Source organism: Ferrovibrio sp. MS7 (assembly GCF_038404985.1).
GTDB classification, from domain to species: Bacteria; Pseudomonadota; Alphaproteobacteria; order Ferrovibrionales; family Ferrovibrionaceae; genus Ferrovibrio; species Ferrovibrio plantarum.
Map to the genome: position 1 here is coordinate 1,407,424 of NZ_JBBKBA010000001.1, position 55,681 is coordinate 1,463,104.

Annotated in this window: 56 protein-coding genes (1 of these 56 cut by a window edge); 21 read left to right on the forward strand and 35 right to left on the reverse strand. The window is 63.5% G+C overall.

Annotated elements, in window-relative coordinates; all coding sequences use genetic code 11:
* Positions 1-160: 160 nt before the first annotated feature.
* The 6 genes from V6B08_RS06715 to V6B08_RS06740 all read left to right on the forward strand — a co-directional run bounded on the left by V6B08_RS06715 (position 161) and on the right by V6B08_RS06740 (position 6,077).
* A complete protein-coding gene (locus V6B08_RS06715; protein ID WP_341978996.1) occupies positions 161-1,777 on the forward strand; it encodes an ABC transporter substrate-binding protein in 1,617 nt (538 codons plus the stop codon).
* Positions 1,778-1,844: 67 nt separating this feature from the next.
* Positions 1,845-2,798: an ABC transporter permease gene (locus V6B08_RS06720; RefSeq protein ID WP_341978997.1), complete on the forward strand. Its 954-nt coding sequence runs from the start codon at positions 1,845-1,847 to the stop codon at positions 2,796-2,798.
* Positions 2,799-2,801: 3 nt separating this feature from the next.
* On the forward strand, positions 2,802-3,692 hold the full coding sequence (locus tag V6B08_RS06725; protein ID WP_341978999.1) for an ABC transporter permease: 891 nt from the start codon (positions 2,802-2,804) through the stop codon (positions 3,690-3,692).
* Complete coding sequence (locus V6B08_RS06730) at positions 3,689-4,744, forward strand: ABC transporter ATP-binding protein (RefSeq protein ID WP_341979000.1); 1,056 nt, start codon at positions 3,689-3,691, stop codon at positions 4,742-4,744. The genes V6B08_RS06725 and V6B08_RS06730 overlap by 4 nt, the downstream gene beginning before the upstream one ends.
* On the forward strand, positions 4,741-5,757 hold the full coding sequence (locus V6B08_RS06735; RefSeq protein WP_341979001.1) for an ABC transporter ATP-binding protein: 1,017 nt from the start codon (positions 4,741-4,743) through the stop codon (positions 5,755-5,757). The genes V6B08_RS06730 and V6B08_RS06735 overlap by 4 nt, the downstream gene beginning before the upstream one ends.
* A gap of 32 nt (positions 5,758-5,789) precedes the next feature.
* Positions 5,790-6,077, forward strand: a complete 288-nt coding sequence (locus V6B08_RS06740) for a DUF1330 domain-containing protein (protein ID WP_341979002.1) — start codon at positions 5,790-5,792, stop codon at positions 6,075-6,077.
* Here the strand turns inward: V6B08_RS06740 and V6B08_RS06745 are convergent.
* Positions 6,074-6,952 carry an SDR family oxidoreductase gene (locus tag V6B08_RS06745; RefSeq protein WP_341979004.1) on the reverse strand — a complete coding sequence of 293 codons (879 nt, stop codon included), beginning with the start codon at positions 6,950-6,952 and terminating at the stop codon, positions 6,074-6,076. The two genes, V6B08_RS06740 and V6B08_RS06745, sit on opposite strands and share 4 nt — an antisense overlap.
* 20 nt (positions 6,953-6,972) lie before the next feature.
* Positions 6,973-8,166 (reverse strand): acyl-CoA dehydrogenase family protein, encoded by a 1,194-nt coding sequence (locus V6B08_RS06750; RefSeq protein WP_341979005.1) that lies wholly within the window; start codon positions 8,164-8,166, stop codon positions 6,973-6,975.
* Positions 8,167-8,333: 167 nt separating this feature from the next.
* Here V6B08_RS06750 and V6B08_RS06755 point away from each other — a divergent pair, with 167 nt between their 5' ends.
* Positions 8,334-9,095 (forward strand): TetR/AcrR family transcriptional regulator, encoded by a 762-nt coding sequence (locus tag V6B08_RS06755; RefSeq protein ID WP_341979006.1) that lies wholly within the window; start codon positions 8,334-8,336, stop codon positions 9,093-9,095.
* Here V6B08_RS06755 and V6B08_RS06760 read toward each other — a convergent pair.
* The 10 genes from V6B08_RS06760 to V6B08_RS06805 all read right to left on the reverse strand — a co-directional run bounded on the left by V6B08_RS06760 (position 9,030) and on the right by V6B08_RS06805 (position 20,342).
* The gene (locus tag V6B08_RS06760) at positions 9,030-9,809 is read right to left on the reverse strand and encodes an enoyl-CoA hydratase/isomerase family protein (RefSeq protein ID WP_341979007.1); all 780 of its coding nucleotides are present in this window, start codon (positions 9,807-9,809) and stop codon (positions 9,030-9,032) included. The two genes, V6B08_RS06755 and V6B08_RS06760, sit on opposite strands and share 66 nt — an antisense overlap.
* A gap of 8 nt (positions 9,810-9,817) precedes the next feature.
* The gene (locus tag V6B08_RS06765; RefSeq protein WP_341979008.1) at positions 9,818-11,425 is read right to left on the reverse strand and encodes a carboxyl transferase domain-containing protein; all 1,608 of its coding nucleotides are present in this window, start codon (positions 11,423-11,425) and stop codon (positions 9,818-9,820) included.
* Entirely contained in the window at positions 11,422-11,925 is a 504-nt protein-coding gene (locus tag V6B08_RS06770) for an acyl-CoA carboxylase biotin carboxyl carrier protein subunit (RefSeq protein WP_341979010.1), read from the reverse strand. The genes V6B08_RS06765 and V6B08_RS06770 overlap by 4 nt, the downstream gene beginning before the upstream one ends.
* Position 11,926: 1 nt before the next feature.
* The gene (locus V6B08_RS06775; RefSeq protein WP_341979012.1) at positions 11,927-13,420 is read right to left on the reverse strand and encodes an acetyl-CoA carboxylase biotin carboxylase subunit; all 1,494 of its coding nucleotides are present in this window, start codon (positions 13,418-13,420) and stop codon (positions 11,927-11,929) included.
* Between the two features lie 72 nt (positions 13,421-13,492).
* Positions 13,493-14,284 (reverse strand): ABC transporter ATP-binding protein, encoded by a 792-nt coding sequence (locus tag V6B08_RS06780; RefSeq protein WP_341979014.1) that lies wholly within the window; start codon positions 14,282-14,284, stop codon positions 13,493-13,495.
* 65 nt (positions 14,285-14,349) lie between these two features.
* A complete protein-coding gene (locus tag V6B08_RS06785; RefSeq protein ID WP_341979015.1) occupies positions 14,350-15,618 on the reverse strand; it encodes an ABC transporter substrate-binding protein in 1,269 nt (422 codons plus the stop codon).
* Positions 15,619-15,651: 33 nt separating this feature from the next.
* Complete coding sequence (locus V6B08_RS06790; protein ID WP_341979016.1) at positions 15,652-16,725, reverse strand: branched-chain amino acid ABC transporter permease; 1,074 nt, start codon at positions 16,723-16,725, stop codon at positions 15,652-15,654.
* Positions 16,726-16,732: 7 nt separating this feature from the next.
* Positions 16,733-17,620, reverse strand: a complete 888-nt coding sequence (locus V6B08_RS06795; protein ID WP_341979017.1) for a branched-chain amino acid ABC transporter permease — start codon at positions 17,618-17,620, stop codon at positions 16,733-16,735.
* On the reverse strand, positions 17,620-19,542 hold the full coding sequence (locus V6B08_RS06800) for an AMP-dependent synthetase/ligase (RefSeq protein ID WP_341979018.1): 1,923 nt from the start codon (positions 19,540-19,542) through the stop codon (positions 17,620-17,622). The genes V6B08_RS06795 and V6B08_RS06800 overlap by 1 nt, the downstream gene beginning before the upstream one ends.
* A complete protein-coding gene (locus tag V6B08_RS06805) occupies positions 19,542-20,342 on the reverse strand; it encodes an ABC transporter ATP-binding protein (protein ID WP_341979020.1) in 801 nt (266 codons plus the stop codon). Before V6B08_RS06805 ends, V6B08_RS06800 begins: the two co-directional genes overlap by 1 nt.
* Positions 20,343-20,597: 255 nt before the next feature.
* Here V6B08_RS06805 and V6B08_RS06810 point away from each other — a divergent pair, with 255 nt between their 5' ends.
* Positions 20,598-21,017 carry a VOC family protein gene (locus tag V6B08_RS06810; protein ID WP_341979021.1) on the forward strand — a complete coding sequence of 140 codons (420 nt, stop codon included), beginning with the start codon at positions 20,598-20,600 and terminating at the stop codon, positions 21,015-21,017.
* On the opposite strand, the gene V6B08_RS06815 is transcribed toward V6B08_RS06810, so the two are convergent.
* The 5 genes from V6B08_RS06815 to V6B08_RS06835 form a co-directional block, all read right to left on the reverse strand.
* Positions 21,001-21,897 carry a 3-hydroxyacyl-CoA dehydrogenase NAD-binding domain-containing protein gene (locus tag V6B08_RS06815; protein WP_341979022.1) on the reverse strand — a complete coding sequence of 299 codons (897 nt, stop codon included), beginning with the start codon at positions 21,895-21,897 and terminating at the stop codon, positions 21,001-21,003. The genes V6B08_RS06810 and V6B08_RS06815 overlap by 17 nt on opposite strands.
* A 15-nt stretch (positions 21,898-21,912) precedes the next feature.
* A complete protein-coding gene (locus tag V6B08_RS06820; RefSeq protein ID WP_341979023.1) occupies positions 21,913-22,680 on the reverse strand; it encodes a DeoR/GlpR family DNA-binding transcription regulator in 768 nt (255 codons plus the stop codon).
* A gap of 4 nt (positions 22,681-22,684) precedes the next feature.
* Positions 22,685-24,370 carry an ABC transporter permease subunit gene (locus tag V6B08_RS06825; RefSeq protein WP_341979024.1) on the reverse strand — a complete coding sequence of 562 codons (1,686 nt, stop codon included), beginning with the start codon at positions 24,368-24,370 and terminating at the stop codon, positions 22,685-22,687.
* A 2-nt stretch (positions 24,371-24,372) separates the two neighbouring features.
* Positions 24,373-25,365 (reverse strand): ABC transporter ATP-binding protein, encoded by a 993-nt coding sequence (locus tag V6B08_RS06830; protein WP_341979025.1) that lies wholly within the window; start codon positions 25,363-25,365, stop codon positions 24,373-24,375.
* A gap of 77 nt (positions 25,366-25,442) precedes the next feature.
* Positions 25,443-26,450 (reverse strand): ABC transporter substrate-binding protein, encoded by a 1,008-nt coding sequence (locus V6B08_RS06835; protein WP_341979026.1) that lies wholly within the window; start codon positions 26,448-26,450, stop codon positions 25,443-25,445.
* Positions 26,451-26,575: 125 nt separating this feature from the next.
* Here V6B08_RS06835 and hisN point away from each other — a divergent pair, with 125 nt between their 5' ends.
* From hisN to V6B08_RS06860, 5 genes are read left to right on the forward strand one after another with little or no spacing between them, the layout of a single operon-like run.
* Positions 26,576-27,394 carry a histidinol-phosphatase gene (gene hisN, locus V6B08_RS06840; protein WP_341979028.1) on the forward strand — a complete coding sequence of 273 codons (819 nt, stop codon included), beginning with the start codon at positions 26,576-26,578 and terminating at the stop codon, positions 27,392-27,394.
* Between the two features lie 47 nt (positions 27,395-27,441).
* The gene (locus V6B08_RS06845; RefSeq protein ID WP_341979029.1) at positions 27,442-28,794 is read left to right on the forward strand and encodes a glutamine synthetase family protein; all 1,353 of its coding nucleotides are present in this window, start codon (positions 27,442-27,444) and stop codon (positions 28,792-28,794) included.
* A 7-nt stretch (positions 28,795-28,801) separates the two neighbouring features.
* Positions 28,802-30,184, forward strand: coding sequence for an aldehyde dehydrogenase family protein (locus V6B08_RS06850; protein ID WP_341979030.1), 1,383 nt, complete (start codon positions 28,802-28,804; stop codon positions 30,182-30,184).
* Positions 30,185-30,204: 20 nt separating this feature from the next.
* Entirely contained in the window at positions 30,205-31,365 is a 1,161-nt protein-coding gene (locus tag V6B08_RS06855) for an iron-containing alcohol dehydrogenase (protein ID WP_341979032.1), read from the forward strand.
* Between the two features lie 5 nt (positions 31,366-31,370).
* A complete protein-coding gene (locus tag V6B08_RS06860; RefSeq protein ID WP_341979034.1) occupies positions 31,371-32,225 on the forward strand; it encodes a type 1 glutamine amidotransferase in 855 nt (284 codons plus the stop codon).
* Here V6B08_RS06860 and V6B08_RS06865 read toward each other — a convergent pair.
* The gene (locus V6B08_RS06865) at positions 32,194-33,501 is read right to left on the reverse strand and encodes an MFS transporter (protein WP_341979035.1); all 1,308 of its coding nucleotides are present in this window, start codon (positions 33,499-33,501) and stop codon (positions 32,194-32,196) included. The two genes, V6B08_RS06860 and V6B08_RS06865, sit on opposite strands and share 32 nt — an antisense overlap.
* Positions 33,502-33,564: 63 nt before the next feature.
* Here V6B08_RS06865 and V6B08_RS06870 point away from each other — a divergent pair, with 63 nt between their 5' ends.
* Complete coding sequence (locus V6B08_RS06870; protein WP_341979037.1) at positions 33,565-34,581, forward strand: LLM class flavin-dependent oxidoreductase; 1,017 nt, start codon at positions 33,565-33,567, stop codon at positions 34,579-34,581.
* A gap of 16 nt (positions 34,582-34,597) precedes the next feature.
* Positions 34,598-34,999 carry a carboxymuconolactone decarboxylase family protein gene (locus tag V6B08_RS06875; protein WP_341979039.1) on the forward strand — a complete coding sequence of 134 codons (402 nt, stop codon included), beginning with the start codon at positions 34,598-34,600 and terminating at the stop codon, positions 34,997-34,999.
* Positions 35,000-35,008: 9 nt separating this feature from the next.
* On the opposite strand, the gene V6B08_RS06880 is transcribed toward V6B08_RS06875, so the two are convergent.
* Both V6B08_RS06880 and V6B08_RS06885 read right to left on the reverse strand, forming a co-directional pair.
* Positions 35,009-35,860, reverse strand: coding sequence for a hypothetical protein (locus tag V6B08_RS06880; RefSeq protein ID WP_341979040.1), 852 nt, complete (start codon positions 35,858-35,860; stop codon positions 35,009-35,011).
* 107 nt (positions 35,861-35,967) lie between these two features.
* Complete coding sequence (locus V6B08_RS06885) at positions 35,968-37,362, reverse strand: aspartate aminotransferase family protein (protein WP_341979041.1); 1,395 nt, start codon at positions 37,360-37,362, stop codon at positions 35,968-35,970.
* Positions 37,363-37,472: 110 nt separating this feature from the next.
* On the opposite strand from V6B08_RS06885, the gene V6B08_RS06890 reads away from it, so the two are divergent.
* A complete protein-coding gene (locus V6B08_RS06890; RefSeq protein WP_341979043.1) occupies positions 37,473-38,423 on the forward strand; it encodes an alpha/beta hydrolase in 951 nt (316 codons plus the stop codon).
* A 109-nt stretch (positions 38,424-38,532) separates the two neighbouring features.
* On the opposite strand, the gene V6B08_RS06895 is transcribed toward V6B08_RS06890, so the two are convergent.
* The 11 genes from V6B08_RS06895 to V6B08_RS06945 form a co-directional block, all read right to left on the reverse strand.
* On the reverse strand, positions 38,533-38,994 hold the full coding sequence (locus V6B08_RS06895) for a MarR family winged helix-turn-helix transcriptional regulator (RefSeq protein ID WP_341979044.1): 462 nt from the start codon (positions 38,992-38,994) through the stop codon (positions 38,533-38,535).
* Positions 38,994-39,383, reverse strand: coding sequence for a response regulator (locus V6B08_RS06900; protein ID WP_341979046.1), 390 nt, complete (start codon positions 39,381-39,383; stop codon positions 38,994-38,996). Before V6B08_RS06900 ends, V6B08_RS06895 begins: the two co-directional genes overlap by 1 nt.
* Positions 39,384-39,532: 149 nt before the next feature.
* Positions 39,533-40,582, reverse strand: a complete 1,050-nt coding sequence (locus V6B08_RS06905; RefSeq protein ID WP_341979047.1) for a protein-glutamate methylesterase/protein-glutamine glutaminase — start codon at positions 40,580-40,582, stop codon at positions 39,533-39,535.
* Positions 40,583-40,603: 21 nt separating this feature from the next.
* Positions 40,604-41,449, reverse strand: coding sequence for a CheR family methyltransferase (locus V6B08_RS06910; protein WP_341979048.1), 846 nt, complete (start codon positions 41,447-41,449; stop codon positions 40,604-40,606).
* Between the two features lie 35 nt (positions 41,450-41,484).
* Positions 41,485-42,030 (reverse strand): chemotaxis protein CheW, encoded by a 546-nt coding sequence (locus tag V6B08_RS06915; protein WP_341979050.1) that lies wholly within the window; start codon positions 42,028-42,030, stop codon positions 41,485-41,487.
* Positions 42,031-42,047: 17 nt separating this feature from the next.
* Positions 42,048-44,312, reverse strand: a complete 2,265-nt coding sequence (locus V6B08_RS06920) for a chemotaxis protein CheA (protein WP_341979051.1) — start codon at positions 44,310-44,312, stop codon at positions 42,048-42,050.
* A 23-nt stretch (positions 44,313-44,335) separates the two neighbouring features.
* Positions 44,336-44,701: a response regulator gene (locus V6B08_RS06925; protein WP_341979052.1), complete on the reverse strand. Its 366-nt coding sequence runs from the start codon at positions 44,699-44,701 to the stop codon at positions 44,336-44,338.
* Entirely contained in the window at positions 44,698-45,012 is a 315-nt protein-coding gene (locus V6B08_RS06930; RefSeq protein WP_341979053.1) for an STAS domain-containing protein, read from the reverse strand. Before V6B08_RS06930 ends, V6B08_RS06925 begins: the two co-directional genes overlap by 4 nt.
* A 204-nt stretch (positions 45,013-45,216) precedes the next feature.
* Complete coding sequence (locus tag V6B08_RS06935; RefSeq protein ID WP_341979054.1) at positions 45,217-45,654, reverse strand: hypothetical protein; 438 nt, start codon at positions 45,652-45,654, stop codon at positions 45,217-45,219.
* Between the two features lie 160 nt (positions 45,655-45,814).
* The gene (locus tag V6B08_RS06940) at positions 45,815-46,324 is read right to left on the reverse strand and encodes a hypothetical protein (RefSeq protein WP_341979055.1); all 510 of its coding nucleotides are present in this window, start codon (positions 46,322-46,324) and stop codon (positions 45,815-45,817) included.
* Between the two features lie 121 nt (positions 46,325-46,445).
* On the reverse strand, positions 46,446-46,970 hold the full coding sequence (locus V6B08_RS06945; RefSeq protein WP_341979056.1) for a hypothetical protein: 525 nt from the start codon (positions 46,968-46,970) through the stop codon (positions 46,446-46,448).
* A 257-nt stretch (positions 46,971-47,227) separates the two neighbouring features.
* On the opposite strand from V6B08_RS06945, the gene V6B08_RS06950 reads away from it, so the two are divergent.
* From V6B08_RS06950 to V6B08_RS06965, 4 genes are all read left to right on the forward strand, one after another.
* Positions 47,228-48,448: a pentapeptide repeat-containing protein gene (locus V6B08_RS06950; RefSeq protein WP_341979057.1), complete on the forward strand. Its 1,221-nt coding sequence runs from the start codon at positions 47,228-47,230 to the stop codon at positions 48,446-48,448.
* Positions 48,449-48,458: 10 nt separating this feature from the next.
* The gene (locus V6B08_RS06955) at positions 48,459-49,106 is read left to right on the forward strand and encodes a chemoreceptor glutamine deamidase CheD (RefSeq protein ID WP_341979058.1); all 648 of its coding nucleotides are present in this window, start codon (positions 48,459-48,461) and stop codon (positions 49,104-49,106) included.
* A gap of 12 nt (positions 49,107-49,118) precedes the next feature.
* On the forward strand, positions 49,119-49,670 hold the full coding sequence (locus tag V6B08_RS06960; protein ID WP_341979059.1) for a response regulator: 552 nt from the start codon (positions 49,119-49,121) through the stop codon (positions 49,668-49,670).
* Between the two features lie 81 nt (positions 49,671-49,751).
* Positions 49,752-50,138, forward strand: a complete 387-nt coding sequence (locus V6B08_RS06965) for a DUF2794 domain-containing protein (RefSeq protein ID WP_341979060.1) — start codon at positions 49,752-49,754, stop codon at positions 50,136-50,138.
* Positions 50,139-50,234: 96 nt separating this feature from the next.
* Here the strand turns inward: V6B08_RS06965 and V6B08_RS06970 are convergent, their stop codons facing one another.
* The 4 genes from V6B08_RS06970 to tsaA form a co-directional block, all read right to left on the reverse strand.
* Positions 50,235-50,483, reverse strand: a complete 249-nt coding sequence (locus V6B08_RS06970; protein ID WP_341979061.1) for a hypothetical protein — start codon at positions 50,481-50,483, stop codon at positions 50,235-50,237.
* A 215-nt stretch (positions 50,484-50,698) separates the two neighbouring features.
* Positions 50,699-52,006, reverse strand: a complete 1,308-nt coding sequence (locus V6B08_RS06975) for a tetratricopeptide repeat protein (protein WP_341979062.1) — start codon at positions 52,004-52,006, stop codon at positions 50,699-50,701.
* A gap of 21 nt (positions 52,007-52,027) precedes the next feature.
* A complete protein-coding gene (locus tag V6B08_RS06980) occupies positions 52,028-53,515 on the reverse strand; it encodes a M81 family metallopeptidase (RefSeq protein ID WP_341979063.1) in 1,488 nt (495 codons plus the stop codon).
* 90 nt (positions 53,516-53,605) lie between these two features.
* On the reverse strand, positions 53,606-54,154 hold the full coding sequence (gene tsaA / locus V6B08_RS06985; RefSeq protein WP_341979064.1) for a tRNA (N6-threonylcarbamoyladenosine(37)-N6)-methyltransferase TrmO: 549 nt from the start codon (positions 54,152-54,154) through the stop codon (positions 53,606-53,608).
* A gap of 289 nt (positions 54,155-54,443) precedes the next feature.
* Here tsaA and V6B08_RS06990 point away from each other — a divergent pair, with 289 nt between their 5' ends.
* Positions 54,444-55,681, forward strand: the 5' portion of a protein-coding gene (locus V6B08_RS06990) for an ABC transporter substrate-binding protein (RefSeq protein ID WP_341979065.1). Its footprint extends 379 nt past the window's final position; 1,238 of the gene's 1,617 nt are visible here — the first part of the coding sequence; the start codon lies at positions 54,444-54,446; its stop codon lies beyond the right edge, outside the window.

A 55,681-nucleotide genomic window follows, 5' to 3' on the forward strand; every position in this document is an offset into this window, starting at 1 on the left:
GGTATATGGCAAGCCAAAGGTGCCCAATAATTAGGCTTGCGCTGGGTTGTTTGTGTGCCGATGGCTTTGCATTCCTCGCATCTCCTTGGAATCTCGCACATCAATTCCGTGGCACGGAGTTTGCGACGCAGCAAACACCTTCCACTGCAGGATCATATCCATGGCCCGCCCAATCTCTTTTTCCCGCATGCTCAGCCTGGTTGTTGCTACGGCGTTGACAAGCATCGCCGCCACCGGCGCCTTCGCCCAGGGCACGCTGCGCATCGGCATGACCGCTTCCGACATTCCCCTGACCACCGGCCAGACCGACAATGGCGGCGAAGGCATGCGCTTCCTTGGCTACACAGTCTATGACGCGTTGATCAACTGGGACTTGTCGAAAGCCGACAAGCCCTCCGATATCGCGCCCGGTCTGGCCGAGAGCTGGGGCGTCGACGCCACCGATAAGACCAAGTGGATATTCAAGATTCGCCAGGGCGTGAAGTACCACGATGGCAGTGAATTCACTGCCGAAGCCGTGGTGTGGAATTTTGAAAAGCTGCTGAACAAAGATGCGCCGCAATTCGATCCGCGCCAGTCGGCGCAGGGCCGCTCACGCATCCCCGCCGTCGCCAGCTACAAGGTGGTGGACAAGTACACCCTGGAAATAATCACCAAGTCGCCCGACGCGACACTGCCCTACCAGCTTGCCTGGATTATGATGTCCTCCCCGGCGCATTGGGAGAAAGTCGGTAAGAACTGGGATGAATATGCCAAGGCGCCGTCTGGCACCGGCCCATGGAAGCTGACCGCCTTTGTGCCGCGCGAGCGCGCCGAGATGGTGCCGAACCCGGGCTACTGGGATAAGGCGCGCGTGCCCAAGCTCGACAAGCTGGTGGTCATCCCGCTGCCTGAGCCGAATGCCCGTATCGCCGCCCTGCGTTCGGGCCAGGTGGACTGGATCGAGTCGCCGGCGCCGGACGCGGTGCCGTCGCTGAAGAATGCCGGCTTCACCATTGTCACCAATGCCTACCCGCATAACTGGACCTGGCATCTCTCGCGCGCCGAGGGCTCGCCCTGGAACGACATCCGCGTGCGCAAGGCTGCCAATCTGGCAGTCGATCGCCAGGGCCTCAAGGAATTGCTCGGCGGCATGATGATCCCGGCAGAGGGCTTCTATCCGCCCGGTCACCAGTGGTTTGGCAATCCCAGTTTCAAGCTGAAGTATGACGTGGCCGCTGCCACCAAGCTGATGGCCGAGGCTGGCTACAGCAAGGCCAAGCCACTGAAGACCAAGGTACTGATCTCGCCCTCGGGCTCGGGCCAGATGCTGCCGCTGCCGATGAATGAATTCGTGCAGCAGAATCTCGCTGAAATCGGCATCCAGATCGATTTCGAAGTGGTGGAATGGAACACCCTCATCAACATCTGGCGTGCTGGCTCTAAGCATGAGAGTTCGCGCGGCGGCACGGCGATGAACTACACCTACTTCATTCAGGATCCGTTCACTGGCGTCATCCGTCATCTCCAGTGCAATCTGGCTCCGCCAGCCGGCACCAACTGGGGCCATTATTGCGATCCTGACATGGACAAGCTGTTCGACCAGCTGCGCACCACGTTCGACTCTGCCGAGCAGACCAAGGTGATGCAGAAGGTGCATGAGAAGTATGTGGACGATGCGCTGTTCCTGATGGTGACGCATGACGTCAACCCGCGTGCCATGACCAACAAGGTCAAGGGCTTTGTGCAGGCGCAGAACTGGTTCCAGGATTTCTCACCCGTCTACATGGTGAAGTAAGCGTGTAACCCGGGGCCGGGCTGCTCAGCCAGTCCGGCCCATCCCGCCGCCCCACGCCGGATCGTGCATGCTGCTGTTTGCTCTCAAGCGTCTGCTCTATGTGCTGCCCGTCGCCTTCGGCGTCAGCATCGTCTGTTTCCTGCTGGTCCACATCACGCCCGGGGATCCACTCACCGCCGTGCTGCCGACCGACGCCTCGGCGGAAGTGCAGGCGCAGATGCGTGCCTTCTACGGTTTCGACCGACCGTTGCCGGTGCAGTATTTCATCTGGCTCGGCAAAGTGATGATCGGCGATCTTGGCCAATCCATCGCCTCCGGGCGCCCGGTACTTTCCGAAGTGATGCGTGCTGTCGGTAACACCCTGATCCTGGCCGCGCTCGCCACCATGATCGGCTTTTTCTTCGGCTGCCTGTTCGGCTTCGTTGCCGGCTATTTCCGCAATTCACCTGTCGACCGCATTGCCTCTGCTCTCTCGGTGCTGGGGGTCAGTGTGCCGCACTACTGGCTCGGCATGGTGCTGGTGATCGTGTTTTCGGTGCAACTCAACTGGCTGCCTTCTACCGGTGCTGGCCCCGGTGGGTCCGCTGAATGGAAATGGGACTGGGAGCATATCCGCTACCTGATCCTGCCGGCCATCACCATGTCAGTGATTCCGATGGGCGTGATCGCTCGCACCATTCGTGCCCTGGTGGCTGATATTCTGTCGCAGGATTTTGTGCAGGCCCTGGCCGCGAAGGGCTTGGGCCATGGTGGTGTGTTCCGCCATGTGGTGAAGAATGCGGCGCCAACTGCGTTGGCGGTGATGGGCCTGCAACTCGGCTATCTGCTCGGCGGCTCGATCTTGATCGAAACCGTGTTTGCCTGGCCGGGCACTGGCTTCCTGCTCAACCTGGCGATCTTCCAGCGCGATCTGCCGCTGCTGCAAGGCACCATCCTGGTGCTGGCGATGTTCTTCGTGTTGCTCAACCTGCTGGTCGATGTGCTGCAGACAGCCTTCGATCCGCGTATCCAGCGAGGCTAGATAATGGCGGTGGGGGCAATCGATTCCGGCGCCAAGGTTCAGGCTATCGAGGTATCGGAAGGTTATTGGCGCGGCGTGGCGCGCCGCCTGATGCGTGATCCGGTGGCGATGGTGGCACTCGCCGTCATCCTTGCACTGGTCTTGATGGCGATTCTGGCGCCCTGGTTGGCCCCGGCTGATCCCTATCGCGGCTCTATGCTGCGCCGCCTGCGCCCCATTGGCACGCCGGGCTTTCCGCTGGGCGCGGATGAACTTGGCCGCGACATGCTCTCGCGCCTGATCTACGGCGCGCGGTTGTCGCTGTTCATGGGTGTGACGCCGGTGTTGATGGCCTTTGTGCTGGGCTCCAGCCTTGGCATATTCGCCGGCTATATCGGCGGCAAGATCAACACCGCGATCATGCGCACCATTGATGTGTTCTACGCCTTTCCCTCGGTGCTGCTGGCGGTGGCTTTGTCGGGTGCTTTGGGTGCCGGCCTCACCAATGCGCTGGTCTCTCTCACTATCGTCTTCATTCCGCCGATTGCCCGCGTGGCAGAGAGCGTCACCACGCAGGTGCGCAACCGCGATTATGTAGAAGCAGCGCGTGCCTCAGGTGCCGGCGGCTTCACCATCGTGCGGGTGCATGTGCTCGGCAATGTGCTGAGCCCGATTTTCGTCTACTCCACCAGCCTGATCTCGGTGGCGATGATCCTGGCCTCCGGTTTGAGCTTCCTCGGCCTCGGTGTGCGGCCGCCAGAGCCGGAATGGGGCCTCATGCTCAACACATTGCGCACCGCGATCTATGTCAATCCGCTGGTCGCGGCCCTGCCCGGCGTGATGATCTTCATCACCTCGATCTCGTTCAACATGTTCTCCGACGGCTTGCGGTCGGCGATGGATGTGCGCGCATGACCGAAATCGCCGATCCCCTGCATCATCCCGAAGACCGCGGCGGGCCACGTCAGCCGCTGCTGTCCGTGCGTGGCCTGGTTAAGCATTTCCCGGTCGGGAAAGGGCTGTTCGGCCGCAGCAAGACCGTGGTCCGTGCTGTCGATGGCGTCGATTTCGACCTGCTGAAGGGCGAGACGCTTGGCATCGTCGGCGAAAGCGGTTGCGGCAAATCCACCACCGCGCGGCTACTGATGCATCTTATCGAACCCGATGCCGGGCGTATCGTGTTCGATGGCGAGGCGCTTGGCGAGGAGCTAGAGCTCAGCAGCTTCCGCCGCCAGGTGCAGATGGTGTTCCAGGACAGCTACGCCTCGCTCAATCCGCGCCTGACCATCGAGGATTCGATTGCCTTCGCACCGCAGGTGCATGGTGTTCCACGCCGTGAAGCACTGGCCCGTGGCCATGACCTGCTCAGCCGCGTCGGCCTGGAGCCACGCCGTTTTGCCGGCCGCTATCCGCATGAGCTTTCCGGCGGTCAGCGCCAGCGCGTCAATATTGCCCGTGCCCTGGCGCTGGAGCCGCGCCTGGTGATCCTGGATGAAGCCGTCTCGGCACTCGACAAGTCGGTGGAAGCCCAGGTGCTGAACCTGCTGCTCGACCTGAAGGATGCTTTCGGCCTTACCTACATTTTCATCTCCCACGATCTGCATGTGGTGAATTTCATCTCCGACCGCGTGATGGTGATGTATCTCGGCAAGGTGGCTGAGATCGGCCCGGCCGACAGCCTGTTCGGTGCTCCGACGCATCCCTATACGGCGGCCTTGCTCAACTCCATGCCGGCGATGGATCCGGATAACCGCACCATGGAAGCGCCGCTCTATGGCGATCCGCCCAATCCGATCGATCCGCCGCCAGGCTGCCGTTTCCACACCCGTTGCCGCATTGCTTCCGATGTCTGCGCTTCCATTGTGCCGGCCCTGTCGCCGATTGCCGAATACCATGACTCTGCCTGCCTAGCGCGTCAGCCCGGCAGCGGCCATCCGCAGGCACCGGCCGTGGAGGAAGCGGCATGAACGCGGAAGCCATCGTCGATATCCGCAACCTCACCGTCACCTTCACCGGCGGCCGTACTCCGGTGAATGCGGTCAACGGTGTCAATCTGCAGGTGGCCCGGGGTGAAGTGGTGGCGCTGCTCGGCGAGTCCGGTTCGGGCAAGAGCGTAACCCTGCGCTCGCTGTTGCGGCTGCATCCGGAAAAGCGCACGCGGATCAGCGGCAGCCTGCAGGTGCTGGGCCAGGATGTGATGGCGCTGAAGGGTGCGGCGCTCACCGACTTTCGCGGCAAGCTGGTATCGATGATCTTCCAGGAGCCGCTGCTGGCGCTGGATCCGGTCTACACCGTTGGCCAGCAGATTGCCGAGGCGATCCGCAAGCATGAGCCGAAGGTGACGCGCGAAGCCGCCGAGGCCCGCGCCCTGGAGGCGTTGAAGCGTGTGCGCATCCCCTCGCCGGAGCGCCGGCTCAAGGCCTATCCGCATGAGATGTCCGGCGGCATGCGCCAGCGTGCCATGATCGCCCTGGCGCTGGCCTGCAATCCGCAAGTGCTGCTGGCCGACGAGCCGACCACGGCGCTCGACGCCACCGTGCAAATTCAGATTCTGCTGCTGCTCCGCGAATTGCAACGCGAACTCGGTCTCTCGGTGATCCTGGTGACACATGATATCGGTGTCGCCGTGGAGGTCGCCGACCGTATCGCGGTGATGTATGCCGGCCGCATCGTCGAAACCGGCCCGGTGCGCGATGTGATCCGCAATCCCAGCCATCCCTATACCAAGGGCCTGCTCGGTTTTCGCTCCGGTCATGGTGCCAGTCATGGTGCGGGTGGCGGCATGGGCGGCATGAAGGGCGGCCGGCTGGACGCGATCCCCGGCGCGCCGCCCGATCTCGCCAAACTGCCGCCCGGTTGTGCCTTTGCGCCGCGCTGCAAATATGCCGGCGATGAGTGCAGTCAGATGCAGCCCGAGCCGGTCAGCATCGGGGCCGAGCATTGGGCGCGTTGCCTCAAGCTGGCGCAGGCGGCGGAATAGGGTTAGCCTCCGGCCATAAACCGGAGGAAACCATGGCCGCCTATATCCTTGCCTTCATCGATGTGACCGACACCGAAGCTTACGAGCGCTACAAGCAGCTCGCGCCAGGCGCTATTGCCGAGGCTGGGGGCAAGTATCTGGTGCGTGGCGGCGCCGTCGATGTGCTGGAGGGTAAGCATGATGGCCGCCGCGTGGTGGTGCTGGAATTTCCCAGCACGGAAGCGGCCAAGGCTTTCTATGATGGCGAACGCTACCGCGAGGCCCGCGCCGCGCGCGCCAATGCCGCCAAGGGCGATTTCCTGCTGGTGCCGGGTATCTAGTCCGGATCGACCACCCGGGTCGCCTCGCGAAACCATTGCGGCTTGTCCGTGGTCCAGGTCTCGCCCCAGAGATTGCCGCCACCGCTGATCTCGATGGTTTCACCGGTGATGAAGCCGCCGGCCGGCCCGCCGACGAACAGCACTGCTTCGGCGACCTGCCAGGGGCTGCCGGCGATGCGCATGGGATTTACGTTCTCATAACGCTTGCGCACATGCGGCTGGTAGACCTGCCAGCCTTCCGAGCGGATGGTGCCCGGCGCAATGCAGTTGACGCGGATGCCGAGCGGGGCCCATTCGATGGCGACGGCTTCCGAAAAAGCCTTCACGCCGGCCCGCGCTGCCACGGTATGCGCCACGTTATGCAGGCCGCGCGGCGATACCACGATGGTGACAATGCTGCCCGGCCGCTGCGCGTCGCGCCAGCGTCGCGCCGCCGCCTGCATGGCATTGAACGTGCCAGTCAGATTGGTATCGATCACCGCGCGCCAGCCCTTTTCGCTGTAATCGATGGCGGGTTGCGGAAACTGCCCGCCGGCGGAATTGACCAGCAGGTCCGGCGGCGTACCCCAATGGCTGGCGGCCTGATCGAACATTGCTTCCACGCTGTCGCGCTGGCGGATGTCCACCGCCAGGGTCAGGCAATCAAAGCCCCGCTGCTTCATGGCCGCTGCCGCAGGCTCCAGCCGCTCCAGCCGCCGCCCGGCAATCGCCACGCGGGCGCCGAGCCTTGCTGCCAGCCAGGCGGTGGCACGCCCGATACCGCCGCCGCCGCCCGTCACCAGCAGCGTGCGACCCGCCAGGCTACCAGCGGCAAGATTGGTCGGATGCGCCGCGAGGTCGTCGTCGGATAGGCGGAGCGGGGCCTCGTCGGTCATTCTCAATTCTTCCAGGCGGTTCAGCTTTTAAGAATTTCACCGGCAATGATCAGCTTGCGCACCTCAGTAGTGCCGGCGCCGATTTCCAGCAGCTTGGTGGCGCGGAACAGCCGGTTGATCTCTGCTTCCCAGATATAGCCGCTGCCGCCATGGATCTGCACGGCATGATCCAGCACGCGGTTCATGGTATCGGCGGCATACATCACCGAGGCGGCGGTCAGTGCATGGATGGAGCCACGGCCGCCACCGCCGACTTCCAGTTCATTGGCTTCCAGCAGCACGCGGTAGGTGAAGCTGCGCATGGTTTCCACCATCACATACATTTCCGCCACGCGGCTTTGCACCATCTGGAATTCGGCAATCGCCTTGCCGAACTGCTTGCGGGTGCGGGAGTAGTCGATGCTGATTTCCAGGGCGCGTTCGCAGATGCCGAGGCAGATTGGCGCGATCATGGCGCGTTCCAGGTCCAGACCGCTCATCACCACGCCGACGCCGCGATTCTCGCCGCCGACCAGATTTTCCGCCGGCACGCGGCAATCATCGAAAACCAGCTCGGCGGTCTGGCTGCCGCGGAAACCCATCTTCACCAGCTTCTGCGCCACGCGGAAGCCGGGATAGTCCTTCTCCACAATGAAAGCGGAAATACCATGGGCACCGGCGGAAGGGTTGGTCTTGGCATAGACCAGCAGTACATCGGCCACCGGGCCGTTGGTGATATAGATTTTGCCGCCATTCAGCAGGTAATGGTCGCCTTCGCGCCGCGCCGTGGTACGCATCGAGCCGAGCGCATCCGAGCCGGCACCTGGCTCGGTGAGGCCAAGCGCACCAGTCAGCGAGCCATCACAGAGGCCGGGCAGGTATTTGCGCCGCTGGGCGTCGTTGGCGTTGCGGTAGATGTTGTTGAGGCAGAGATTCTCATGCGCCACCCAGCTCAGCGCCAGGGCGTGGTTCCAGCGCGAGAAAGCCTGCAGGATCAGGCCGCTGGTCATCAGGTCGGCGCCGACGCCGCCGTATTCCGGATCGACGGTGATGCCAAAATAGCCGGCCTTGCCGAGCTTGGCGAAGGCATCGCTGGGCCACCATTCCTCGTTATCCATGCGCTCGGAGAGTGGATGCAACTCGGCTTTGGCATAACGGTCGGCAGCATCGAGCACGGCGGTCTGGTCCGGCGTGAGCGCGAATTGGGTGGCGGCATTCGGCAAAGTGCTGGTCATGTTTCCCGGCTTTCGCTTGGCGCGTTATGATGAATTGCGTTCATTAGAAACGCGCATCATGGCCCTGTCAATGCCGGCAAGCTGGCGGCAGGGTGGCAAACGGCGCTGATGAACCGCGTTCGCTTAAATCGTTGACCAACGCCCCGGCAGAGGGCTAGATCATGGCCATGGCGAGGAACGGGACCACACGCAAGAGAGCCAGCCGTTTGCCGCGCGAGCGGCGCGAGGCGGATATCCTGGAGGCGGCACGCACGGTATTCCGGCTGCGCGGCTACGAGGCTGCCTCGATCTCGGAGATCGCCGAGCGAGCCGGCGTGGTGGAAGGCTCGATCTATCGTTATTTCCAGAACAAGCGCGCGCTTCTGGTACGGGTGATCGAGGATTGGTATAGCGGCATGATCGAGGAGGATAGCCATCTGCTGGCCTCCGTCACCGGTATCCGCAACCGGCTGCGCTACATCATCTGGCATCACTTGAAGGCGCTGCATGACGAGCCCGGACTTTCCAGCCTGGTGTTTCTGGAATTCCGCCCCGACCCGCAATACCGCAAGACCACAATCTACGCCCTGAACCGGCGCTACACGGCGCGGGCCACGGCGGTGGTGCGCGATGCGATGCAAAGCGGCGAATTTCGCAGCGATGTGCCACCCGGGCTGGTGCGCGATCTGATCTATGGCTGCGTCGAGCATCACACCTGGGCCTTCCTGCGTGGCGAAGGCGATTTCGATATCGAGGCGGTGGCCGATTCCATCACCGATCTGGTCTATCGCGGCCTCGCAGCGGCGCCCGCTGCTGCTATGCCGGCTGCGCCGCTGGATGCGGCCTTGCAGCGGCTGGACGCAGCGGTGAGCAAGCTCAATACCCTATCGCTTGATGCGCCGGCGCAGGAAGGCGTCGAGCACCTCGAGAGTCGCCGGCGACGCCGCTAGGCGGGCAACGCTTTCGGCTTCGCGGTCAAGCTGCTGCTGCAGGCTGCTATCCATGCTGGTGGCCATCAGTTTCTTCAATGCCGGCAACGCACCCGCCGGCATTGCCGCCACTTGCTGCACTATCGCCTCGACATCGGCCTCGAAACTGGCATCGTCGAACACGCGGGTGATGATGCCGAGGTCTAGTGCCTGCTCGGCGGAAAGAGGTGTGTTCAGCGCCATCAGCTCGAAAGCACGGCGGATGCCGACGAGGCGCGGCAGATTGTAGGTGAGGCCACCATCGGGCGAGAGGCCGGAACTGGTATAGGCGGCGACGAAACGCGCCGAGCGCTTGGCCAGCACGATATCGGCCAGGATGGCGATGCTGAAGCCGCCGCCCGCCGCCATGCCGTTCACCGCCGAGATCACGGGGGCCGGTCCCTGATGCAGCCGCATGATGCCAAGATGGAACAGGCTGGCCATTTCCAACACATGCGGCCGCAGATGCGCGCGATTGGCGATGAAATTGTCGATGTCGCCGCCGACGCTGAAGAAATCGCCTTCCGCCGAGAGCACCGCCACCTTGATCGATTCATCGGCAGCACAGGCGATGGCGGCTTCAGCGAATTCGCGGCACCATTGCAGGTCCACGGCATTGCGCCGGGCCGTGCCGGTCATCACCAGGCGGGCAATGCCATCCTTAATGCTGAGTTTGATCCGTCGGTCGCCCATCATGGTTTCCTTTAAAGCCGCAGCACGCCATAGCCCGGTTCGCCGAACGGCGCGTTCAGCGCGGCGGCAATGCTGATACCCAGCGCGTTGCGGGTATCCACCGGGTCGAGTAGGCCATCGTCCCAGAGTTCCGAGGTGGAATGATAGGCGGAGAGCTGCTGCTGATAGGCCTGCAGGGTTTCTTCGCGGACCCGGGCCAGGTCTTCCGGCCCATAGGCGATGCCATCGCGTTCAAGCTGGCGCAGCTTCACTTCGGCCAGCGTGTTGGCGGCCTGCTCGCCGCCCATCACGCCGATCTGGTGATTGGGCCAGGAGAACAGGAAGCGTGAATCGAAGGCGCGGCCACACATGCCGTAATTGCCGGCGCCGAAGGAGGCGTGGCACATCACGGTGAATTTCGGCACATGACTGCAGGCCTGGGCCATGATCATCTTGGCGCCATCCTTGGTGATGCCGGCGGCCTCGTAGGTCTGGCCCACCATGTAGCCGGTGATGTTTTGCAAAAACAGCATCGGCGTATTGTTCTGATTACACAGCTCGATGAAATGCGCGCCCTTCAGCGTGCTGTCGTTGAACAACACGCCATTGTTGGCCAGGATGCCGATGCGATGGCCCCAGATACTGGCATAGCCGCAGACAAGCGTAGGGCCGTAATTGGGCTGGTATTCGTGGAAGCGGCTGCCATCCACCAGGCGCGCGATCACTTCGCGCATGTCGAAGCCCTTCTTGATGGTGTCCGGCAGGATGCCGTAAAGCTCGTCCGGGTCGTAGAGCGGTGAGTCGGGACTGGCCATTGCGATCGGTGTTTTCCGTGCCGGCTCCCATTGCGCCACGATCTCGCGGCCGATACGGATGGCATCCAGTTCGCTGGCTGCCGGGTAATCGCAGGTGCCGGAGGTGCGCGTATGCAGGTCGGCGCCGCCGAGGTCATCGGCCGAAACGATGGCGCCTGTCGCAGCTTTCACCAGCGGCGGGCCAGCCAGGAACACCGCGCCGGTGCCGCGTACAATTACATTGTAGTCGCTCAAGGCCGGGATATAGGCACCGCCCGCAGTGCAATGACCAAAGACCAGGGCAAGCTGCTTGATGCCGCGTTTGCTTAAGTGGGATTGGTTGCGGAAGATGCGCCCGGCCATATGCTTGTCGGGAAAGACATCCGACTGCAATTGCAGGAAGCCACCGGCGGAATCGCAGAGATGCACCACCGGCAAGTGGTTCTCCAGCGCGATTTCCAGGCAACGCACGATCTTCTTCACCGTGAGCGGATACCAGGCGCCGCCTTTCACCGTTGAATCATCGGCATGGATCATCACCTCGCGGCCCGAAACGATACCGATGCCAGTGATGCAACTGGCACTGGGCGAGGCGCCTTCGCCGGCCATGTTGCCGGCCAGCGTGGAAAGCTCCAGGAAGGGCGTGCCGGGATCGAGCAGTTTTTCCAGCCGCTGGCGCGGCAGCAGCTTGCCATGCCCGGCCATGCGCTGCAGGTCGCGCGCCGGGCGGTCATAGCGCGCCGCCTGCTGGCGCTCGCGCAGTTCCTGCGCCAATTGCCGGTTGGCGGCATAGCGGAGGCGGAATTCCTCGTCGCTAGTGCGAATGGCGGATTTCAGCACGCTCATGGCGCGCCTCCTTCGTCTTTGGCAAAACTGATCAGCGCGACGCCCCGGTCGAAAGTGGCATTCTCGGCCACATGCACCTTGGCGATACGTCCGGCGCGATGCGCGGTAATGCTCATCTGCAGCTTCATGCTCTCGATCACCAGCAGCTTGTCGCCTTCGGCGACCTCCTGACCCACGGCGGCATGCAGGCTGATCACCGTGCCGGGCATTTCGGCCAAGATGTCGTTGCCGCCGGCATTGGCGCCGCCGGTGTCACCACCCTCCTGCTGGCGCCGCAGATGCAGGTTGCGGCCCTGTATGCGCAGATAGATGTCGTCGCCTACCACCAGGCGCCAGCCGGTGATGCGGCGGCCGTCGATATCAAGCGCGAAGGCACCGCTTTCGGCAGGACGCTCCTCGGCGATGACGCTCTGGCCATCCAGGGCAAAGCGCAAGGCCGGGCGGCGCGCGAGAATGGCGAGGTCTAGTTCCTTGCCCAGCAGGTCGAAACGATAGCTCATCTCAATTCCTCCAGGCGCCGATGCTGGCCTGCGGCTCCGGCGTGGCGAGCAGGGTGCGGCGGATATCCTCGGTGCCAAGCGCGGCGGCAATGGCAGCGGCCTGCTCGGTTTCAGTACTGAGCGGCGGCGGGTTGAGGGTAGCGGCTTGCTCGGCAAGGAAGCCGGTATGCAGCCGGCCGGCAAGGAATTCCGGATGTGCCAGAATGCGCGTCAGGTAATCGCCATTGTGGTTGACGCCGAGCAAAGCCAATTCTTCCAGGCCCTGATGCAGCCGGGCAGCCGCTTCGTCGCGGTCGGCGCCATAGGCGATCACCTTTGCCAGCATCGAATCGAAGGCCGGCGTCACCGCCTGGCCCTCAAGAATGCCGCCATCCCAGCGCAGGCCATCGCCCTGGGGAATGCGCAGCAGGCCGATGCGGCCCACGGCAGGGCGGAAATCGCGCTCCGGCTCCTCGGCGCAGAGCCGCACCTCGATGGCATGGCCCTGGCGGCGCAGTTCGTCTTGCTTGTAGGGTAGCGGCAGGCCGGCGGCGATGCGAAGCTGCTGCTCGACCAGATCAACGCCATAGACCGCTTCCGTCACTGGATGCTCCACCTGCAGGCGGGTGTTCATTTCCAGGAAATAGAAGGCGCCGTCACTGCCGAGGATGAATTCCACCGTGCCGGCATTGCGGTATTTCGCGGCACTCGCCAGCTTCACGGCGGCATCACAGATTGCTGAGCGCAGCTTCTCGGACAGGTTCGGTGCCGGGGCTTCCTCGACGATCTTCTGGTACCGCCGCTGCAGCGAGCATTCGCGCTCGCCGAAATGCAGCACATTGCCCTGGCCATCGCCCAGCACCTGCACCTCGATATGACGCGGCATCTGCACCAGTTTTTCGGCATAGACGCGGCCATCGCCGAAATAGCGCTTGGCTTCGCTGGCGGCAAGCGAAGCAGCCTCGGCCAGTTCATCGGGGCCGCGCACGATCTTCATGCCCTTGCCGCCGCCACCGGCCGAAGCCTTGATCAGCAGCGGATAGCCGACTTTCGCCGCCTGTGCCGCGATGGCGGCGGCATCGCCGGATAGATCGAGGCTCGGCGCCACCGGCACGCCCTGGTCGCGGGCATAGTCGCGCGAGCGGATCTTGTCGCCCATCAAATGCATGCTGGCGGCATCCGGGCCGATGAAGGTGAGGCCGGCCTCCGCCACCGCCTTGGCGAAGCCGGCATTCTCGGACAGGAAGCCATAGCCGGGATGGATGGCAGCGGCGCCCTGCGCCTTGGCGGCCGCGATGATCTGCGCGCCATCAAGATAGGCAGCGGTCGGTACGGAGCCGGTCAGTTCGACGGCCGCATCGGCGAGCGCCACATGCGGCGCCTTGCGGTCCTCGAAATGGTAGACGGCGACGGCGCGGATGCCGAGACGTTGCAGCGTGCGGATGACGCGGCAGGCGATCTCCCCGCGATTGGCGACAAGAACCGCAGGAAAGAGCGGCATGTCAGGCTGGCCCATGCGTGAACCCTCCGTAATGAATTCGGTTCATTAATTGTGCGTAAAGAGTCCCGGGATGCATGGCGCGCTCCGTCAGGCCAGCCAGCGCTTGCGGCGGCGGTAATGCTTCACGGCGTGATAGTCGACCTTGGCGACGCCACCGAGATAGGCGTCCTGCACATCCGGGTTGGCGCGCAGCACATCGGCGGTGCCGTTCATCACCACGCGGCCATTCTCGATCAGGTAGGCGGTTTGGGCCACGTCCAGCGCGGCGGCGGCATTCTGCTCCACCAGCAGCACCGCCACCTTCTGCTCGGTGTTGATGCGACGGATGATGTCGAAAATCTCGTCCACCAGATAGGGCGCCAGGCCAAGGCTGGGCTCATCCAGCATGATCAGCTTCGGCTCGGTCATCAGCGCGCGGGCGATGGCCAGCATCTGTTGTTCGCCGCCGGAAAGATAGCCGGCCTTGGCCTTGGCGCGGTCGCGCAGACGCGGAAACAGGTCGAACATGCGCTCCATCAGGTCGCGCACCCGGGCGCGGTCGCGGTGCATGGAGGTGGCGGCAATCAGGTTTTCTGCAGGCGTCAGATGGCCGAACACGCGGCGGCCTTCCAGGCAATGCACGATGCCCTTGCGCACGCGCTCCGGCGCATCGGTCTTGAGAATGTCCTGGCCCATGAAGGTAACGTCGCCGCGCGTCACCTCGCCGCGTTCCGGCTTCAGCAGGCCGCTGATGGTCTTGAGCACAGTACTCTTGCCGGCACCATTGGCACCGAGCAGGGCAACCAGGCCGCCTTCCGGCACTTCGATGGAAATGCCCTTCACGGCCAGGAACACCTGGTCGTAGACCACTTCGACATTGTTCAGCGCCAGCAGGGCCATTTCAGTCACTCCGGGAAGGGCAGGCGCGGCGGCGGATACCGCCGCGCCACCCCAGTCACGTCACATTACTTGCCGGACTTGGCGAACTCGGACGAGTACTTCTTGATTTCCGCCCAGACCACATCCTGGTTGGCGGAGAACCAGTCGGTCACCGGCTTGAAGCCCTTGCCATCCCACTGCGAGATGCGGCCCATGCCGCCGCCCTGGTGATCGGCGGCGGTCACCGTGGTGGAAGGCATCATGCCTTCCGCGGTGAAGCCCTTGATCGCCTGCAGGCCGGCATTCAGCCAGGGGCCGTTCACCGGGCCGTTCGGCGCCAGCGCGAAGGCCTGCTTCACGCCCTCAAGAATGGTGGCCATGATCATGACGCCGTAATTGTAGTAGACGGTGCCGACCTTGTTCTCCGGACCGGCGCCCTTGCCGGCGGAAACCACGCTCTTGAGGATGTCCTGGATCGGCTTCGGCTCACGGCCAAGCACGCAGGGATCCACCTTCATCACACCCTTGGCGGCATCGCGGCCGGCCACGTCCATGTCGGACTCTGAGATCCACACCGACGAGCACATGCGGTCCATGCGGATGCCGTTGCGTACGGCTTCGGTCAGCGCCACGGTCTGGCCGACGCCGGCACCCCAGAAGATCACCCAGTCCGGACGCGCGCGACGCACCTGCGGCCAGATCGCCGACTGGTCGTTACCAGGCGGAGTGTAGGGGAAGGGCAGCAGCTCGAAGCCGAGCTTGTCGCGCAAAGCTTCCAGAATCGGCAGCGGTTCCTTGCCGAACGGCGTGTCGATATGCACATAGGCAATCTTCTTGCCCTTGAGGCCGCCATCCTGCTTGTTGGCGTAATCCAGGATCAGGCCCATCTGCGTCCAGTAATTGGGCGAGAGCGGGAAGATATAGGGGAACACGGTGCCGTCGGCGGCATCCGAGCGGCCCGAGAAGGCCGTGACCATGTTGACCTTGTCGGCCAGCACGCGCGGCACCAGGGCGCGGGCCACCGGCGTGGAGAGCGGATCGACCAGCACCATGCCCTGGCCCTTGGCGCGCTCGTAAGCTTCGATGGCGCGCGGCAGGTCGTTACCATGGTCGGTCACTTCGGCAACGATCTTGTAGCCGTTGATGCCGCCGCGCTCGTTGATCAGCGTCATGTAATCGCGCTGGCCCTGGCTGTATTCGGCCGTCACGAAGGTATAGACCTTGGTGAAGTCCTGGGTCATCAGGAAGCGGATAGTCTTGTCCTGGCCAAAGGCCAGTTTCACGGGCTGCGCCGCGAGCAGGGCGGCGGCACCGGCACCAGTCAACAGGGTGCGACGATCGACAGTGATGGTCATGGGCGTTCTCTCCTGTGTTTTTCGTTAGGCACTTCAGCGTTGGGCATGGCGGAATGGCCATACCAGGAAATAGTTGCGGATATTGTTGTAGATCTTGGCCAGGCCGAGTGGCTCCCAGAGCAGGAAGCCGACGATCATGGCGCCATAGAGCATCAGCGGCAGATGCGCGCGCAGGTCGGCGCTGAGTTGCCAGGCGAAGCTGGTGGCCAGCGTGCCGATCAGGTTGTTCAGTACGATGGGGGCGAACAGGATCAGCGCGGCGCCGAAGAAGCTGCCCAGCACGCTGCCCATGCCACCGACGATCACCATGGCGATAAGCTGGATCGAGAGTTCGATATGGAACTGCTCGGGCGAGATCTGGCGGAAGTAGCATACCGCCAGCACGGCGCCGACCACGCCGCCGATGAAGGAGGAAACCCAGAAGGCCAGCAGCTTGAAGCGGAAGGTATCGACGCCGATCACTTCCGCCGCATAGTCCTTCTCGCGCACGGCGGCGAGCGCGCGGCCAAGGCTGGTGCGGCGCAGGTTGAGCATGAACAGCGTGACAATGACGCAGATCGCCAGCGCCAGATAATAAACCGCGCGGTCGCCCTGCACGGCGATGCCGAGGAAGGTGATCGGCGGCACGGTGATCGAAGCCTGGCTGCCGCCGCTGATCGCCGGCACATGGGAGATCACGAAATCGACGATATACTGCATCGCCAGGGTCGCCATGGCGAGGTAGAGGCCCTTCACACGGAGCGCTGCGGCGCCAAACACGATGCCGACACTGGCGGAAACCACGCCGCCCAGCAGCATGGCGATTTCAAACGGCACGCCGGCGCGCACCGCATGCACTGAGGCATAGGCGCCGATGCCGATCACCGCGCCATAGCCCAGATGCACCTGGCCGGCCACGCCCATCAGCATGTTCAGGCCAAGGGCTGCCGTTGACCAGATGATCCAGGGCAGCAGGTAGCCGACGAGATAGAGGCGGTCGACCAGGAACGGCGCGGCAAGGCCGAGCAGCAGCATGAAGCCGGCAAGGCGGCGGTCCAGCGGCAACGGCCAGATCTGGCGTTCGTCGCTGTATTTGGTGAAGCGGATGCCGGAGCGGCGGTAAAACATCTTGCCCTCAGATCCGTTCGATATGTTCGCGGCCAAACAAGCCGTGCGGCTTCAGCAGCAGGGTGAGCAGGATAATGACGGAAGCAACGACATCGCGGGTGCCGCCGCCAACCAGCGGATCGAGCACGCCGGTGGCAACGCTTTCCGCCACGCCGACGATCAATCCGGCGATCAGCACACCGGGGATCGAGTCAAGGCCGCCCAGGATGGCGATGGCCAGGGCCTTGATCAGCAGCAGCGATAGCGACCAGTCGACGCCCTGGGTAGCGCCCCACATCACACCAGCAACGGTGGCGCTGGCGGCAGCCAGACCCCAGGAAATCGCAATCGCGCGCTCGACACGGATGCCCACCGCCCAGGAAGCGGTCTGGTCGTCAGACACCGCGCGCATCACCACGCCGAGGCGGGAATTGAACAGCAGCAGCGATACCAGGATCATCAGCAGCGACACGGCGCCGCCGATCATGGTGGAGCGGTTGATCAGCAGGTCGCCGAGAAAGAGCGGCGAGCCGGGAATGCCGATATCGAGGCGCTTCACCGCCACGCCGGCCATGCCCGGCAGCAGGCCGCGCAGCATGATTTCGATACCCAGCGTCAGCATGATCGCCATGATCACCGGCTGGCCAATCATGCGGCGCAAAGCCAGGCGCTCGGTGGCGGCACCCAAGCCGAACATGCCGACGATGGCCACCGGTACAGCGAGCCAGATCGGGATGCCGAGCGGGCCAGACACTACCCAGGCCATGTAGGCGCCAGTCATCGCCAGGGCGCCCTGGGCCAGATTGGCGATGCCGGAGGTCTTGTAGATCAGCACCATGCCCAGCGCCACCAGGGCATACATCAGGCCGACGAAGACGCCATTGACGCCGAGTTCCAGGATCAGCAGGTAATCCATCAGGCCGCCCCCTCACGAATCGCGAGCACGCGGCTCAGTTTGCCCTTCGAGCCATCCTCGTAGGTGATTTCGGCCTCGAAGGTCACATCCTTCACGCCAGAATAGAGCGCCTCGATCAGCTTGCCGTAGCGTTCCTCGATGGTGTTGCGGCGCAGCTTGCGGGTGCGGGTGATTTCACCGTCATCGGCGTCGAAATCCTTGTGCAGGTTCACGAAGCGGCGGATGCGCAAGGCTTCCGGCTGCAGCGAATTGACATGCGCCACCACGCCCTGGATCAGCTCCAGCACTTCCGGCTTCTGCGACAATTCGGCATAGGAGGTATAGGTGATCGAACGCTTCTCGGCCCAGTGGCCTACAGCTTCGAGGTCGATGCAGACAATGGCGGTGAGATAATCCCGGCCGGCGCCGAGGATCGCCACGTTGCGCACGTACTGGCTGAATTTTAGCCGGTTCTCGATATAGTTCGGGATATAGCGTTCGCCCGCCGCCGTGCGTACTACTTCGCTGACGCGGCCGAGCACGGCAAGGTGGCCGTCTTCGTCCAGGTAGCCGGCATCGCCGGTGCGCAGCCAGCCATCGGAGAATGCCTTGGCGCTGGCCTCGGCATCATCGAAATAACCGTCGATCACGGAAGCCGAGCGAATCAGGATTTCGCCGCTATCGTCGATGCGGATATCGACGCCCGGCATCGGCTTGCCGACGGTCTGCAACTTCACCGCCCCTTCCGTCTGTGCCGCCGAAAGCGCAGCGGTCTCGGTCTGGCCGTAGAATTGCTTCAGCTTGATACCCAGCGCGCGGAAGAACAGGAAGGTGTCCTCGCCCATCGCTTCGCCGCCGGTGAAGGCGCGTTCAGCGCGGGTGAGGCCGAGATAATCCTTGATCGGGCCATAGACGAAGATTTCGCCCAAGGCCAGTTTCAAGTGGTCGAGCAGGCTGGGCTGCTGACCGTTCATGCGGCCTTGCTCAACCTTGATGGCATGCGGCATGAACACATCGAACAGCCAGCGTTTCAGGGGTGTCGAATCCGCCATGCCGACCTGCACGCGGGTCAGCATGTTGTCCCAAGCGCGCGGCGCGGCGAGATAGAAAGTCGGTGCCACGGCGCGGATATCGCTCAGCACGGTTTCCTGGCGCTCGGGGATGTTGATCGTTGCCGTCATCAGCAAGCCGGCGCCGAGCGTGAACACGAAGTCGCCGACCCAGGCGGTGGGCAGATAGGCAAAGAGTTCTTCATGCTGGCGGAAATAGCCGCCCTTGGCGGCATTGCTGATACCGCCAACCACATTGCGATGGCGCAGCGGAATGCCCTTGGGCAGGCCGGTGGTGCCTGAAGAATAGAGCAGCACGGAGATATCGTCAGGCTGTGCCCGCAGTAGCAGGTTTTCGGCCAGGCCACTTTCCGCCTGCAGCCGGGCGCGGCCTTTTTCGGCCACCTCTTCCAGCGCCAGCACCCCCTCGGGTCGCTGATGGCCCAAGCCGCGCGGATCGTCGAACAGGATCACCTGGGGGCGGCCGGTGCGTTCGCGCAGGCCCATCAACTTGTCGACCTGTTCCTGGTCTTCCGCCACTGCCAGCTTTGGCGAACCGAAGCGGGTGAAGGTGTCGAGTTCGTCCACCGGCACATCGGGATAGATCGGCGAGGGGAAGGCGCGCAGCACATTCGCCGCCAGCATCGAGAAATACAGATTAGCGCGGTTGTCGCCCACCACGATCACCGCATGGCCGGGTTCGACGCCCAACTCCTCGAAGCCTGCGGCCAGTGCCAGCACCCGGTCGCGCGCCTGCGGCCAGGTGAATTCCTGCCAGATACCATAGTCGCGCTCGCGGAAGGCAACGCGGTTGGGATAGCGCATCGCATTATGCGCCAGGGCGCCCACCAGGGTGCTGGGCGCCAGGCTATCGTGTAAATGAGCCGCGTTCATCAATGGCCCCCGGCAGCAACACGGGCGGCGGCGCGCTTGCCCAGATAGGCAGAGACCACCTCGGGCTTGGCAATAGCGGCATTGGGCTCGCCCTCGGCGATGATCTCGCCATAGCTCAGCACCACGATGCGGTCGCAGATCGCGGTCACCACATCCATGTGATGCTCGATCAGCAGGATGGTGACACCGCGTTCCTCGCGCGCATCCAGGATGAAGCGGGCGATATATTCCTTCTCTTCCTGGTTCATGCCGGCCATCGGCTCGTCCAGGATCAGGAAACGTGGCTCGGCCACCAGGGCGCGGGCCAGTTCCACGCGCTTCTGCAGGCCCATCGGAATGGTTTCCACCGGCTCGTCGCGGATATCCTGCAACTGCATGAAGTCGATCACGTCTTCCGCCGCGCGGCGATGCTCATGCTCCTCGCGTGCCGCCCAGACCCAGTAAAACAGTGATGCCAGCGCACTTGGCCGCATTCGCACATGGCGGCCGAGCAGGATGTTGTCCAGCACGCTCATGCCCCGGAACAGCGCCAGATTCTGGAAGGTGCGGGCCACGCCGAGGCTGGCGACGCGGTGCGGTTTGACCGCCGTGATATTCTGGCCGAACAGATGCACTTGGCCGGCATTGGGCGGATAGAAGCCGGTCACCACATTGACCATGGTGGTCTTGCCCGAGCCATTGGGGCCGACCAGGCCGAAGATTTCGCCGCGGTCGACATGCAGGTCCACGCCCTTCAGCGCCTTGAGGCCGCCGAAGGAGCGTTCAATGCCACGGCATTCCAGAACGCGGTCGCCGCTCATCAAACTGCCTTGCCCATACTGGTAATCCCCTGCCGGCCGGGCGCAGCAACGCCATGGCCGATGGGCTCGCCTGCCGCGCGCCGCATCCGTTTCCTCCTATGGGCCGACTCATGTTTCTGGTCGGGCCTCGATTGGGCTTATTGAATGGCATTCATTAGGCGGAGTCAATCACGCTCTCCAGGGCTTGGGTGAGTTCACCACCCCTTGCCGTCAGCGGGTGAGGCGTCCTAACTGGGGCGTACAAGGACGAGGCTCATGCAGCAGCAGATTTCCGTGATCACCCTGGGCGTCGCCGATCTGGCGCGCTCGCGGCATTTTTATACCGCTGGCTTTGGCTGGCAGCCGGTGTTCCAGAATGACGAGATTGCCTTCTACCAGATGAACGGCCTGATGCTCGGCACCTGGCTTGCTTCGGCACTCGCCGCCGATAGTGGCCGGGCGGTGATGCCGCCCGGAAACATGTCGCTGGCGCATAACGTGACCAGCCGCGCGGCCGTCGAGCCGCTGATGCGGGCGCTGGTCCAGGCTGGCGGCAGCCTGTTGCGGGCAGCGCTTGCACCACCCCATGGCGGCTATTGCGGCTATGTCGCCGATCCCGATGGCCATGCCTGGGAAATCGCCTGGAATCCGGCCTGGCCGATTTCGCCGGAGGGCTACGTCACTTTTGGCGTTTAAGCTTGAGCAAAGCCAACAGCATGGCGTCGCGCTCAGCGGCAAGTTGCGGGATGCTGCGGCCTCGGCTTTCCTTCACAATGCCTTGCACCAGCTTGCGCTTGGTGGCGGCATCCAGCGTCGGTGAGCCAAGCGAGCGCCAGCGCTTTTCCTGGCTCGGGCCGAGATGGTCGAGATAATGCTTCAGGCCGCCATCGCCGCCGCCGAGATGGTAGGTCATGTGGGCACCCTGGATCGCCCAGCGCAGGCCGGGGCCTTCCACCAGCGCCTTGTCCACGTCTTCCACGTCGGCGATGCCTTCGGCAACGATATTGACGGCCTCGCGCCATAAGGCCGAGGCCAGACGGTTGGCGACATGGCCTGCGGCTTCGCGGCGGATCCGGATCGGTTCCTTGCCAAAGCCTTCATAGAAGGCGAAAGCCTGATCAACCGCCGCCTTGGTGCGGCCGTAGATTTCCACCAGCGGCACCAGATGCGGCGGGTTGAAGGGATGCGCCACCACCAGCCGGTTCGGCCACTTCATTTCGGCGGCGAGTTCAGACCATTGGAAAGAGGAGGTGGAGGAGGCGATCAGCGCCCTGGTGTTCAAGGCTTCGATTTCGGCATAGAGCGCGCGTTTCAGCGGTATCTGCTCCGGCGCATTCTCCTGTATCCAGGCGGCATCACGCACGGCTTCGGCCAGTGTCGCGACCACGCGCAACTCGCCCTTGGCCTTGAGGCCAAGCGGGCGCAACTGGCGGCGCATGATATCGGTGCGCTTGGTGAAGCTCTGGCGCATGGCCGCGATGGGATCCCAGGCCACCACCTTGGCGCCATGGGCCAGGAAAAGGGCAGCCCAGCTCGCGCCGATCAGGCCGCCGCCGACAATAGCGATGTGAGACAAGGTTTCCTCCGCCGATCACTCGGCGAGGATTGTTTCGCCTAAGCCGGCCTGGCGCAAGGCTGCCAATTGGCGGCGGTCGGCGCCGGCATCGGTGATCACCATGTCGATGCGGCTGCAGGGGCAGATCGAGACGCGGCTCACCGTGCCGATCTTGGCGTGGTCGGCCAGGAAGATGACGCGCTGGCTCTGCTGGATCATGCTGCGGGCGATTTCGGCTTCATGCAGCACGAAGTCGGTGGCGCCATGTTCGGGATGCACGCCCACCGGCGAGAGCAATGCGACATCGGCGCGAAAGCGCGCGATTTCGCTCAACGTCAGTTCGCCATAGGTGCCGGGCACATCGCTATGCAGCCGGCCGCCGAGCAGCAGGGTGGTCACATCCTGGCGCAGGCCGTTCAGCGTCGAAGCCACGTCGATGGAATTGGTGATCACCGTCAAGCCGGCGATCTTGCCGAGTTCGGCGGCGAGGATGGCCGTGGTGGAGCCGGCATCGACGAAGCAGACCTGCCCCGGTTTGATTTCCCGGATGGCGGCCCGCGCGATGGCCTGTTTCTCCTTGCGCCGTACCTGCAGGCGGTCGGCGAAGGGCGCCTCGCTCGGCGGATCTGGCAGCACCGCGCCGCCATGCACCCGCTTCAGCAGGCCGGCGGCTTCCAGTTCCAGCAGGTCGCGGCGGATGGTTTCGCGCGAGACATCCAGGTCGCGTGCCAGGTCGTCGGCGGACATCTGCTTGAACTGGTGCAGCAGCCCCTGGATGCGGATATGGCGTTCCTGCGCCCACATTTTCTTATACTCCCGGCAACCGCGCCCGGCGCTGCGCCAGATGCACGGCACCGCGCGCCAGCAGCAGCGAGGCGGCAACCACCAGCATGATCACGGTGGAGAAGGCGGCGGCCTGCGAGGTAAAGCCGCCTTCGTCCAGGCGCATCACGGTGACGGCGGCCAGCATCAGCTTCGGCGTTACCAGGAAGATCACGGCAGACAGCGTCACCATCGAACTCATGAACAGGAAAAAGAACACGGAAATCAGCACCGGCAATGTATAGGGCACATAGACATCGCGCACCACCTGCCAGGTGGAAGCGCCGATGCAGGTGGCGGCTTCTTCCAGCGCTGGCGGTATCTGACGCAGGCCGGTCGTCATGGTGACAAACCCTTGCGTGTGATAGTGGTAGAAATTGCACATCGCCAGCAGAGCGGCGCTGCCATAGAGCAGCATCAGTGGCGTGCCGGGCTGGTTGAAGGCGAATACATAGGCGAGGCCCAGCACCAGGCCGGGTACGGCGGCCGGCAGCATGGCGATGAAGTAGATGATGCGCGCGAATGGCCCGCTCATGCGTTTCAGCGCCACGCCCAGCAGCAACAGGAACACTGTGCCGAAGGCGGCCGCGGCCGCCGAGATGCCAATGCTGATCCACAGCGGATCATAGCCACCAGCCAGCTTGATATCGTAATGCCGCCAAGTGAAATCCAGGCGGTAGGGCCATAGCCGCATGAAGCTGGCATAGACCACCACGCCGACCACGGTGAGCGGCAGCAGGGCCACCGTCCAAGCCAGGCCGCCGACAATGCCATCGCGCCACGGGTCCTTGGGCGGGATATAAGGCACGGCATTTTCCGATTGGGTGCCGAATTGCCGCTGGCTGGCTAGGCGCTCGAAATAGAAGGAGAGCAGGGTGGGCAGCAGCAGCAGCATGCCGACCACGGCGCCGAGATTGAGGTTCATCTGGCCGATGACCTGATTGTAGATTTCGATCGCCAGCACGGTGTAGTCGCCGCCGATTACTGCCGCGTTGCCGAAATCGGTGATGGTGACGGTGAAAACCACGAAGACGGCGCTGAGCAGACCATAGCGGATATTCGGCAGCGTGAGGTCGATGAAGCGGCGCCAGCCCGAAGCGCCCATCACTTCCGCTGCCTCGAACAGCCGCGCATCGGCATGGCGTAGGGCGGCGCCGATGATCATGGTCGCCTGTGGCAGGCCATAGAGCGTGTTGGCGATCAGCAGGCCCCAGAAGCCGTAGATCTCGACATTGAGGCCGAAGCTCTTGTTGATCAGGCCATTGCGGCCGAGCAGGAAGATCAGGCCGAGGCCCTGCACCAGGGAGGGCGCGATGATCGGCAGCGAGATGATGGCGAGCAGCACCGCCTTCAGCCACAGCCGGCAGCGATGCAGTGCGAAGGCCACCAGCAGGCCAAGCAGCACGGTCAGCGCCGTGGTCGCCAGGCCCATGATCAGGCTGTTGTTGAGTGCCTTGGCGAAGCCGCGCGATGTCAGGATGCGAGCGAAATTGCCAAAGCCCAGCGAGCCATCAGGCTCCAGCAGGCTGCGATAGCCCATCATGCCGATCGGATAGGCGAAGAACAGCAGCAGGGCGGCGGCGGGAATCAGCAGGCAGGCGAGATTGAACAACCGGTCCCTGGAATCCTGCGCCGGCCCCGGTGCCGAAGCGGGTGACGGCGATGCAGCCATGGTCAGGCCGCTACCCAGGCGGCGCGGGCAGGGTCGACCGCGATCTCGATGCCGTCGCCCGGCGCGAAGCGCGAGCGGCCATTTTCCTCAGCCACCAATGGCCCAAGCGGCGTATCGAGTTTCAGCCGCGTGATATTGCCGAGGAAGCTGACCGCCAGCACAGTGCCGAAGGAACCCTGGCGCAGGGCCACATGCTCGGGCCGCAGGCAAAGCAGGTGGTCGTTGCCGGGGCAGCCCTGCAGCAATTCGGGCCGCGCAGCCTGCAGCTTGCCCGGCTCGATCAGGTTGCTCACGCCCATGAAGTCGGCAACGAAGCGAGTGGCCGGGTGCAGGTAGAGATCAGCCGGGCTGCCGGCCTGCTCGATGCGGCCTCGGCTCATGCAGACGATGCGGTCTGCAAGGCTCAGGGCCTCTTCCTGGTCATGCGTCACCATCACGGTGGGAATCTTCAGGCGGCGCTGCACGTCGCGGATTTCCTCGCGCAGTTCGGCGCGCACCTTGGCATCCAGGGCCGAAAGCGGCTCGTCCAGCAGCAGCAGGCTGGGATCGACAGCGATGGCGCGGGCCAGGGCCACGCGCTGCTGCTGGCCGCCGGAAAGCTCCCAGGGGAAGCGTTCCGCCACTTGCGGCAGCTTGATCAGTGCCAGCAATTCGGTCACGCGGCGGTCGATCTGTTCGCGCGGCGTGCCGCGTAATTTCAGGCCGTAGCCGATATTGTCGGCCACCGTCATGTTGGGAAACAGCGAATAGCTCTGGAACACGATGCCAAAACCGCGCTGCCGCGCCGGCACTTTGCTCAGGTCGCGGCCGGCGAGCGTCATGGTGCCCGAATCCTGCATCAGCAGGCCGGCGATGATGCGCAGCAGCGTGGTCTTGCCGCAGCCCGACGGCCCGAGCAGGCAGACGAACTCGCCTGCTTCCAGCGAGAGCGAAACATTGTCCAGCGCCAGCACGGGACCGAAACTCTTGCGCACGCTGTCGATGACGAGATGCATGGTGGGTCTGTTCGCTCGGCTCTGGTCTTGGGGATAAGAAAAACCCCGGGCGGTTGCCCGCCCGGGGTGATGTCGCCTTAGCGGCCGATTTCCTTGTTCCAGCGCGCCAGGATGGCATCGCGCTGGGCGGCGGAAGCGGCGAAATCCATCTTGTAGAGCACCGTACCCGGATCCTCCGGCATGCCGGCTTCGCGCGCCACCTTGCCCGGCTTGAAGCCCGGCAGCGTCACCAGTTCCTTGTACTTGCCATAGAGGCCGGCGGCGTTGGCCGAGAGCGTCCAGTCGAGGAACTTCTTGGCATCCGCCTTGTTCTTCGAGGCAGCCATCAGGGCCGAGGCTTCCAGTTCATAGCCAGCGCCTTCTGCCGGCAGCACCATGGCGAGCGGGAAGCCTTCCTCCACCGACTTGATGGCGGCAAAGGCCAGCGAGGTGCCGACGGTGAATTCACCGGCGCGCGCCTGGCGGCAGGGGCGGGAGCCAGACTTGATATACTGGTTCACATTGCCATCGAGCTGCTTGAGGAAAGCCCAGCCCTTCTCCTCGCCCATCTTCTGCAGGATCGACACGATCTGCAGATAGCCGGTGCCAGAGGATACCGGGTTCGGCATCGCGATCTCGCCCTTGAAGGCGGGATTGAGCAGGTCGGCCCAGCTCTTCGGCATCGGCAGGTTCTTCTGCTTCAGGCGTTCGGTGTTGACGCAGAAGGCGCCGATATAGCCGGTGGCGGCGAACCACTTCTTGTCGGCGGCGACATAGGCGCTACCCATCTTCTCCGTGCCCTTGGCGGCATAGGGTTCGGCCAGCGCCAGCACGCGGGTGTCCATCATGTTGGTGACGGCCCAGCCCCAGATCACGTCATGCTGCGGGTTGCCGGCCTCGGCCAGGATGCGGGCGCCGAGATCACCGGTGGAAAGGCGCAGCACATTCACCGTCACATCCGGGATGTCCTTTTTCGCCTGCGCCACGTAATCGGCGATTTCGTCCTCTTCCAGCGCGGTATAGACCGTGATGGTGCCGGCCTGCGCTTGCGCCGCGGCGGCCAACAGCAGGGCGCCAGCGGCCCAGCCGAACAGATTGTGCTTCATAATATCCCCCTTGGTAGCGTGGATTTGCGGAATCGTGGAAACCCTGCCCTGAATTATTGCGGAATTGTTGCAGAGAAGCGCAAGGGCGTCTATATAAATTCCACAGAAACACACAAATCCACAAAATGCCACTTACCGTCACCCCTTCCGGCTCCCAGCCAGCCCCCACTGAACCCGGCCCCGCCCTGCGGGCCACGGCGCAGGCCCTGGCGGCTGCGGCGCGGCCCATCGCGCAGCGTTATTTCCGGCAGAAACTGGCGGTGGAGCATAAGGCGGACCATAGCCCGGTGACGGTGGCCGACCGTGCCATCGAGACGGCCATGCGCTCCATAATTGCCGAGCGCCACCCGGAGCATGCCATCTATGGCGAGGAGCATGGCGCCGAACGCCTGGGTGCCCGCTATACCTGGGTGATCGACCCCATCGACGGCACCAAGAGCTTTGTAACCGGCCTGCCACTTTTCGGCACTTTAATCGCCCTGCTTGAGCATGGCGTGCCGAAGCTCGGGCTGATCGACATGCCGGCGCTGCATGAAACCTGGGTCGGCGAGGCGGGTGAGCCGACGCGGTTCAATAATGCGCCGTGCCGGGTCAGCGGCTGTAAAGATCCGGCGGAAGCGGTGCTTTATGCCACCTCGCCAGACATGTTCGAGGGCGCGGCACGGGCCGGCTTCGAGCGCGTGAGCAATGCTGTGCGGCTGCGCCGTTTCGGCGGCGACTGCTACGCCTATGCCCTGCTGGCGGCGGGCTATGTCGATCTCGTCATCGAGGTCGGCCTGCAGCCCTATGATTACCTGCCGCTGGTGGCGGTGATCGAGGGGGCCGGTGGCGTGGTGACGGATTGGAATGGCCAGCCGCTGAGGCTCGGTTCGGATGGCCGCGTTGTCGCGGCTGCCTCGCCGGCCTTGCATGCCTGGGCGCTGGGGTTGATCAATAAGTCTTGAACGGGGCAGAACGGGGGATGGCTAGGATGGCGTTGCAGTCGAGGCAAGTGAAAACCGTAGCCGATGCACGGCGTATTATCGCCGAACGCAAGATCGACCGCGTCAAGGTCGGTGCCTTCGATGTCGATGGCATCCTGCGCGGCAAATATATCTCGGTAGAGAAATTCCTCTCGGCACTGGATAGCGGCTTCGGCTTCTGTGACGTGGTGCTGGGCTGGGATTCCAACGACCAGCTTTACGACAATGTCAGCTATACCGGCTGGCACACCGCCTATCCCGATGCCCCGGTGCGTGTGCTGCCCGATACCTGCCGCGATATTCCCTGGGAGCCGAACACCCTGTTCTTCCTCGGCGAATTCTCGGCCCCGGCGGATACGGTCTGCCCGCGCGCCGTGCTGCGCCGCGTGCTCGAACGCGCCGACAAGCTCGGCTACAAGGTGCTGGGCGCCTGCGAATTCGAATTCTTCGTCTTCGACGAAACCCCGCATTCGATCCGCGACAAGGGCTATCGCGGCCTGAAGCCGATCACGCCGGGCTTCTTTGGCTATTCCGTGCTGCGCAATTCGGTCGAATCCTCGCTCTATCACGACTTGATGGATCTTGGCGTGAAGATGGATTTCCCGCTGGAGGGGCTGCATACCGAAACCGGCGCCGGTGTGCTGGAAGCCGCCATCACTGTGGACGAGGCGCTGAATGCCGCCGACAAGGCGGCCTTGTTCAAGACCTTCACCAAGGCATTGTTGCAACGCCAGGGCAAGATGGCCACGTTCATGGCGAAATGGTCGCATGACTGGCCGGGCCAGAGCGGCCATATCCATCTTTCGCTGAAGAAGAAGGATGGCAAGCCAGTCTTCCACGACGCGAAGCAGAAGCACAATATCTCCGACACGATGCGGCATTTCATCGGCGGCCAGCAGGCTTTGCTGCCGGAGCTGCTCGCCATGGTCGCCTGCACGGTGAACAGCTACACCCGCCTGATCCCCGGCTTCTGGGCGCCGACCCAAGCCTCCTGGGGTGTTGAGAACCGCACCACGGCCCTGCGCGCGATTCCGGGCTCGCCGAAGTCGCAGCGCGTCGAATTCCGCATCGCTGCAGCCGATATCAACCCCTATATCGCCATGGCGGCGGCGATTGGCGCCGGCCTCTGGGGCGTGGAAAACAAGATCGAGCCGACGGCGCCGATCCAGGGCAATGCCTATGCCGTGGACCTGCCGGCCAAGTATCAACTGCCGCGGACGCTGTTCGAGGCGGCTGGCCGCCTGAAGAAGAGCAAGCCGGCGCGCGATTTGTTCGGCGATGCCTTCGTCGAGCATTACGCCGCCAGCCGCGAATGGGAGGAGCGGGAATACCGCAAGGCGATCACCGACTGGCAGTTGGCGCGCTATTTCGAAATCATCTGAGGTCTGCATGTTGAAATGTGTCAGCCCGGTCGACGGCCGGGTCTATGTCGAACGCGAACTGGCCAATGCCGCTGCCATCGAGGCAGCTCTGGCGAAATCAGTGGCTGCCGGCGCAGCCTGGCGGGCCACGCCGCTTAAGCAGCGCCAGGAAGTGCTGCGCAAGGCAGTCGCGGCATTTGTCGCCAAGGGCGCGGATATCGCCACGGAACTGACGTGGCAGATGGGGCGTCCAGCGGGTCAGACGCCCGGCGAGGTGCGCGGGTTCAATGAACGCGCCAGCTACATGATCGACATTGCGCCGCAGGCGCTTGCCGATATCGAACCAGCGGCGAAGGATAATTTCCGCCGCTTCATCCGCCGCGAACCGCATGGCGTGGTGTTTGTCATCGCGCCGTGGAACTATCCCTATCTTACGTCGGTGAACGCGGTGATCCCGGCCCTTTTGGCCGGCAACACGGTGCTGCTCAAGCATTCGCATCAGACGCCGCTCTGCGCCGAACGCTATGCCGAGGCGTTCCGTGAAGCGGGCCTGCCCGATGGCGTGTTCCAGTACCTGCATTTAAGCCATGCCGATGCCGACAAGGTGATGCGCGATGCCCGCGTCGGCTTCGTCGCCTTCACCGGCTCGGTGGCTGGCGGCCATGCGGTACAGCAGGCGCTGGTCGACCGCTTCGTTGGTGCCGGGCTTGAGCTTGGCGGCAAGGACCCGGCCTATGTGCGGGCGGATGCCGATCTCGCCCATGCGGTGGAAAACCTGGTCGATGGCGCTTTCTTCAATTCCGGGCAATCCTGCTGCGGCATCGAGCGCATCTATGTGCATGAAAAGCTCTACGATGCCTTCGTCGATGGCTTTGTCGATCTGACGAAGAAATATGTGCTTGGCGATCCAACCAAGGCCGAGACCAATCTCGGCCCGATGGTGCGCGCCGCGGCGGCGGAATTTGTGCGCGGCCAGGTGGCGGAAGCGGTGGCGCAGGGCGCGAAGTCGCTGGTGGCGCCAGGGCCTTTCGGTGCCGACCGCCAGGGTACGCCTTACATGGCGCCACAGGTGCTGGTGAACGTGACGCACAAGATGCGGCTGATGTCGGAGGAAACCTTCGGGCCCGCCATCGGTATCATGAAGGTAAGTTCGGATGCCGAGGCCGTGAAGCTGATGAATGACAGCGAGTATGGACTTACGGCGGCGATCTGGACCAAGGATGCAGAGGCCGCAGCACGTCTTGGCGCCGAGCTTGAGACCGGCACGGTGTTCATGAACCGCTGCGACTATCTTGATCCTGCGCTGGCCTGGACCGGGGTGAAGAATTCCGGCCGCGGCTGCACGCTCTCCTCGGTCGGTTTCGAATCACTCACCCGGCCGAAATCCTTCCACCTGCGCCTGAACACCTAATTCTCTCTGGAGTCCGCCCCATGCTCGTCGGTAAATGGAATTACCCCACCACCATGTGGGTCGGCCCTGGCCGTATCAAGGAACTGCCCCAGGCCTGCCGTTCGCTCGGCATGAAGCGGCCGCTGCTGATCACCGATGCCGGCCTCGCCAATGCGCCGATGGTGCTGGCGGCGATTGCCGGCAATGAAGCCGCCGGCCTGCCCACCGGGCTGTTCGCCGGCGTCAAGGGCAACCCCACGGGTGCCAATGTCGATGCCGGCGTTGCCGCCTATCATGCCGGCAAGCATGATGGCGTGATTGCCTTCGGCGGCGGCAGCGGTGTCGATGCCGCCAAGGCGGTGGCCCTGATGGTCGGCCAGGACCGGCCGCTGTGGGATTTCGAGGATGTCGGCGACAATGCCGACCGCGTGAACGTCGCCGGCATGGCGCCGGTGGTGGCGGTGCCGACCACGTCTGGCACCGGCTCTGAAGTCGGCCGCGCCTCGGTGATCACCAAGGAAGATACCCACGAGAAGAAGATCATCTTCCATCCGCGCATGCTGCCGGCCCTGGTGATCGCAGATCCGGAACTTACTCTCGGCCTGCCGCCACATATCACGGCGGCCACCGGCGTCGATGCTTTCGTGCATTGCTTCGAGGCCTATTGCGCGCCGGGTTTCCATCCGATGGCGGTCGGTATCGCGCTGGAAGGCATGCGGCTGTGCAAGGATTATCTCGGCCGTGCCTATCGCGATGGCAAGGATATTGAGGCGCGCTCGCGCATGCTGGCGGCGGCTTCCATGGGCGCGGCGGCATTCCAGAAAGGCCTGGGCGGCGTGCATGCCCTGGCGCATCCGATTGGCGCCGTCTACGACACACATCACGGCCTTACCAATGCCGTGCTGCTGCCCTATGTGATGCAGCATAACAAGGCGGCGATTGCCGAAAGCATGAACCTGCTCGCCCGCGTGCTCGACCTGCCGGGCAGCGGCTATCAGGCGGTGTTCGACTGGGTGCTGGCCTGGCGCCGCGAACTCGGCATTCCGAACACCCTGGCCGAGATCAAGGTGCCGGTGGACCGTGCCGCCGAGATTGGCCGCATGGCCGAAGCCGATCCTTCCGCCGGCGGCAATCCCTGTCCGGTGGATGCGGCGGCGCTGGAAAAGATCTTCCGCAAGGCGGTGGCCGGCGATCTGGGCTGATTGCCATGGCGCCACGCATTCTGATTGCCGACGGCAATCTCGCCGCGATCAACCAGGCCAATATCGCCGCTGGCGGCACCGCCAGCGGTGCGCATTATGCCGATGTGCTGCGCGGCCTCGATGCGCGGCTTGAGATCGAGGTGACGCATCCCGCCGATGCCGCCGACCCGTCGCTGGATCTGCTTCGCTATACTGGCGTAGCCTTCACCGGTTCGGCGCTGAATGTCTATGACATGACCGAGCCGGTGACGCGCCAGATCGATCTGGCAAAGCGGGCGCTGGATGCCGGCCTTAGCCTGTTCGGCTCCTGCTGGGGCTTGCAGGTGATTGCCACTGCGCTGGGCGGCAGGGTGCATCGCAATCCGAAGGGCCGCGAGATTGGCGTGGCACGCCGTATCCGTCGCACCCAGGCCGGTATTGCGCATCCGTTGCTGGCCGGCAAGGCGGAAGTGTTCGAGGCGATCTGCGTGCATCTCGACGAGGTGGCGGAACTGCCCGCAGGCATGACCGTGCTGGCCAGCAATGCGGTGAGCGAGGTGCAGGCGGCGAGCTACGGCGATGCCAAGGCCGGGCCGCATGCCTGGGCGGTGCAGTACCACCCGGAATACGATTTCAACGAGATTGCCGCGGTGATGACGCGCTACGGGCCACGCCTGCTGGCCGATGGGCTGTTCGCGGATGAGGCGGCGATGCAGCGTTATCTGGCCGATTTGCGCAGCCTGCATGCGGCGCCACACCGCCATGATCTTGCCTGGGCCCATGGCCTGGATGCCAGCACACTGGATCGCGCACAGCGCGAACGGGAACTCGCAAACTGGATCGACAGCATCATTTGGCCACGCTGGTCCGCCGCGCAATAAGGGCGCGCAGCCGCTGTTGGCGTGCCTGCGTGATCGGATAACCCCGCATCAGCATTATTGCCGCCAGCTTGAATGCCACGGGTACCAGGCAATAAAGCGCGGTGAGGCCGAACAGGGCTTGACCATCGTTGTCGCCTTTCGCGGAAAAGTCGATCAGGTCGAGCAGCGGAAAGGCGATGCCGACAGCCAAGGCCAGGGCCAGCTTGGTTGCCATGCCCCAAAGGGCGAAGAACAAGCCGGCGCGCTGCTGGCGGTGGCGTGCTTCATCCAGGTCGATCACGTCCGCCTGCATCGCGGGCGGCAAGGCCAGGTCGGCACCCAGGCTCAATCCAGTGAGTACGGAGATGGCAACGAACCAGTATCCGTCGCCCGGTCCGAGCAGGGGGACCAGCAGGAAGAAGCCGCAGGTCCAGAGCATGGCGCCGCACCAGACCCGATGCTTGCCATAGCGCGCGGCCAGTTTCAGCCATAGTGGAACGGCCGCGATGCCCGCCGCGAAATAGGCCAGCAGCACCGCGCCGGCCAGGTTCGGTTCCCCCAGTACATGGGTCACATACAGCAATACCAGGGAGGCGGGCAGACCATTGGCGGTGCCATTCAGCAGCCAGGCCTGCAACAGCCGGCGGAACGGCCGATTGCGCCAGAGTTGCCCCAGGCTTTGGCGGTTCAGTTCTGTGCCTGCGGCTACAGTGACCCCACCGGGCAGGCGCCACAATGCCAGCATCAGCACCGGTGGCAGCAATATGGTGATCACCAGCGCCAGCGCGGCCAATCCCTTTGCTGGCACTAGCGCTGGAATCAGCACGGCGATCAGCGTGCCGGCCACGATCATGCCCTCGCGCCAGCCGGCGATACTGGTCCGCTCGCCGTAATCCGGGGATAACTCCGCTCCCCATGCCAGATACGGTATTTGCAGCATGGCGGCGCCGAGATAAAGCACCATTGTCCAAAGCAGCAGATAGGGCCAGCCGGCATCGCCGGGTGGCACAAAAAGCAGCCAGGTGCTGAACAGGATCACTGGCAATGCGGCCAGCAGCCAGGGTTTCCGGCGGCCAAAGCGGCTCTGTGTCCGGTCGCTGAGATAGCCGATCAGCGGGTCAATGGCGATATCCCACAGCCGCGCTGCCAGTAATGCCGCGCCGACGGCGGAAAGGCTCAAGCCAACGGTTTCGGCGTAATAGGTCGGCAGATGCACATAGACCGGCAGCAGCAGCATCGCGGCGGGCAGGCCGGGGGCTGCGTAGGCCAGCAATTGCAAGCGGGAAAGGCGCGTCATGGTGGCGGATTTAGATGACCGTGGCCTCTGGGCAAATGGCCTCGGCGCGCTATGTTGCGGTTCATGCTGAAACTATCCATCCTCGATCAATCCACCGCCGCTGCCGGACGCGGCCAGGACCAGGCGATCCGCGATACCCTGGCGCTGGCTGAGCAGGCCGAGGCATTGGGGTATCACCGCTTCTGGGTTTCGGAACATCACAATCACGACAGCATTGCCGGCACGGCGCCGGAAGTGCTGATGGCCGCCATCGCGGCGCGCACCAGCCGCATCCGCATCGGCAGTGCCGGCGTCATGCTGCCGCATTACAACGCGCTCAAGGTGGCGGAACAGTTCCGCGTGCTGGATGCGCTGGCGCCGGGCCGCATCGATCTCGGCGTCGGTCGCGCGCCGGGCGGCGATAGGCGCACCGCCTATGCGCTCAACCCGCATGCCTTCTCATCCGGCGAGGATGAATTCCCCGCCCAGGTGCGCGACCTGGAAGGCTGGATCGCCGGCTATACGCCGAAGGAAGGCGATCCGCGCCATGGCGTGCGGGCCTTCCCGATGGCGCCGAGCCAGCCGCGGCTGTGGATGCTCGGCTCCTCGGATTACGGCGCGCAACTGGCAGCGCATTTCGGCCTGCCGTATTCCTTTGCCTATTTCATCACCGACGGTCGCGGGGCCGATCAGGCACTGGAAGTCTATTACCGCTATTTCAAGCCGACGCCGCAGCAGCCCGAGCCGGAGGCCAATGTTTGCGTCTGGGCACTGGCGGCCGAGACGCGCGAGGAAGCCGAGCATCTGTTCATGACCCGGGCGCGCTGGCGCCAGGGCCGCGACATAGGCGAATTGCTGCCGCTGCAGACGCCGGAAGCCGCTGCCGCCCATGACTACACGCCGACGGAGCGCGCCAAGCTGGAGCGCGACCGCCAGCGCGCCCTGATCGGCACGCCGGCCGAACTTGGGGTCCGCCTGCGCGAGCTGGCGGCGAGCCTTAAGGTGCAGGAACTGGTGATCCTGACCTGGACCCATGATCCGGCGGCGAAGCTGAAAAGCTACCAATTGCTGGCCGAGGAATTTAACCTCTCCCGCAGCTAAACAAGGGGAGAGAGCTATGTCCGAGACGGAATTGAAGCAGCTATTCGAGGCCGGCCTGAAGGTGCGCCGCGAGGTGCTGGGCGCCGATTATGTCGATAATTCGCTGGCCAAGGCCAACGACTTCACCATGACCTTCCAGCATGCCACCACGGAATTCTGCTGGGGCTATGTCTGGGACCGCCCCGGCCTTGAGCGCAAGACGCGCTCGATGCTGAATCTGGCCATGCTCACAGCTCTCGGCCGCACGCCGGAACTGAAACTGCATGTGCGCGGCGCCATCACCAACGGCGTCAGCGTCGACGAGATCAAGGAAATCCTGCTGCAGGCAACGATCTACTGCGGCATTCCTGCCGGGCTCGATGCCTTCAAGGCGGCGAACGAAGTGCTGGTGGAACTCGGCAAGCTGCCGAAGGCTTGAGGCGCCCGATTACTGGGTCTGATGCCCGGCGTTCAGGGTCTTGTGCAGCACGTCCAGCATGTTGCGCGCGATCGGATCCTGGCCGTTGAGGATCAGGGTCAGTGCGATGCGCGTCACGCCCATCTTGGAGGCGATCAGGTCCATCGAGAGGCCTTTGACGCGGCAGACCTGGGTAACGAGGTCGAAGCTGCCCTTGGCCAGGAAGACGCGGCCCCAGTCGTCGCGGTGTTCCAGCTTGATCACCGGTGGCAAAGCCGGCTGCTTGCCAGCCGGCGGCGCCGAGGGTGGTGGGCCGGAGGCGCCGCCACGGACGCGACCGGCGGTGGGTGCCGGGGGGCGGCTGCGGGTCTGTGGCCGATGGTTCGGATCGCGCTCGAACACAGCCAATTCCGGCGACCGGTCCATCAGCATCTGCAGCATGTTGCGCATATGCTGCATCAGTTCGCCGGCCGAGCCGTCGGCCTCGGGGCCGTCCGACAGGATATGCGCCAGTTCGCCCAGCCGCTTCAGGCGCGAGGAGAAGAATTCGCGCGCGCCATAGGGTAGCGGCGCCTGGGCCTCGATCAGTCCCTCCAGATAGCTCTGGGTGATGTCGATTTCCATTTTCAGGATCTTGGCGCGGATCTGCGTCACATAGCGGCGCAGTTCATCGCGGCGGTCGGATTTCAGCAGGGTAAGGCGGCCCTCGGCAACTTCGGCCGACTGATGGAAATCATCGATCATGGCGCTGAAACGGCGGAAGCCGGCGACATTATCGCGGCGCTCCGCCGGATTCTCGGTGAAGCGGAAAATCTCCATCGCCCGCGCTTCGATGCGCGAGACCAGCTCGTTACCTTCTTGAGTATGTTGATCAACGATCATGTGTAAAAAGACTCCGTCCAGCGGTAAATCCACCGGCACTACAGTCTAGGATAGCATGGTGCGCTTTTCGCCCCAAGCCGCTGTGGAAAAATTACGCCGCCCAGCTTTTAGGCAGCATTCCGCAGGCCTTCGCGGGCAATCCAGGCCTCGGTCTTGGCCAGGGCGCGCTCGAAACGGTCAAACATTTCGTCGATTTCGGCTTCGGTGATGATCATCGGCGGGCAGAAGGCCAGGGCGTCGCCGGCCAGGGCGCGATGGATCAGGCCTTCTTCCTGGGAGAAGGCAGCGCAGGTGGCGCCCACCGCCTTGGCCGGATCGAAGTTACGCCGGCTGACCTTGTCGGCAACCAGTTCCACGGCGCCGATCAGGCCGATACCGCGCGCCTCGCCCACCAGCGGATGGTCGGCCAGGCGCTTCAGCCGCGCCTGGAAGCGCGGCGACACCATGGCGACGTGATCATAGATTTTGCGTTCTTCGTAAAGTTGCAGGGTGCGCAGGGCGACCGCCGCCGAGACCGGGTGGCCGCCATAGGTGAAGCCGTGGCCGAAAGTGCCGATGGTGCCGGACTGGTCGCGGATCGCCTCGTAGACCGGCTCGCTGATCATGCAGGCGGCAATCGGCAGGTAGGCCGAGGAAAGCTGCTTGGCGCAGGAGATCATGTCCGGCTGGTAATCGAGCGTCTGGGCACCCCAGACATTGCCGGTGCGGCCGAAGCCGCAGATCACTTCATCGGAAACGCTGAGGATGTCGTGCCGTTTCAGCACCGCCTGGATGGCGGGGAAGTAGCCTTCTGGCGGCACGATCACGCCGCCGGCACCCATCACCGGCTCGGCGAAGAAGGCCGCCACTGTTTCCGGTCCCTCGCGCTGGATGAATTCCTCGAGATTGCTGGCCAGCCGCGCAGTGAATTCGGCCTCGCTCTCGCCCGGCAGAGCGTTGCGGTAGTAATGCGGGCAATCGACATGCTTCACGCCGGCAATCGGCAGGTCGAAGGCGCGGTGATTGGCGGGCAGGCCGGTGAGGCTGGCGGATGCGATGGTGACGCCGTGATAGCCGCGCTGGCGCGACAGGATGGTCTTCTTCTTCGGGCGGCCGATGGCGTTGTTGTAGTACCAGATGAACTTCATCTGGGTATCATTGGCTTCCGAGCCGGAATTGACGAAGAACACCTTCGATACCGGCACCGGCGATAGCTCTTTCAGTTTCTCGGCCAGTTCGATCACCACCGGCGCGCTCTTGTGGCCGAAGGAATGGTAGAAGGGCAGCTTGCGCATCTGCTCGATGGCGGCATCCACCAACGCCGGCTCCTCGAAGCCGAGCCCAGCGCACCACAGGCCGGCCAGCGCCTCGATATATTCGCGGCCCTGATCGTCGTAGACATAGATGCCCTTGCCACGCTCGATCACCAGCGGGCCGGCCTTCTCGTGCTTGACCAGGTTGGTATAGGGGTGCAGCACATGGGCGATGTCGCGGGCGGCGAGGGAATTTGGCAGCTGGGTCATGATTCTATTCTCTGTCTACGGAGGCCGCGATTAGACCGGCTTAGGCCCCGCCCGGCAAGGGTCGAATTGCCGCCTGACAATGCCCCGCTGGCCGGGCTAAGCTCTGGCTCATGACCCATGCCGATCTTGAACTCCGTTCCGAATCCGATGGCCTGATCCTGCGCGGCCATGTCTGGCGTCCCGTGCCCAGTGCCGAGCAACCGCGCCCCAAGGCGGTGGTGCATATCGCACACGGCATGGCCGAGCATGCCGGGCGCTATGCCCGTTTCGCCACGGCGCTGAATACCGCCGGTTATGCGGTCTATGGCTTCGATCATCGTGGCCATGGCCGCACGGCTGTGATGCACGGCGGCAAGGCTGCTTTGGGCCATATGGCCGATAGCGATGGCTGGAACCGCGCCCTGGCCGATCTGCTGCAGATCAACCGCTTTGCCGCTGCCGCCGAAGGCGGCTTGCCGGTGCTGCTGTTCGGCCATTCCATGGGCTCGTTCATGACGCAGCGTTACGTCGAGCTGCATGCGGCGACGATCCGTGGCGCGGTGCTCTGCGCCTCCAACGGCAAGCCGCCGCCGATCTCCACCATCGGCAAGCTGATCGCCCGCGCCGAACGCCTGCGGCTGGGCCGCCAGGGACACAGCGCTCTGATCCACAAGATGGGTCTCGGCGCCTTCAACAAGCGCTTCGAGCCGGCGCGCACGCCCTTTGAATGGCTGTCACGCGACGCGGCGGAAGTCGATGCCTATATAGCGGACGAATTCTGCGGCCATGAAATGAGCACCCAGTTCTGGGTCGATTTCCTGGATGGCCTGTCCGAGATGGCGGAAGCGACCGAGCAGGCGCGGATTCCGAAGGATCTGCCGCTGCTGGTGATTGCCGGCATGCATGATCCGGTTTCGGCTGGCACGCGTGGCCTGAGCCAGCTATTGCAGGCCTATCAGGCTGCCGGCCTCAGCCGTGTCGAGCATATTTTCTACGAGCAGGCGCGCCACGAACTGCTCAACGAAACCAACCGCGATGCGGTGACCGCCGACGTGATCCGTTTCCTGGATGGATGTTTGTAGGCGGCAAGTCTAACCGCATCATTGCCTGCCAGAGATTCCCGGCTCAAGGCCGGGAATGACGCTAGGAATCATTCATTCGTCATGCCCAGGCTTGACCCGGGCATCTCATTCAGCCGCCATTCGCTGCCGCAGGCAGGCGGCGACCCTCGAGATTGTCATAGACCCGGCGCAGCAATTCCTTGAGCTGGGTTTCCTCGGCTTCCGTAAGCCCGGCCAGCGCGTTACGCTCCAGGGCTTCAGCGGCGGGCAGCAGCCTTTGCACCATCTCGCGGCCACGCGGCTCGATACGGATGGCGACGGCGCGGGCATCGGTGTTGGCGCGCGTACGGCGCAGCAGGCCGGTGGTTTCCATGCCGCCGATGATGCGCGAAAGCGTGGAGATTTCGATCGAGGTACGTTCGGCCAGATCCGACAACCGCTGGCCGTCTTGCTCGAACAAGGCGGCAAGCACGCGCCAATCCTGGATGCCGAGGCCCTCGGCGCGCAGCCGGATGCTGAAATGCGCAACGAGGCGGACGCCGGCGCGGTTGATCAGATAGGGGAGGTAGCTGTCGAGGGCGAGCGGCGTCATCAGCCGAGCTTGCCGAGCACCGCTTCGATTTTCTGCTTCATCGTGGCGGCGTTGAACGGCTTCACCATGTAATTGTTCACGCCGGCCTGAATGGCGGTTTTCACCAGCTCGGTATCGCGCTGGCCGGTGGCCATGATGAAGGGCATGCGCTTGGTCAGCGGATTAGCGCGGATGGTCTTGAGTAGAGTCAGACCGTCCATCCCGTCCATGTTCCAGTCGGAGATGATCAGGTCGAATTTGTTCGAATTCATGGCCAGGAGCGCCTCGTTGCCGCTCTTGGCCTCAACGACGTTCTTGATGCCGATTTCCTGCAAGCAATAGCGCGCAATGCCGCGCATGCTCATCTGGTCGTCGACAATCAGAACTCGCAATTGGCTGGCCACCGGCATGTTCGGTCCTCGCTCCTTCCTTACTACCAGTCACCCTGCCGAATGCCGCAAAAGGGCAACGGTTACAAGGCGATGAATAACCCAAAAGCCCCGGTTGCTCAATACTGCCGGGCGCCTGACTGCGGCGCCCGGGCCGGGTTTCGCTGCACCTAACGCTGCTTGCAGCGGTTCAAAATCTCCGCAGCGATCTGCCCGATCGGGGCTTCCTGCTGCACTGCGCCCACCAGTTTCGCCGCCTTCGGCATGCCATAGACCAGGCTGGTGGCTTCATCCTGCCCGATGGTCTGGGCCCCGGCTTCGAGCATTTTCTTCAGGCCGGCGGCACCATCCTTGCCCATGCCGGTCAGGATCACGCCGATGGCATTGTGGCCGGCATGCTCGGCTACCGAAGCGAACAAGACGTCCACGGAGGGCCGGTGGCCGGAAACCGGCGGGTCATGGTTAAGCTTGGTGTAGTAGTGCCCGCCCGAGCGATGCAGCGTCAGGTGGAAATCGCCCGGTGCGATATAGACATGGCCCGGAAAGACCCGCACCCCGTCCTTGGCTTCCGAGACCGAAACAGCGGACAGCGAGTCGAGGCGGGCGGCAAAGCTGCCAGTGAAACGTGGTGGCATATGCTGGGTGATCAGGATCGGCGGGCTGTCTGGCGGCAGCACCGTAATCACTTCCTTCAGCGCCTCCACGCCGCCGGTGGAGGAGCCGATGGCGCAGATCATATCTGTCGAGGTGAAGCCGGGGCCGGGCGTGAGGCGTTTCGGTGTGGCGCCTTCAGCCGGCCTGCTGCGCGCCACCACACGGGCGGTGGCGGCCATCTTCACCTTGGCCACCAATTCGCCTTTGATCTCCTCCAGCGCATGCTTGATATCCAGCGTCGGCTTCGGCACGAAGTCGACGGCACCCATTTCCAGCGCCTGCATGGTGATCGAGGCGCCCTTCTGGGTCAGGGTGGACACCATCACCACCGGCATCGGTCGCAGCCGCATGATCTTCTCAAGGAAGGAGATGCCGTCCATGTTCGGCATTTCCACATCCAGGGTCAGCACGTCCGGATTCAATTCCTTGATCATGCTGCGCGCCACCAGCGGATCCGGCGCGGCGCCAACCACTTCGATTTCCGCGTCGCTGCTCAGCGCAGCCGTCAGCAACTGACGGATCAGTGCCGAGTCATCGACAATAAGAACCTTGATCTTCTTCGCCATGCTTGTCCCGGACGCGTCTGCTTAAGCGATCTTGCGATGGATGTTGCGGCCCAACAGCTTGAACCGCTCGGTGATGCCGAACAGGTTCTCTGAATGGCCGATATAGAGGAAGCCGCCTGGCACCAGCAGGTTGGCGTAGCGGTCGAACAGCACCCGCTGGGTGTCCTTGTCGAAATAGATCACCACGTTGCGGCAGAAGATGACATCGAATGGCCCCTTCATCGGCCAGTGCGACATCAGGTTCAGGTGCTTGAAAGCAATCATCTGGCGCAGTTCCTGGCGCACCCGCACCTTGCCCGGGCCGTATGGCTCGAAGCATTTGTCGCGGATATCGGCAGGCACGCCCTCGGCGGATTCCGTGCTGTAGACGCCCTCGCTGCCACGCCGCACCATCTCGGTGTCGATATCGGTGGCGAGAATTTTGGCATCCCACTGGTTCAGGTCCGGCATCGCCTGGCGCAGGGTGATGGCGATGGAATAAGGCTCTTCGCCTGACGAACAGCCGGCAGACCAGATGCGCAGGCGGCGGCCCTGGCTGGTGGCGCGGGTGCGTATTTCGCTCAAGGCCTGGCCGGCCAGATGCTCGAAATGGTGGTTCTCGCGGAAGAACTTGGTCAGGTTGGTCGTCAGCGCATTCAGCGTGGCGCCAAGTTCGTCGATGCCTTCTGGGCTGGCGATGAAGTCGCAATAGGCGCGGAAGCTCGGGATATGCAGTTTGCGCAGCCGCTTGGCAAGCCGGGCATAGACCATGTTCTGCTTCGACGGACCAAGGTCGATGCCGGTCTTTTCCTTCAGCAGCTTGGCCAGGAAGGCATAGTCATCGGCTGAGAAGGTGAATTCCCTGTCGTCGGCCACCGCGTTGCTCATGGTTGCGGTTTCCTGTTCACCGGCGCCGCGCCGCCTCAGGCCGCCCCGGCATCGGCCGACGGGCCGGCCAGCATAGGCCGCGACGCCATATCTGCCGAGTCCAGCATGCGGCCGGAGAACATGCGGTCGAGGCCGATCAGGCCGACCATGCGTTCGCCCACGGTGATCAGGCCTTCCATGAAGCCGATACCCGACACCTGCTCCATCTCCGGCATCGGCCGGATTTCGTCTTCGTTGATGGTGATGATGTCTGATACCGCGTCCACCAGGATGCCGACGATGCGCGAAGCGACGGAAACGATGATCACGACATTGTACTTGGTCGGCTCGGTGCGTGGCATGCCGAAGCGGGCGCGCAGGTCGAAGATCGGCACGATGGCGCCACGCATGTTGATCACGCCGCGCACCACTTCCGGCGTATTCGGCAGCGGTGTGGTTTCCGACCAGGCGCGGATCTCGCGTACTGCCATGATGTCGACGCCGTATTCCTCGTTGCCGACGGTGAAGGAGATGAGCTGGATGGTGCGGCTTGAGCGGTTTGCCGCTTCCGCTGCTGCGCCGGCCTGTGCGTTGCCTGACATGGTGTGGCCTCCCTACGTCACGATGCCGCGGCGGTATTGAGCGCCGTCACATTGCCGTTGCCGTTGTTCGTATTGCCGTTGCGTAGTGCCGGCCGCTGCGTTTCGTGTTCGGCGATATACTTGATGCCGGCCACGTCCAGAATCAGCGAAACGCGGCCATTGCCCAGGATGGTGGCGGCGCCGACGCCGCGGATCGGATCGAAATTCTCTTCCAGGCTTTTGATAACCACCTGCTGTTGGCCGATGATCTCGTCCACCACCAGGCCCATCTTGGAACTGTCTTCCATCTCCACGATGATCACCAGGGCCTTGGTCGGGTCGTCGATGCCACCGGCCACCTTGAAGATACGATGCAGGTAGACCAGCGGCACGTATTCGCCACGGATGCGCAGCAACTGGCTGGCATTGGCTACCACGTTGATCTGGTCGGCTTCCGGCCGCAAACTTTCTACGATATTGGCTAGCGGCAGGATGTAGCTCTGCTGCCCCACCTTCAGCACCATGCCATCCAGCACGGCCAGCGTCAGCGGCAGTGTCAGGATGAAGCTGGAGCCCTGGCCGGGGCGCGACTGGATATGCACGCGGCCGCCAAGCGACTGGATATTCTGGCGCACCACGTCCATGCCGACGCCGCGGCCCGAAATATTCGACACCTGGTCGGCGGTGGAGAAGCCCGGCAGGAAAATCAGGTTGTCGATTTCCTCGTTGCTTAAGACCGCATCCGGCGCCACCAGTTTCTTCTCAATCGCCTTGCGCATCACCTTGTCGCGGTTGATGCCGCGGCCATCGTCGGAAATCTCGATCACGATGCGGCCGCCGCGCTGGTCGGCGGATACATGGATCACGCCTTCCGGCGGCTTGCCGACGGCGACGCGGTCATCCGGCGTCTCGATGCCATGGTCGCAGGAATTGCGGATCATGTGCGTCAGTGGATCGCCAAGCTGTTCGATCACCGTCTTGTCGATTTCGGTGTTCTCGCCGCTCATGTCGAGGCGGATCTTCTTGTTGGTGAGCTGCGCCAGTTCGCGCACCAGACGCGGCAGGCGGGCGAACACGCTCTTCACCGGCTGGGCACGCATCGCCATCACGCTTTCCTGCAGATCGCGGATGTGATGCGAGAGTTCGGCCAGGCCGTTGGCGAGTTCAGGATGCTGGTCGGCATGCAGATGCTCGGTCTGCTGCGCGATCATGGCATGGGTGATCACCAGCTCGCCCACCATGTTGACCAGCTTGTCGACACGGTCGAGATCGACGCGGATCGAGCGGACTGCCTTGGCGCCTTCGGCACCGCCGGCAGCGCCGGGCTTGGCTTCCGCCTTGGCGGCTTCCGGGTGCGGTTCCTTGTGTTCCGCTGCAGCAGCAGCGGCCGGGGCTGCCTGCTGCGGCGCGGCGGCTGGCGCAGGCTCGGCTGGCTTCGGCGCGGCCGGGCTGGCGGCTGCCGGGCTGGCTGCGGGCGCGGCGGGTTTGGCTGCGGCTGCCGGTTGCGGTGCTGCTGCCTCGGCCGGCGGATTGAGGCAGGTGATTTCAAGCTCGCAATCGTCGAGCACGAATTCGAACACGTCGCGGATGGCGTCTTCGCCCTTGTCCGTCTCGATATCGAACTCCCACTTGATGTAGGCGCCCTCGGCGCTCATGTGGTCGAGATCGGGCAGGGCGCTGGTGTCGGCACGGGCCAGGAAGCCGCCGAGATTGCGCAATTCGCGGATCAGGATCAGCGGCTCATTGGCGCGCTGGTAGAGCGCATCGCGCGGCGCGAACTTCACCAGGTATTTCAGCAGCGGTACCTTGGCCGCTTCCGGTTCCGGCTCGGGTTCGGCGAAAGCGTTGTTGAGGCCGAGCTCGGCATCCAGCGCCGCCAGTTCGTCACCGGCGGCATGCGGGTCGGCATTCACACCAATGGTGGCGGCCAGCGCGATCAGCGATTTGCGGCCGTCATTCTCATGTTCGGCGGGCAGTTCGGTGCCCGACTGAGCGGCCTTCACCAGATCCGACAGGATATCGGCGCAGCGCAGCACCAGCAGCACGGAATCCGGCGCCGGTTCCAGCCGACCGTCGCGCATCAGGTCGAGCACGGTCTCGAAGATATGGGCGAAATTCACCAGGCGCTCGAAGCCGAAGGCTCCTGCGCCGCCCTTGATCGAGTGGATGGCGCGGAACACGGCGTTCAGCGTGTTGCTGTCGCCTTCGCCGGCCTGCAGGGCCATGAGATGGCCTTCCAGGTCGCCAAGCAACTCCTCGCATTCCTGGAAGAAGGTCTGCTTAAACTGCTGCAGTTCATCCATCGGACGGCACCTCCGGCTTCAGCTCAGGGGCTGACTTTACGGATCACTTCGAGCAGTTTGGCGGGATCGAAGGGCTTCACGATCCAGCCGGTGGCACCGGCGGCGCGGCCTTCAGCCTTCTTCGCCTGGCTGCTTTCAGTGGTCAGGATCAGCACTGGCGTCGCCTTGCATTTCGGCTTCTTGCGCAGTTCCTTGATGAACGTGATGCCGTCCATCACCGGCATGTTGATATCACTGATGATCACGTCCACGTCATGCTGGTCGAGCAGGTCCAGGCCTTCCTGGCCATTCTCGCCCTGGATGACGGTGTAGCCGCCCTGCTTCAGCGCGAACTGGAGCATCTGCAGCATGGTCTTCGAGTCGTCGACCGTGAGGACGGTTTTGGTCATGTTTGTACCGGCCATTTCATGAGAAACGAAAACAGCCCCAGATCGTCAAAGGCCGAGACGAAAGCATCACTCGGCGACTTGATGACGAAGGCGGCCTGATTCTGCTCGAGTTGCTGGAGCGCCGCGATCAATACCTGCACGCAGGGCGTCGAGAGACGGTCAACGGCAGAGGCATCGACTACCAGCTTGCCGCCAGCGCTGATCGCTTCCTGCATTGTCTGCAACAACGGTTCGGCTGCCCGCAAATCCATCGTCGCCGCCAGCTTGAGCTGGACCGCGTCGTCGGCTTTGACGATGCTGAACGGCTCCATGGTTTTAACCCCCCTTGCGGCGGTTTGCGCGCCGGCGGTTTTCGCCGTTGAGTGAGCCTAGCCGATGGCTGGGGGCGCGGCAAAGGGGTTGGTTGTTAAATTGCGTAGATAACTTGGTAAAAATCCCTTCACAGGCGGGAGAGTATGGCCTGCGGGTTGCTCCGGAATCTGACGAATTGAGCCGTTCGGGCGAGGGCGGGGCGACTATTGCCGCCGGGACATATCAAAAGTGGCGGCGTGACGCGCCAAGGTTGCCAGTTTCAGGCCGGCATAGCGCTGATGCAGTTCGGCACGGGTGCCGCCAGCAAGCTGGAACATCAGCATGATCGAGCTTTCGAGGTCGTCGGCGCAGCGCACCAGGCTGTCGAGATCGCCATCGGCCATTTCGGTTTGGCCCAGGCCGCGCAGGTAATCGACGATCCACAGGGAATGCACCGCAATCTGCGACAGCGTCTGGCCGTGGAATTCGGTCTCGGTGTTGAAGTGGTCGGCGAGGCGGGGCGGCGGCGCATTGCCGCGGCTTTCGTGGGATTTCTCGTTGTTCTGGCCGGAAGAAAGCTCCTCCGCCTCCACGTCGATCACCGTATCGGCGCCGAAGGCGAATCCGTCATCATCCTGCTGCGACCAGCGCGCGCTATCCAAGGCGGAATCCTGCGGTAAGAGGTTGATTCGGCTAAGCCGAATCGGAACGAACCCCGATTCGTTCTGACCTTACTGGCACCGAGTCGCAGGGTCAAGCTCGAACCGCTGCATGCAGTGGTGCGGCAGGTTTCCAGCTACTAGGTTTTGCGTTTTGCGGAAATCAGCCGCGGCCGCCGATGCGCGCGCCGGTCTTGAGCACCACGGTTTCGAGGCCGCGCACCAGTTCACGGCCGATGGCGCCGCCATCGCCGGCGATCTTCTGGCTCAGCACCACATAGAGCGCGTCGATATGCGGCTGCACCACGGCAGCGCTCACCGAGGTCTCGGGACTGTTGGCGCAATGCTCAAGGTAATTGCTGAGGAAATGCGTGATTTCGGTGACCAGCGGGAAGCCGAAGCTGCCGCCTAGGCCCTTCATATCCCAGCAGATGCGCAGCATGCTCTGCACGCCGGCGGGATCGTCCAGATTGGTGTTGCGCAATTCATCGAACGCTTCACGCAGGCGGCCAAGGTCCTTGTCCGCCCATTGCTGGTACATCTTCTGGCCCAGCACCTGGATCGCGTTCTCGGCTTCCTTGATGGTCTGCTTGTCGAAGCCGCCATTCCCCACCTTCATTTTCAGAAAGTTGGGCGGATCGATGAACTCGCCTTTCTTGGTCTGGTCCGGCATCGGGGGCGGAAATCCTCTAGCGTTCAGGGCAGAACGGCTTGATGCCGAAACACCTGATTACCCAGGCAGGCTAATACTTTCGAACGAGTCACGCAATCAATTAGCATGCCTAGGCAAAGCGCTAGAACAACTCCACATCGTCGCCGGCAACGGTTTCCGGTTTTGCCGTCGGCTTGCCCTGTTCGGTGCCGGGACCAAGCAGATAGTGATGGAAATGGGCGCGCACCATTTCCAGATTCTGCCCTGCCAGCAGGCCTTCGCCCCAGCCGGTGGCACGTTCGGTCAGGTTGGGTTCCCAGTCGCGGCCGAAGCGCTCGCGGATCAGGTCTTCCACATAGCGCAGCGCGTTCACCACATGCTGCTGGCGCTGGTTGCGCAGATCATCGCCCTGCATCAGTTCTACGATCGCGGCCATCGCCGGTGACTGCGGCAATTGCTTGCCGATTTCCATGAGCTGCGCACTGAAGGCCTGGGCGGACTTCGATTGTGCGTTGCGCAGGTCTTCGATTTCTTCCTTGATTGCCAGCATCACCAGGGCGATGAAGTCCAGCAGTTCGCGTTCGGCGGCGGTTGGCTGCTCTCGCACCGTCGTCTTGCCGCCCTGTGCTTTGCTCGCTTGCCGTGCCACGCCGGATTTGCGCGTCACCGGACTCCCCTATGCTTGTGTGTCCGCCGCCCCTGGCAAGCATTAAGACACAAGACGGGGTAAAATGCGACTAGCTCCCCAGCAATTAAGAACGGGGCATTTAAGTGCCGGCATTTAAGCGATTGCACCGCAGGCGCCCCCGTTCCATTATGCCGCCAGGGGGCAAAGGCGGCTGTCGGCTGCCTGTAGTTGAGTGCAGTACAACCGTGCTGGCATAACGGCCGGCGCGCTTGCGGTCTGGAGGATGGCGGCCGCCAATGGATCCGCTCGATATCAAGGAAATGCTGCACCACCATCAGCTTTGGCTGAAGGGGTTGCCCACAGGCAAGGCCGCCGATTTCAGCGGCAAGGACCTGACTGGCGCAGACCTTTCCAAGGCTGATCTGCGGCGTGCGGTTTTCCGTGCCGCGATCCTGCGCAATTGCCAACTCCAGGGCGCCAATCTGGCGCAGTGCAGCTTCTTCAAGGCTGATCTTTCCGGGGCTGATCTTTCCGCGGCGGACCTGACCCGCGCCGACATGCGCGGCGCCGTGCTGGAAAGCACCAATTTCGCCAATGCGGTGATGGCCGGGGTCAATTTCCGCCGTGGCCTGGAAATCGGCGAGGCGGTGCCCGGCGCCGGTACCGGCGAGGGCATTGCTGTGCTGCGCCAGAATATCACCGGCAGCAATTTCGCCGGCGCGAATCTGGCCGGGGTCGATGCTCTGGGTGCGGACTTTACCGGCAGCAATCTGGCTGGTGCCAACCTGGAGAATTCGGCTCTGACCGATTGCCAACTCGCCCAGGTCGACCTTTCCGGCGCCAATCTCGGTGGTGCCACCCTGGTCGGCGCCAATCTGATGGGGGCGGAGCTGTCCGGCGCCAAGCTTGCAGGCGCCACTTTGGCCGGTGCCAACCTGACGGATGCGCATCTGCATGGTGTCGATCTCAATGGTGTTGAGGTTTATGGCGCGAATATCGCCATGGCCAACCTGGCTGCCGAAGCCTTGCCGCCGCCTAAACCGCTGACGCCGGAAGAGATTACCACGCTGCTAGAGGAGCATCGCAGCTGGGTGCAGACCGGCCGCGGCCAGCCTGCAAACCTGCGTGGTGCCGATCTTTCCGGGTTCGACTTGCGCGGGCAAGACCTGTCCGGCATCCGTCTGCGTGGCGCCAAGCTGCGCGAGGCTCGCATGGAGCGCACGGTGCTGCGCTTCGCCGATCTCTCTGGCATCGATGCGCGCGATGCCGAGGCCAAGGGGGCGGTGTTTCTCGGTGCCACACTCACTGGTGCCGACTTCCGCTTTGCGGATATCGCGGAGGCGGTGTTCGGCAGTGCCGAAATCCTTACCGCCCAGGGTGAGCGTACCGGTCGGCGCATGCGCTGCGATCTCACCGGGGCCAATCTGGGTGGTGCGCGGGTTGATGCGGTGCAATGGAACGATGCCGTGATCGAACAGGTCACCGGCCTTGAACCCAGCATGGTTGCCGGTCCATGATGGCCGCCGCATGAGCACGCTGAGCACCAATCTGCAACGAAACGAGGCAGGCTTCGGCGTCGCGCCGATGAGCGAGCGTCGGCGTTACTACGATCCGGTGCTCAAGGTGCATGTGGTGCAGGTGTTCCAGGGTGATTTCTATGTCTCGACCCAGCCGGGCGAGATGCTGGCCACCGTGCTTGGTTCCTGCATTGCTGCCTGCATCCGCGATCCGGTCGCCGGCAAGGGTGGCATGAACCATTTTTTGTTGCCCGACAAAGGCGGCGACAGCAACCCGGATTTGCCTTTCTCGGCCTCGCTGCGCTACGGCAGCTACTCCATGGAGCAGCTCATCAACGGCATCCTTGCCGTGGGTGGCCGGCGCGAGCGGCTGGAAGTGAAGGTGTTCGGCGGTGCCAATGTGCTTTCAGGGCTCCGCGGCATCGGGCATCAGAATGCGGATTTCGTCGAGCGCTATCTCAAGGCGGAAGGTTTCCGCGTGATGGGTGCCGACCTGCGCGGCAACCTGCCGCGCAAGGTGCAGTATTTTCCCGAGACTGGCGTCGTGCGCATGAAGCAGATCGAGGATGCCAGCGCCAAGGCGGTGTTCCAGCGTGAGTCGGCGAAGAAGATCACGGCGGTGCAGAATGCCGCCGGCAGTATCGAGTTGTTCGACTGACAGGCCGGCACGATGACGTACAAGCTCAATAATGTTGCCTGTCTGGTGGTTGAGAGTAACCAGAACCATATGCAGTTGATCAAGGAGGTGCTGCGTCCGCTCGGCATCACCAAAGTCGCCGAGGCGACCAACGCCCAGGTCGCGATTGCCTATCTCGAAAATAACGTCGTCGACATCATCTTCACCGAATGGCACATGGATGGTGAGATGGATGGCATTGGCTTCGTCGAATGGGTGCGCAAGAATCAGGCCTCGAAGAATGTGTTCGTGCCGATCGTGATGGTTACCGCGCAGTCGGAAGAGTGGAAGGTGATCAAGGCCCGCGATGCCGGTGTCACCGAATTCCTGGTCAAGCCGTTTTCCGCCTCCACCATGGCCAAGCGCATCACCGTGGTGATCGAGAATCCGCGCACCTTCGTGCGTACCGACGATTTCTTCGGCCCCGACCGTCGCCGCCACCGGGTTTCCAACTATACCGGCGAGGAACGGCGCAAGGACCTGCTTGCCAAGGGCGACCAGGTCATGGACGAAAGCTCCGTCGAAGAGCTGCTCAAGGAGCTCTAGGCTCGTTTACCGGGTTGACGCATAAGCGTCATGGGACCAAGATTCAGGTCCGAAACACGCATGGAGGCCGGCCCGCGCGGTATGAGCGATATTCTAGCCTTCCAGGATTACCGCCCCGCCAAGGGGCAGACGGCGCAGCCGCTTCAGGCCGTGGCCAATCAGGCGGCGCCGCCGCCGGTGTTTTTCGACCGACGCGAATTCGCCCAGATCCTTGATCTCTATTCCCGCATGGTTGGGCGCGGCGAGTGGCGCGACTATGCCATCGGGCATGACAAGGATAGCTGCTGTTTCGCGGTATTCAGACGCAGCGCTGATGGCGCCCTCTATCGCATCGTGAAAACGCCAAAATTGGCGCGTCGCCAAGGCGCCTTCGCCATTCTCGGCCAGGGCGGACGGATCCTGCGGCGCGGCCGTGAACTGGCCATGCTGCTGCGCTATTTTGAACCAAAAAGGGACGCGCTGGCCTGAGTGGGCGCCGGCGGCTTAAATCACCGCAAACAAAAAGCCCCCGCCCGGCAAGCGCCGGGGCAGGGGCCTGAAATCCGTCTAGGGCTTTGCAGCCGATCAGGCGGCCTTCTTGGTAGTGGCCTTCTTGGCCGGCTTGGCAGCGGCCTTCTTCACCGGCGCCTTCTTCTCGGCAGCCGGCTTCTTGGCGGAAGCCTTCTTGGCCGGGGCCTTCTTCGCGGCGGGCTTGGCCGGGGTGGCCGGGGTGGCCTGGGCCTGCGCGGCCGGAGCGAAGGCCGGGGCGACGACGCCAGACAGGAAGCCAGCGACGATGAAGGCGGCGGCAATCGTCTTGATACGGGTGAACATTGCTATGATCCCTGAGATTGAGGCTGCATGCCTGCCCATGCACATAGGTAAGCCGGCTGCATCGACATCATCTCATGGAGGTGGCGGCCACACTGTCAAGACGGAGTAATAGAGCCGCGCCAATCGTGGCGAATCGCCATGTCGTTATTTTTCGATTCGCGGAACTTTTATGGCTTTTTTATCGCGTTTAAGCCGATTCGCTGCCGAGTCGCGGACTAATTGGCCGAGTCGATGCGGGCCAATTCGCGGCGGTGGCGGGCGATGCCGGGGCGTGCTGCGACCCGTAATTGCAGCAGCGGCCTGATCTCTGGCCCGCGCCCAGCGCGCCAGCCGGCCTCCAGCATCAGCCAGTGGAACAGGTCACGTTGGGCATGGCTGCCGCCGATGCCGGCAATGCCTTCGAGGCCGAGGCGCAATTGCCGGAAGGCCTCGTCCCATTGCTGGCGGCCATAGGCCAGGATGCCGCGACCGAGCGGCAGCGCGACGCTATGCCATACTGGATCGCCGGCAACATGGCTGTATTCGGCCATTGAGGTGAGCAATTCCTGCGCTGAGGCATCGTAGCCGGCGCGGGCCAGGCCGAGCAGGTAATGCAGGTCGAGAAACGGATCGACATGCTCATGCAGGCGTGGCTCCAGATACTGCGCCAAGTCCTGCCAGCGCCCGCCGGCATCGAGGCCGACAAATTCCAGCCGCGCCAGCAATGCCACAGCGTTCACCTGGTCCTGGCTGTATTCCTTCCACACCCCCCAGACTCGTTGATCATACAGCGCAAGCGCCTGCTCCGGGTCATCGCAATCGATGGCGAACAATGCGGCGTGCCACCAATTATGGGTCAGCATGAAGCTGTTGCAATCGGCCCAGCAATCGCTGAAGCCGAGCATGGTCTCGAGACCTTCCGCCGCGCGGCCCTGCGCTTCCATCACATGCGCCAGCGCATGGTGCGCCCAGGGTTCGCGCCGCAGCATGGCAATGGCCTGCCGCGCGCTGGCTTCGGCTTCGTCGAGGTGATGGCATTCCTCCAGCGCGAAGGCGCGCATGCCATGCAGGTAGGGATTCTCTTCATTCGCCGGACGCGCCAGTTCGGCCAGCCGCAGCATGCCCTCAGCATCGCCGATATGAAACTGATGCACCTGGCCGAGCTTCATTGCCGCCAGATCGCGGGGAAATTCGCGCACGATCCGTTCATGCAGGCCAATCGCGCCATGCAGGTCATTCTTCGCCCAGGCGCGCACCGCCTGATGCCACAGCCGCTCGCGCGGCAATGCCGTGGCAAGCATGCCTTCGGCGCGGTCGAGGAAACGCGTGGCATTGGCTGCTGCGTCGCCGGTCTGCATGAACAGCGCCAGGGCCGCCGCCTTGGCCGCTACCAATGGCTGCCCCGGCGCACGCTCGGCGGCTTCCCAGGCCGCCGCGGCGGTCTTGCCGTAACTGAGGAAGCTGCGGTCGAATTCGTCCAGCCGGCCGACGATCTCCGGGTCGTCGCTGCTGACGCTCAGGCCCTGTGTATCCTGCAAGCTCATGGGTTCCGACTCATGTCGTGCTCAGGGCCAGTCGTTGAGCCTGTCGAAGGGATAGAGCGGCTTGCGCAACTGCTTGTAATCCAGCTTGGAATTGTCCGAGGTGGTGACGCCGGTGCCGTCCAGCGTATAGGTGGCGCGGGCCAGCGGTGCGAAGCCGGCGCGGTAATGGATGCGCGATTTCAGCAGCAGATACTGCTTCGCCAGCGGATCGATGCCCACCGAGGTGAAGACGCCAGTATCCCAGGGTTCGTGGTGGTTTGAGACCACGACGATCTGCATGCCACCGGTCTCGAATACCGCCGTCGGTCCCATCTTCACGACATAGCCGTTATACATTGGGCCGCGCACCACCCATTCGCCATCGGTGATGGTGCGCACGCGACCGGTGAGTTCCAGCGGCCGGCCGGGTTCGTGGATTGCCGGCATGTCGGTCTTGCCGCCGAGCTTCAGCGTGATGGTGGCGCCGACGCCGGCCTGCTGCATCTGCTTCACGGCCTCCGGATCCCACACGGCGCCGACGGCGACATCCTGCAATCCCTGGCGCAACACCTCGGCGATCACCGTCATCACATCCTGGGTGCCGCCGGAGCCGCAATTGTCGGCATGGTCCAGCAGCACGATGGGGCCATCCACATCCTTGGCCTTGTTCTTGGCCTCGGCCACCGTGTCCTGCAGGTCGCGGTGCTTGTAGAGGAATATGTCGCGTTGTTCCCAGGCGGCCTTGGCGATGCGCGCCGCCGCCGCATCGGCCTGGGCGAAATCATCGCCGATACAGATCACGCTGGTGCCGGCATCGGCGATATCAGCCAGCGCGAAGCCGCCGAAGATGGTGGCCGCCGGTAAACCTGCGGCTTCCTCGGCCTTGCAGGCGGCGATCAGGCCCTTCATCGGCTCGTCCGCCGTGCCCTGCGCCAGGGTTTGCGACAGCAGCGGCAATTGCCGCCAGGCCATCACCGGCTTTGGCCGCTTGCCCTGCAGCCAGCCGAGCAGGATACGGCACACCTGTTCCGCCACGACATCCATATCGACATGCGGATAGGTCTTGTAGCCAATCAGCGCGTCGCAATTGTCGATCATGCGCTGGGTCAGGTTGCAATGCAGGTCGAGCGTCACGGCAATCGGCAGGTCCGGGCGAATGGCACGGATGCGTTCCAGCAGGGTGCCTTCGCCATCATCGGTGCCGTCCGCCACCATGGCGCCGTGCAGGTCGAGCAGGCAGGCATCGCAGCCGGCCTTCACTGCCTCCAGGATCGGCTCGCAGAGTGCGGCATAGGCTTCCCGCGTCACCTTGCCGCCCGGCATCGCCTCGGCGGCCACGGGCAGTACCACCTCGGCGCCCATTTCGCGGGCCAGCTTGAGATAGACGCCCAGCGGCATGTTGGTCTTGGCATAGGCGTCGATGGCGGCCTGGCCACGATAGAGCCCCCAGGCCTCGAACCGCGCCAGATCGGTCACGATCGGCGAGAAGGTATTGGTCTCATGCTTCATCATCGCGAGGACGAATTTCATCAGGGCAGTCTCATCGGTATGGCGACTCGAAATCGTTCGTAGACGTATGGAAGCATAGGCCGTCGCTGTCGCAAAGGGGGAAAAGCCGCGTCAGCCGCGTGGATTTGCCGCGCCGGCATTGCCGGCACCGCTGCCCTGGCCACTGCTCTGGCCACTGCTCTGGCCACTGCTCTGGCCACTGCCCTGGCCACTGAATGGGCAATATTCCGGTTTGAGATCCAGCAAAGGCGTGCCGTCCAGGCAATCCAGGCCGCGCACCAGCAGGCTGTTGCCCTCGCGGCCTTCCAGAGCCACCACCGCCGTGCCGATGGGATTGGGCCGCAGTGGGGAGCGCAGCGCGAAACTGCCCAGGGTGCGGCCGTCATTTTTCGGGCTCTGCTGCACCAGGTCGCGGCGGGCCTGATGCAGCCAGTAGAGTATTTCCAGCCGCGGATAGCTCTCGATGCCTTGCAAAGCCAGTGCCCAGGGTTCGAACAATTCGATACGGCAGAGCGGGCCGTCCTGTTTGCCGTGGCGCGGGCAATCGGCGCGGCTGGTCCAGGGCGTGTGAATCCGTCCGATGAATTCCAGCCCGGCATCGTCGGCCTTCGGCGGTGCGACGCTCAATTCACCGGGGCGCAGGGAATCTGTTTCCTTCATGCCGCCATCTTCCCGCCATGGCGGCATCTTGGCAACGCGCGTTCGATGACTCCGCGTTCAATCAACGGCATGCAGCAAGAATCCGGCGGTTTCCCGCCCGGGTTTCGGATGGGACTTCAGTCCCGCCGGAGTGATGCCCGTGCCTTGGCATGAATATAGCAAGTAAGTAATCAATTACTTACTTATTTGGGCGGGGCAACGCCCAAATGCCTCGGGGAGGCCAGAATCTGGGCATTCCTTGGGGCGAAGTGGCTCGAATAAACGGCAAATCCACAGCAAGGAGGTTCCAATGTTGCGTATGAAATCCCAGGCCATGGCCATGGCGGCGGCCTGCTTCATTCTAACCGCGGCGACAGGACAGGCCGTCGCCCAGTCGCGGCAGGAAACCCTGCTGGTGGTGGTGGAGGCCGGCATGAATAGCCTCGACATGCATGGCCTTGGCACCAGCAGCCGCTCTTCCCTGGCGGCCTGGAATCTCTACGACCGCCTGGTCTCCTTCGGCATCAAGACGCTGCCGGATGGCACCCAGATGTACGATTACAGCAAGATCGTGCCGGAGCTGGCCGAGAGCTACACGGTCTCGCCCGACGGCAAGAGCTTTACCTTCAAGATCCGCCGCAACGCGAAATTCCACGACGGTGAGCCGGTGACGGCGCATGACGTGAAGTGGTCCTACGACCGTGCCGTCTCTGTCGGCGGCTTCCCCACTTTCCAGATGGCCGCCGGCTCGTTGACCAAGCCGGAGCAGTTCGTGGTGGTGGACGATTACACCTTCCGCGTCGACCTGCCGAAGCGCGACAAGCTGGCTCTGCCTGACATGGCCGTGGTGGTGCCTGCGATCTACAATTCCAAGCTGGCCAAGAAGAACGCCACGGAGAAGGACCCGTGGGCGATGGACTGGATGAAGACCAATGATGCCGGCGGCGGCGCCTATAAGCTGGAGAAATGGACGCCGGGCCAGGAAATCAGCTTCACGCGTTTTGATGACTGGAAGAGCGGCACGCTCCCCAAGATGAAGCGCGTCATCCTGCGCGAGGTGCCGCAGGCCGGTAACCGCCGCGCCCTGATGGAACGCGGCGACGCCGATATGTCGCTGGATACGCCGCAGCGCGACGCGGCGGAGATTTTCGCCGAGAAGGGTTCGGGCAAATACCTGGTGGTGGGCGTGCCGATCGAGAATTCACTGAAGTATCTCGGCATGATCACCACACAGAAGCCGTTTGACGATGTGCGCGTGCGCCAGGCCATCGCTTATGCCGTGCCATTCGAGCAGATCAGCAAATCGGCGATCTACGGCCGGGGCCGCATGATGCATGGTGCGCCAGCCAGCGCGCCAGCCGATGCTTCCTGGCCGCAGCCTTTCCCCTATGACACCAATCTTGAGAAAGCGAAGAAGCTGCTGGCCGAGGCCGGTTACCCCGATGGCTTCGAAACCACTATTTCCTTTGACTTGGGCGAGGCGACGGCGGACGAGCCGACGGCGGTGCTGTTGCAGGAATCGCTGGCCAAGATCGGTATCAAGGTGGC

Coding starts and splice junctions, on each gene's coding strand:
- V6B08_RS06715 (WP_341978996.1), top strand. CDS start 161: ATGGCCCGCCCAATCTCTTTTTCCCGCATGCTCAGCCTGGTTGTTGCT.
- V6B08_RS06720 (WP_341978997.1), top strand. CDS start 1,845: ATGCTGCTGTTTGCTCTCAAGCGTCTGCTCTATGTGCTGCCCGTCGCC.
- V6B08_RS06725 (WP_341978999.1), top strand. CDS start 2,802: ATGGCGGTGGGGGCAATCGATTCCGGCGCCAAGGTTCAGGCTATCGAG.
- V6B08_RS06730 (WP_341979000.1), top strand. CDS start 3,689: ATGACCGAAATCGCCGATCCCCTGCATCATCCCGAAGACCGCGGCGGG.
- V6B08_RS06735 (WP_341979001.1), top strand. CDS start 4,741: ATGAACGCGGAAGCCATCGTCGATATCCGCAACCTCACCGTCACCTTC.
- V6B08_RS06740 (WP_341979002.1), top strand. CDS start 5,790: ATGGCCGCCTATATCCTTGCCTTCATCGATGTGACCGACACCGAAGCT.
- V6B08_RS06745 (WP_341979004.1), bottom strand. CDS start 6,952: ATGACCGACGAGGCCCCGCTCCGCCTATCCGACGACGACCTCGCGGCG.
- V6B08_RS06750 (WP_341979005.1), bottom strand. CDS start 8,166: ATGACCAGCACTTTGCCGAATGCCGCCACCCAATTCGCGCTCACGCCG.
- V6B08_RS06755 (WP_341979006.1), top strand. CDS start 8,334: ATGGCGAGGAACGGGACCACACGCAAGAGAGCCAGCCGTTTGCCGCGC.
- V6B08_RS06760 (WP_341979007.1), bottom strand. CDS start 9,809: ATGATGGGCGACCGACGGATCAAACTCAGCATTAAGGATGGCATTGCC.
- V6B08_RS06765 (WP_341979008.1), bottom strand. CDS start 11,425: ATGAGCGTGCTGAAATCCGCCATTCGCACTAGCGACGAGGAATTCCGC.
- V6B08_RS06770 (WP_341979010.1), bottom strand. CDS start 11,925: ATGAGCTATCGTTTCGACCTGCTGGGCAAGGAACTAGACCTCGCCATT.
- V6B08_RS06775 (WP_341979012.1), bottom strand. CDS start 13,420: ATGGGCCAGCCTGACATGCCGCTCTTTCCTGCGGTTCTTGTCGCCAAT.
- V6B08_RS06780 (WP_341979014.1), bottom strand. CDS start 14,284: ATGGCCCTGCTGGCGCTGAACAATGTCGAAGTGGTCTACGACCAGGTG.
- V6B08_RS06785 (WP_341979015.1), bottom strand. CDS start 15,618: ATGACCATCACTGTCGATCGTCGCACCCTGTTGACTGGTGCCGGTGCC.
- V6B08_RS06790 (WP_341979016.1), bottom strand. CDS start 16,725: ATGTTTTACCGCCGCTCCGGCATCCGCTTCACCAAATACAGCGACGAA.
- V6B08_RS06795 (WP_341979017.1), bottom strand. CDS start 17,620: ATGGATTACCTGCTGATCCTGGAACTCGGCGTCAATGGCGTCTTCGTC.
- V6B08_RS06800 (WP_341979018.1), bottom strand. CDS start 19,542: ATGAACGCGGCTCATTTACACGATAGCCTGGCGCCCAGCACCCTGGTG.
- V6B08_RS06805 (WP_341979020.1), bottom strand. CDS start 20,342: ATGAGCGGCGACCGCGTTCTGGAATGCCGTGGCATTGAACGCTCCTTC.
- V6B08_RS06810 (WP_341979021.1), top strand. CDS start 20,598: ATGCAGCAGCAGATTTCCGTGATCACCCTGGGCGTCGCCGATCTGGCG.
- V6B08_RS06820 (WP_341979023.1), bottom strand. CDS start 22,680: ATGTGGGCGCAGGAACGCCATATCCGCATCCAGGGGCTGCTGCACCAG.
- V6B08_RS06825 (WP_341979024.1), bottom strand. CDS start 24,370: ATGGCTGCATCGCCGTCACCCGCTTCGGCACCGGGGCCGGCGCAGGAT.
- V6B08_RS06830 (WP_341979025.1), bottom strand. CDS start 25,365: ATGCATCTCGTCATCGACAGCGTGCGCAAGAGTTTCGGTCCCGTGCTG.
- V6B08_RS06835 (WP_341979026.1), bottom strand. CDS start 26,450: ATGAAGCACAATCTGTTCGGCTGGGCCGCTGGCGCCCTGCTGTTGGCC.
- hisN (WP_341979028.1), top strand. CDS start 26,576: ATGCCACTTACCGTCACCCCTTCCGGCTCCCAGCCAGCCCCCACTGAA.
- V6B08_RS06850 (WP_341979030.1), top strand. CDS start 28,802: ATGTTGAAATGTGTCAGCCCGGTCGACGGCCGGGTCTATGTCGAACGC.
- V6B08_RS06855 (WP_341979032.1), top strand. CDS start 30,205: ATGCTCGTCGGTAAATGGAATTACCCCACCACCATGTGGGTCGGCCCT.
- V6B08_RS06860 (WP_341979034.1), top strand. CDS start 31,371: ATGGCGCCACGCATTCTGATTGCCGACGGCAATCTCGCCGCGATCAAC.
- V6B08_RS06865 (WP_341979035.1), bottom strand. CDS start 33,501: ATGACGCGCCTTTCCCGCTTGCAATTGCTGGCCTACGCAGCCCCCGGC.
- V6B08_RS06870 (WP_341979037.1), top strand. CDS start 33,565: ATGCTGAAACTATCCATCCTCGATCAATCCACCGCCGCTGCCGGACGC.
- V6B08_RS06875 (WP_341979039.1), top strand. CDS start 34,598: ATGTCCGAGACGGAATTGAAGCAGCTATTCGAGGCCGGCCTGAAGGTG.
- V6B08_RS06880 (WP_341979040.1), bottom strand. CDS start 35,860: ATGATCGTTGATCAACATACTCAAGAAGGTAACGAGCTGGTCTCGCGC.
- V6B08_RS06885 (WP_341979041.1), bottom strand. CDS start 37,362: ATGACCCAGCTGCCAAATTCCCTCGCCGCCCGCGACATCGCCCATGTG.
- V6B08_RS06890 (WP_341979043.1), top strand. CDS start 37,473: ATGACCCATGCCGATCTTGAACTCCGTTCCGAATCCGATGGCCTGATC.
- V6B08_RS06895 (WP_341979044.1), bottom strand. CDS start 38,994: ATGACGCCGCTCGCCCTCGACAGCTACCTCCCCTATCTGATCAACCGC.
- V6B08_RS06900 (WP_341979046.1), bottom strand. CDS start 39,383: ATGCCGGTGGCCAGCCAATTGCGAGTTCTGATTGTCGACGACCAGATG.
- V6B08_RS06905 (WP_341979047.1), bottom strand. CDS start 40,582: ATGGCGAAGAAGATCAAGGTTCTTATTGTCGATGACTCGGCACTGATC.
- V6B08_RS06910 (WP_341979048.1), bottom strand. CDS start 41,449: ATGAGCAACGCGGTGGCCGACGACAGGGAATTCACCTTCTCAGCCGAT.
- V6B08_RS06915 (WP_341979050.1), bottom strand. CDS start 42,030: ATGTCAGGCAACGCACAGGCCGGCGCAGCAGCGGAAGCGGCAAACCGC.
- V6B08_RS06920 (WP_341979051.1), bottom strand. CDS start 44,312: ATGGATGAACTGCAGCAGTTTAAGCAGACCTTCTTCCAGGAATGCGAG.
- V6B08_RS06925 (WP_341979052.1), bottom strand. CDS start 44,701: ATGACCAAAACCGTCCTCACGGTCGACGACTCGAAGACCATGCTGCAG.
- V6B08_RS06930 (WP_341979053.1), bottom strand. CDS start 45,012: ATGGAGCCGTTCAGCATCGTCAAAGCCGACGACGCGGTCCAGCTCAAG.
- V6B08_RS06940 (WP_341979055.1), bottom strand. CDS start 46,324: ATGCCGGACCAGACCAAGAAAGGCGAGTTCATCGATCCGCCCAACTTT.
- V6B08_RS06950 (WP_341979057.1), top strand. CDS start 47,228: ATGGATCCGCTCGATATCAAGGAAATGCTGCACCACCATCAGCTTTGG.
- V6B08_RS06955 (WP_341979058.1), top strand. CDS start 48,459: ATGAGCACGCTGAGCACCAATCTGCAACGAAACGAGGCAGGCTTCGGC.
- V6B08_RS06960 (WP_341979059.1), top strand. CDS start 49,119: ATGACGTACAAGCTCAATAATGTTGCCTGTCTGGTGGTTGAGAGTAAC.
- V6B08_RS06965 (WP_341979060.1), top strand. CDS start 49,752: ATGAGCGATATTCTAGCCTTCCAGGATTACCGCCCCGCCAAGGGGCAG.
- V6B08_RS06970 (WP_341979061.1), bottom strand. CDS start 50,483: ATGTTCACCCGTATCAAGACGATTGCCGCCGCCTTCATCGTCGCTGGC.
- V6B08_RS06975 (WP_341979062.1), bottom strand. CDS start 52,006: ATGAGCTTGCAGGATACACAGGGCCTGAGCGTCAGCAGCGACGACCCG.
- V6B08_RS06980 (WP_341979063.1), bottom strand. CDS start 53,515: ATGAAATTCGTCCTCGCGATGATGAAGCATGAGACCAATACCTTCTCG.
- tsaA (WP_341979064.1), bottom strand. CDS start 54,154: ATGAAGGAAACAGATTCCCTGCGCCCCGGTGAATTGAGCGTCGCACCG.